The sequence below is a fragment of the Nocardia arseniciresistens genome (assembly GCF_046764875.1).
Taxonomy (GTDB): domain Bacteria; phylum Actinomycetota; class Actinomycetes; order Mycobacteriales; family Mycobacteriaceae; genus Nocardia; species Nocardia arseniciresistens.
Map to the genome: position 1 here is coordinate 1 of NZ_JBKORD010000023.1, position 57,671 is coordinate 57,671.

Consider the following 57,671-nt stretch of genomic DNA (forward strand, 5'->3'; position numbering starts at 1 on the left):
TGCTGGTGGCCGGTGAGGCGTTCACTTCTGACACTGTGGCCGCGTTCGGTCGGGTGAGTTCGGCTGAGTTGTTCAACTTGTACGGGCCGACGGAGTTCACCGTGCATGCCACGCATGCGCCTGCGGCCGGGGCGGTGGGAGCTGTTCCGATCGGTAAGCCGGTGTGGAACGCGCAAGCGTATGTGCTCGACGCACGGTTCAACCCGGTGCCCGTCGGGGTGGCGGGTGAGTTGTATCTGGCCGGTGATCAGCTCGCGCGTGGCTATTTGGGTCGTGCTGATCTGACCGCGGACCGATTCGTGGCCGCGCCGTTCGGTGATGACGGAGCGCGCATGTATCGCACCGGAGACCTGGTGCGCCGCGGTCCTGACGGCTCGATCACGTACTTGGGTCGTACCGATTTCCAGGTGAAGCTGCGCGGTATGCGGATCGAGCTCGGTGAGATCGAGTCCGCGCTCACCGCACACGAATCGGTGGCACAGGCCGTAGTCGTGGTCAGCTCGAAAGCCAGTACCGACCAGATCGTCGGCTATGTCGTCCCCGTTACCCAGGAGGCGGGCTCGCCCGCGCCCGTGGATGCGGCCGTGTTGCGTGCGTATCTGGCCGGTCGCCTGCAGTCGCACATGGTGCCGTCGGCGATCATGGTGCTGGCGGAGTTGCCGTTGAATGCCAACGGCAAGCTGGATCGTCGCGCGTTGCCGGAGCCGGTGTTCACCACGGAGGTGGCTTTCCGGGCGCCGCGCAATCCGATCGAGCACCTCGTCGCCGAAATGTTTGCCGAGGTCCTGGGAGTGGAGCGGGTCGGCGTCGACGACTCGTTCTTCGCTCTCGGCGGTGATTCGATCGTGTCGATTCAACTGGTGTCGCGGGCGAAGGCGCGGGGTGTGGTGTTCTCCGCGCGCGACGTGTTCGAGCAGCGCACCGTCGCCGGCTTGGCCGTCGTCGCGGAAACCGCGGCGGCACAGTCGGACTCGCTCCCGGTACTGCCGGAGCTGCCCGGTGGAGGGGTGGGCGCCAGGCCGCTGACTCCGGTGGAGCGGTTCATGGTGCAGCGCCCCGGTTCCTTCCACCGCTTCCATCAGGCGGTGACGTTGGGACTTCCCGTCGGTATCGACCGGGCGGGGATCGCCGCGACTGTCGCGGCCGTAATCGATCGGCACGACATGCTGCGGTCGCGGCTGCGCCGACCTGCGGACGCCGAGTGGAGCGTGGAGACCGCCGCGCCGGGCACGGTCGATGTGGACGCGCTGATCGACCACATCGGATTCGACGCCGATGCGTCCGACGCTGAGCTGGCCGAGATCGCTTCGGCGGCATTGGATGCCGCCCTGGAGCGGTTGGATCCGGAAGCGGGCGAGGTGATCCGGGTCGTTTGGCTGGAATCAGCGTCGCCGAGCGACTCCATGAGCGGTGGTGATCGGGAGACGGGCGGGCCGGTCACCACGGCGGGTGTCGCGGATCGGGCCGGGTACGTGATCGTGGTCGCGCATCACCTGGTGGTGGATGGCGTGTCCTGGCGGATCCTGGTGCCGGACTTCGTTACGGCGTGGGGACAGCTGACAGCCGGGCAGAGCCCGCAACTGGAAGCACCGGTCACGAGCGTGCGCACGTGGGCGCATGCACTGGAGCGGGCGGCTGCCGACCGCACAGGGGAACTGGACTTCTGGCGCGGTGTGGTCGACGGGCCCGACCCGTTGTTGTCCGCGCGTGCGTTCGACCCGGCGGTCGATGTGACCAACGTGGTCGACACCATTCGGGCCGAGGTGTCGGCAGAGGTCACCCAGTCCTTGTTGACCACGGTTCCGGCGCTGTTCCACGGCGGCGTGAACGACGGGTTGCTGACCGCTTTGGCGTTGGCCATCGCGGCGTGGCGTGCACAGCTCGGTGTCCGGGAGGACTCCGCGCTGATCCGCCTGGAGGGCCACGGACGTGAAGAGGCGGTTGTGCCCGGCGCCGATTTGTCCCGCACGGTGGGCTGGTTCACCGCGATCTTCCCGGTGCGGTTCGATCTGGCGGGCATCGACATCGATGCCGCGCTGGCGGGCGGTGCCGAGATGGGCCGTGCCATCAAGACGGTGAAGGAACAGTTGCTGGCCGTGCCCGACCGAGGCGTCGGCTACGGGCTGCTGCGTTACCTGAACCGGGATACTGCGGGGTCTTTGCCGGACCGGATGCCGGGGCAGATCAGTTTCAACTACCTGGGCCGGTTTGCCGACAGTGCGGCGCCGGAGGCGTTGCGTGGCTTCGGCTGGCTCCCCGCGCCCGAACTCGCGGGCTTGGTCGGCGCCGCTGATGCGGATATGCCGGCGATGGCGCCGCTGGACATCAACGCGGGTGTGGCCGATGACCGGTTGGGTGCCCGGATCGCTTATCCGGCAACGCTGCTCGACGCCGACCGGGTGCGTGAGTTCGCCGGACTTTGGGTGCGTGCGCTGGAAGCGGTTGCGCGGCATGCGGATACGGTGGACGCGGGCGGCTACACGCCGTCCGATTTCCCGCTCGTGCGTAGTACACAGACCGATATCGACGGCTGGGAGCGCCGCTTCCCGGCGCTGACCGACGTGTGGTCGTTGTCGCCGTTGCAGGCGGGTCTGCTGTTCCACGCGCAACTGGCGGCGAGCTCAGTGGATGTGTACACATCGCAGGCGGTGCTGACCTTGACCGGGCGGGTGTCCGCGGTCCGGCTGCGGTCGGCGGCACAGGCTCTGGTGGACCGGTACGAGAACCTGCGCACCGCGTTTGTCACCGATGCGCACGGCAACCCCGTACAACTGGTCCTCGACGGTGTCGAGGTGGCATGGGCAGAGCGGGACCGCCGGTCGACCGGCGACGCGAGTGACTTGATCGAGGCCGATCGCATGCAGCGGTTCGATCTGACCGCGCCGCCGTTGATCCGGTTCACACTGATCCAGATCGGCGAGCAAGAGTGGTCGCTGGTGGTGACGAACCATCACATCCTGCTCGATGGCTGGTCGATGCCGTTGCTGATGCGGGATCTGCTGGTGCTGTACGCCACCAACGCCGACTCCGCCGGGCTGCCGCCGGTCCGGTCCTACCGGTACTTCCTGGACTGGGCGGCGCAGCAGGACAACTCGGCGTCGAAGGCCGCGTGGACCCGTGCGCTGCAAGGTGTTTCGGAGCCGACCCTGCTGGCCCGTCCGCAAACCGGGCGCGAGATCACCACGTTGTCGGGCGAATACCGCTTCGAGCTGGAGGAGACCGCGACCGCGGGTATCGTCGCGCTGGCCGCTGAGCTGGGTGTCACCGTGAACACGGTGTTGCAGGCGGCATGGGGTCTGGTGCTCGGGCGTTCGACCGGCCAGGACGACGTCTTGTTCGGCACCACCGTGTCCGGCCGCCCGGCCGAGCTGAACGGTGTGGAGAACATGGTCGGCCTGTTCATCAACACCGTGCCGGTGCGGGTGGCATTCGACCCGGCGGAGTCGCCGCGTGCGCTGCTCACCCGCATCCAGGGTGAGCAGGCCGATCTGCTGGATCACCATCACATCGGATTGGCCGATATTCAGTCCGCGGCCGGTCTCGGTGGCCTGTTCGACACGCTGATGGTGTTCGAGTCGTATCCGGTTGACGCCGAAGGGCTCCGCGCGCAGGCCGCCGACATCGACGGGATGGCGGTCGCCGGTCTGGATGTCGCCGACGCCACCCACTATCCGCTGACGCTGATGGCACAGCTGGATTCGCGCTTGCGTATTCGTGCCAGCTACCTGAGTGACCTGTTCGATGCGGACAGCGTCACTCGTATCGCCGATCGACTGGTCCGAGTGCTGACCGCACTCGTCGCCGCACCCGCCGCACCCGTGGGTGACATCGATCTACTCGGCGAGACCGAGCGTTCGAATGTGCTGGAACGCTGGGTATCGTCCGGAAATGACGGCGGCCCCGGGCTGTTCGCCGAGGCAACCACTGATCTGTCGACACTGGTCGACGCGGCGGTGGCGGCGCACGGCGACCGTGTCGCGGTGCGGTTCGGCGACGATGAACTGACCTACGCGGAGCTGGATCAGCGCGCGAATCAGTTGGCGCGCAATCTGATCGGCAATGGCGCCGGGCCGGGGCAGTTGGTCGCGGTGATCCTGCCGCGGTCGTTGGATCTGGTGGTGGCACTGCTGGCGGTGATCAAGACCGGTGCCGGGTACGTGCCGATCGACCCCGCCTATCCCGCGGATCGTATCGCGTACGTGCTGTCGGACGCCGCCCCGGCGAGTGTGATCGTCGACGGCAGCGTGGACGTCGAGCTGCTCGATGGTGTGACCGTTGTATCGATGGCCGGATTCGGTGTGGGGTCCGGTGATCTGGTGGATACCGGCGCGGGACCGATTACCGACGGTGATCGGATCGCGCCGTTGCGGGCGTCGAATACGGCGTACGTGATCTATACCTCCGGTTCGACCGGCCGCCCCAAGGGCGTGGTCGTGCCGCACCGGAACGTGGTGCGGCTGTTCGCGAACACTGATCGCGAGTTCGGTTTCGGCCCGCAGGATGTCTGGACGTTGTTCCACTCGAGTGCGTTCGACTTCTCGGTGTGGGAACTGTGGGGTGCCCTGCTCTACGGCGGCACGGTGGTGGTTGTCGACTACTTCGTGTCGCGTTCGCCCGAGCAGTTCCTCGAACTGCTGCGCCGCGAGCGGGTGACTGTCCTCAACCAGACCCCGTCGGCGTTCTATCAGCTGGCCGAGGTCGATCGCAACGCTGGTGTTTCGGCGCCTTTGGCATTGCGGTATGTGGTGTTCGGTGGTGAGGCACTGGATTTGGGTCGTCTCAGCGACTGGATGGCGCGCCACGGTGACGGTTCGGCCGGTTCGGCAGGGCCGCGGCTGGTGAACATGTACGGCATCACCGAGACGACCGTGCATGTGACACATCGAGTGCTCGATATCGAAACAGTCGCTGCGGCGACGGGTTCGGTGATCGGCCGGGCTATCGCAGCCCTGTCGGTGTATGTGCTCGATACGCGACTGAATCCGGTGCCGGTGGGTGTGCCGGGTGAGATGTATGTGGCCGGACCGCAATTGGCTGATGGTTATCTCGGGCGTGCGGATCTGACGACGGCGCGATTCGTCGCGAATCCGTACGGCGGACCGGGCAGCAGGCTATATCGTTCCGGCGACCTGGCGCGCTGGAACGAGCAAGGTGAGCTGGAACACCTCGGCCGCGCCGACGATCAGGTGAAGCTCCGCGGTTTCCGCATCGAGCTCGGTGAGATCGAGGCGGCGTTGCTCGCGCTGGATGAGGTCGCTCAGGCGGCGGTCGTGGTCCGCTCGGACAACCGGGTCAGCGATCAGTTGGTCGGATACCTGGTCCCGGTCGACGGTGAGGTCGATACCGAGCAGTTGCGGGCGCGACTTTCGGACACGTTGCCGCCCTACATGGTGCCGTCGGTATTGATGGCGCTGGCGGCGCTGCCGCTGACCGTCAACGGCAAGCTGGATCGTAAAGCGTTGCCCGCGCCGGTGGTCGAGGCCGCGACGTTCCGGGCGCCGGTGACCGCGGCCGAGGAGATCGTGGCCGGTGTCTTCGCCGAGGTGCTCGGTGTCGATCGGGTGGGTTTGGACGATGACTTCTTCGCTCTGGGCGGTAACTCGCTGATCGCCACCCGACTGGCTGCTCGGCTGGCGGCGGCGTTGGACACGCAGGTCGGGGTCAGGGAGATCTTCGAGGCGTCCACCGTGGCCGCGTTGGCCGCTCGCGCCGGGTCCGGAATCGGTAGCGGCGCGCGGCAGGCGCTGGTGCCGCAGCAGCGGCCCGAGCTGGTGCCGCTGTCCCTGGCGCAGCAGCGCATGTGGTTCCTCAACCGGTTCGATCCCGAATCGGCGGTGGACAACATCCCGGTGGCCGTGCGGCTGTCGGGCCTGCTGGACCGGCAGGCGCTGCAAATTGCGGTGGCCGATGTGCTGGCCCGCCACGAGTCGCTGCGCACCCGCTACCCCGAGGTGGACGGCACGGCGCATCAGGAGATCGTGCCGACCGGCAAGGTGATCCCCGACCTGTCCCCGGTGGACGTCACCGAGTCCGAACTGCCGCAGCGGCTTTCGGAGCTGGTGCTGCGCGGCTTCGACGTCACCTCCGAGGTGCCGTTGCGGGGTCTGCTGTTCGAGATCAGCCCCACCGAGCACGTGCTGGCCCTGGTGGTGCACCACATCGGCGCCGACGGCTTCTCGATGGGCCCGCTGACCAGGGACGTGATGACGGCCTATGCCGCACGCGTCGGCGGCGGCGAGCCCGCGTGGGCGCCGCTGGCGGTGCAGTACGCCGACTTCGCGCTGTGGCAGCGTTCGGTGCTCGGCAGTGAGGACGATCCGAAATCGGCGATCGCCGAGCAGATCTCGTTCTGGCGAAAGACGTTGGCCGGGCTGCCCGAGCAGCTGGATCTGCCGTCGGACCGACCGCGTCCGGCGATCGCGTCCGGACGCGGCGCGCGGTTGCGCTTCGAGATAGATTCCGACACCCACGCAGGGCTGACCGAGCTGGCGCACGCTCAGGGCACGACCCTGTTCATGGTCGTGCACGCCGCGTTGGCGGCGCTGCTGGCACGGTTGAGCGGCGAGTCCGACATCGCGATCGGCACCCCGATCGCCGGTCGTGGCGAGCGGGCGCTCGACGATCTGGTCGGCATGTTCGTCAACACCCTGGTGTTGCGGACCGAGGTCGACGGTGGTGTCACGTTCCGGGAGCTGCTGCGGGCGGTGCGTGCCACCGATATCGCCGCGTTCGGGCACGCCGACCTGCCGTTCGAGCGGCTGGTGGAGATCCTCAACCCCGCACGCTCGCAGGCGCGCAACCCGCTGTTCCAGGTGATGCTGGCGTGGCAGAACACCGGTCAGACCATGCTCGAACTGCCGGAACTGACCGTCAGTGCCGTCGATCTGCCGAGCGACACCGCGAAGTTCGATCTACAGTTGGTGCTCGCCGAACAGCCGGGCGGCGCGGCGGGCGGGATCAGCGCCGAATTCATTTACGCCACTGACCTGTTCGACGCCGCCACCGTTGCGGACGTCGCACGTCGGTTCACCCGGATAATGAAGGCGATCGCCGCCACGCCGGACCGACCGGTCGGAGATCTGCCGCTGCTCGATGTCACCGAGCGCGCGGTGCTGTTGCAGGACTGGAACGACACCCGCTACCCGATCGAGGTGTCGGCGGGCGATGCTGCGGGGACGCTGATTTCGCTGTTCGAGGCGCAAGTCGCCGCGACCCCGAATGCCACCGCGGTCACGTTCGAGGGGACAAGTCTGTCCTACGCCGAGCTCGCCGAACGTGTCCGGCAGCTGGCCCGTTGGCTGGTCGAGCATGGTGTCGGGGCGGAATCGCTGATCGCGCTCGGTATGCGGCGTTCGATCGACCTGGTGGTCGGCATGTACGCGGCGTTGGCGGCGGGCGGCGGCTACCTGCCGCTCGACCCGGATCACCCGGCCGAGCGCACCGCCTACCTCCTCGCCACGGCCGACCCGGCGTGCGTGCTCACCAGTGGCGACGACCTGCCGATCGACACCGCGCAGGTGCGGATCGATCTGCTCGACCTGTCCGGGTACTCGGCGGCACCGGTCACTGATGCGGATCGTATTGTGCCGGTGCGGCCTTCGAATACGGCATATGTGATTTTCACGTCGGGTTCGACGGGGCGGCCGAAGGGCGTTGCGGTGTCGCATGCGGCAATCGTGAACCGTCTGGTCTGGATGCAGGCCGCGTACGGTCTCACCGCCGCGGATGTGGTGCTACAGAAGACGCCGGCGACCTTCGACGTGTCGGTTTGGGAGTTCTTCTGGCCCTTGCAGATCGGTGCGCGCCTGGTGGTCGCCAGGCCGGATGGGCACCGCGACCCGGCCTACCTGGCCGAGGTGATCGACAGCGAGCAGGTCACGACCGCGCACTTCGTGCCTGCCATGATGTCGGTGTTCGTGGCCGAACCCGCTGCGGCGCAGTGCACCTCGCTGCGGCAGGTGTTCGCCTCCGGTGAGGCTCTGCCCGCGGCGACCGCGCAACGGCTGCGGGAACTGACCGGGGCCCGGCTGCACAACCTGTACGGCCCGACCGAGGCCGCTGTCGACGTCACCTATCACGAGGTGATCGATGCCGACACCGTTTCGGTGCCGATCGGTGCGCCGGTGTCCAACACCCAGGTGTATGTACTCGACGCCCGGCTGCATCCGGTGCCGGTCGGAGTAGCCGGTGAGCTCTACCTGGCCGGTGCCCAGCTGGCGCGCGGCTATGTGGAGCGGCCGGATCTGAGCGCGGACCGGTTCGTGGCCAATCCCTTCACGCCGGGCGAACGCATGTACCGCACCGGCGACCTGGTGCGATGGGTGCCCGCGAGCACGGGTACAGGCGAGCTGGAATACCTGGGCCGCACCGACTTCCAGGTGAAGCTGCGTGGTCTGCGGATCGAGCTCGGCGAAATCGAAGCCGCTCTCACCGCGCTGGAACCGATCGCACAGTCCGTCGTGATCGTGCGCTCCGACGACCGATTCGGCGATCAGCTGGTCGGTTACCTCATCGCGGCCGCCGGTCGTGGCATCGACATCGACTCGGTGCGTGCGGAATTGGCGCGCTCGCTGCCCACATACATGGTCCCGTCGGCCTTCGTGATCCTGAATGCGTTCCCGCTCAACATGTCCGGGAAGGTCGACCGGAAGGCCCTGCCCGCCCCGGTACTGGAGGCACGGGTGTTGCGCCGACCGGTCACGCCCATCGAGGAGATCGTGGCCGATACGTTCGCCGACGTTCTCGGAATCCGCGGGGACGGACCGGAAGTCGGTTTGGACGACGACTTCTTCGAACTCGGCGGCAACTCATTGATCGCCACTCAGGTAACCGCCCGGCTAGGGGCGGCGCTGGACACCCGGATTCCGGTGCGCACGTTGTTCGACGCACCGACGGTGGGGGCGTTGGCCGCACGGCTGTCGACGCACGTCGGGGCGGGTGGTCGCCGGGCATTGGTGGCCGGTCCGCGACCGGAGCAGATCCCGCTGTCGTTGGCGCAGCAGCGCATGTGGTTCCTCAACCGGTTCGACATGGCAAGCGCGGTCAACAACCTGCCGCTGGCGATTCGGTTGACCGGTGACCTGGATGTCGTCGCGCTGCAACAGGCCGTGCGTGACGTGGTCGCTCGACACGAGGCGCTGCGCACCTATTACCCGGAGACCGCTGATGGTCAAGGCGTGCAGGTGATCCTGCCTGCCGGCGCGGCGGCCCCGGCACTGGAACCGATCGCGGTCACCGCGGCGGACCTGAACGCCCGCATCGCGGATGTGGTGCTGACCGGATTCGATGTCACCGGTGGTGTGCCGGTGCGCGCTGAGCTTTTACGCCTCGAGTCGAACGAACACGTCCTGGTGGTCGTTGTGCATCACATCAGTGGTGACGGGTGGTCCATGCGGCCCCTGGCGCGGGACGTAATGGCCGCCTACGTCGCCCGCTCTCGCGGCGAGGTGCCCGGCTGGGCGCCGCTGCCGGTGCAGTACGCCGACTACGCGCTGTGGCAGCGCGAAACGCTCGGCGCCGAGGACGATCCGGAGTCGCTGATCGCCAAGCAGACCGCTTACTGGACGGCGACGCTGGCCGGATTGCCAGGGCGGATCGACCTGCCGATGGACCGCCCACGTCCGGTTGCGGCCTCCAATCGGGGTGGTGTGTATCCGTTCTCGGTCGACGCCGCGCTGCAACAACAGCTGTCGGAGCTGGCCCGCGCGCACGGCGCCAGCTCGTTCATGGTGGTGCACGCGGCGTTGGTCGTGCTGGTCGGCCGACTGTCCGGTAGCGCCGATATCGCGATCGGCACTCCGGTGGCCGGGCGCGGCGAGGCCGAGCTGGACGACCTGATCGGCATGTTCGTCAATACCCTGGTGCTGCGGACGCCGCTGGACCCGAACGCGCCCTTCACGACCCTGCTGGCGCAGACCAAGGACACCGATCTGGGCGCGTTCGCCCATGCCGATGTCCCGTTCGAGCGGCTGGTGGACGTGCTCAGTCCGGAGCGTTCGCAGGCGCATCACCCGTTGTTCCAGGTGGCGCTGTCCTTCGAGGCCACCGGTGTCGGCGGCGCCACACGGGTGACGCTGCCGGGGTTGGAACTCGCCGCGGTCGATTTCGATCCGGGGACAGCGAAGTTCGATCTTCAGCTGGCTGTCGCCGATCCCGTGGACGGTGGCCTGGCGTTGTCGTGGAACTACGCCACCGATTTGTTCGACGCGGAGACGGTGGCGGCGTTGGCCGAGCGCCTGATGCAGATCCTGCGGCGGGTGGCCGCGGATCCGGACGTCGTGGTCGGTGATATTGATCTGCTCGGTGAGGTCGAGCGTGTCGATGTCACGCAGCGTTGGGTGTCGTCGGGAAGTGACGGCGGTGTCGGGTTGTTCGCCGATGCGGCCACTGACTTGTCGACGTTGGTCGATGCGGTGGTGGCGGCGCACGGCGACCGTGTCGCGGTGCGGTTCGGCGACGACGAACTGACCTATGCGGAGCTGGATCAGCGCGCGAACCGGTTGGCGCGCAATCTCATTGCTGATGGTGCCGGCCCGGGGCAGTTGGTCGCGGTGATCCTGCCGCGGTCGTTGGATCTGGTGGTGGCACTGCTGGCGGTGATCAAGACCGGTGCCGGGTACGTGCCGATCGATCCGTCCTATCCCGCGGATCGTATTGCTTATGTGCTGTCGGATGCCGCTCCGGCGGGTGTGATCGTTGATGGCAGTGTGAATGTCGAGCTGCCTGATGATGTGACGGTTGTGTCGATGGATGGTTTCGGCTCGGGGTCCGGTGATCTGGTGGATGCCGGACCGGTTACCGATAGCGATCGGATCGCGCCGCTGCGGGCGTCGAATACGGCGTACGTGATCTATACCTCCGGTTCGACGGGCCGCCCGAAGGGTGTGGTCGTGGCGCATCGGAATGTGGTGCGGCTGTTCGCGAATACTGATCGCGAGTTCGGTTTCGGTCCGCAGGATGTGTGGACGTTGTTCCACTCGAGTGCGTTCGACTTCTCGGTGTGGGAACTGTGGGGTGCGCTGTTGTACGGCGGTACTTCGGTGGTTGTCGATTATTTTGTGTCGCGTTCGCCCGAAGAGTTCCTCGAGTTGCTGCGTCGTGAGCGGGTGACTGTCCTCAACCAGACCCCGTCGGCGTTCTATCAGCTGGCTGAGGCTGATCGGAATGCTGGTGTTTCGGCGCCTTTGGCGCTGCGGTATGTGGTGTTCGGTGGTGAGGCACTGGATTTGGGTCGTCTCAGCGACTGGATGGCGCGCCACGGTGACGGTTCGGCCGGTTCGGCTGGGCCGCGGTTGGTGAATATGTATGGCATCACCGAGACGACGGTGCATGTGACGCATCGGGTTCTGGACGTCGAAACGGTTGCTGCGGCGACGGGTTCGGTGATCGGCCGGGCCATCGCTGGTTTGTCGGTGTATGTGCTCGATACGCGTTTGAATCCGGTGCCGGTGGGTGTGCCGGGTGAGATGTATGTGGCCGGACCGCAATTGGCTGATGGTTATCTCGGGCGTGCGGATCTGACGACGGCGCGGTTCGTCGCGAATCCGTTCGGCGGAGCGGGTGAGCGGTTGTATCGTTCCGGCGACTTGGCGCGCTGGAACGATCAGGGTGAGCTGGAGCATCTCGGCCGTGCTGATGATCAGGTGAAGGTGCGTGGTTTCCGCATCGAGCTCGGTGAGATCGAGGCGGCGTTGCTCGCGCTGGATGAGGTCGCTCAGGCGGCGGTCGTGGTCCGCTCGGATGACCGGGTCAGCGATCAGTTGGTCGGGTATGTGGTGCCGGTCGACGGTGAGGTCGATACCGAGCAGTTGCGGGCGCGGCTTTCGGACACGTTGCCGCCCTACATGGTGCCGTCGGTACTGATGGTGTTGGCGGCTTTGCCGTTGACTGTCAACGGCAAGCTGGATCGAAGGGCGTTGCCCGCGCCGGTAGTCGAGGCCGCCGCGTTCCGCGCGCCTGTTACCGCGGCTGAGGAAGCTGTGGCTGGTGTCTTCGCCGAGGTGCTCGGTGTCGATCGGGTGGGTTTGGACGATGACTTCTTCGCTCTGGGCGGTAACTCGCTGATCGCGACGCGGGTGGCTGCTCGGCTGGCGGCGGCGTTGGACACGCAGGTCGGGGTCAGAGAGCTCTTCGAGGCCTCCACCGTAGCCACGCTGGCCGCACGGTTGGAGCAGAGTGGCGGTGCCGGTCGTGCCCGGCCGCCGCTGGTGGCCGGCAAACGGCCGGAACGGATCCCGTTGTCGTCGGCACAGCGGCGCTACTGGTTCCTCAACCAGTTCGACACGACCACCTCCGCGGTGGACAACATCCCGCTGGCGGTGCGACTGTCGGGTGCGCTGGACGTGGCCGCGCTGGAGCGGGCGCTCGGTGATCTGGTGGCTCGTCACGAAGTGCTGCATACGATCTATCCGCAAACGGCGGAGGGCCCGCATCAGGTGATCCTGCCCGTCGGTGCGACCGCGTGGCGGTTGGCGCCGGTGGAGGTCACCGAGGCCGAACTGGTCGGCAAGGTTATCGAATTCGCGTTGACCACCTTCGACGTCACGGTTGAGGTGCCCTTGGCGGTTGCGCTGTTCCGGATCGCGCCGGAGGAGCATGTGCTCGCGTTCACGGTGCACCATGTCTCGGCCGATGGTTTCTCGCTCGCTCCGCTGGCGCGGGACGTGATGACCGCGTATGTGGCTCGTGTGCAAGGCGATGTGCCGCAGTGGCTTCCGTTGTCGGTGCAGTACGCCGACTACGCGCTGTGGCAACACGCGGTGCTCGGTTCCGAAGAGGATCCGGAATCGCTCGCCGCGCAGCAGGTCGCCTACTGGCAGTCCGTGCTGGCCGAACTGCCTGATCAGCTGGAGCTGCCCGCGGATCGGCCGCGCCCGCCCGCGCAGTCGTTCCACGGCAAGGCGATTCGCTTCGAGATCTCGCCGGAGCGCCATGCCCGCCTGCTCGAGCTGGCCCGCGCGAACAACGCGTCGCTGTTCATGGTGGTGCACGCGGCGCTGGCGGTCTTGCTGTCTCGTTTGTCCGGCACCGACGACATCGCGGTCGGTACCCCGATCGCGGGTCGTGGTGAACGCGAACTCGACGACATGATCGGCATGTTCGTCAACACCCTGGTGTTCCGAACCAAGGTCGCGCCGGGCGACCGATTCTCCGACCTGCTCGCCGACGTAAAGGAACGCGACCTCGAGGCGTTCGCCAATGCGGACGTGCCGTTCGAGCGTCTGGTCGAGGTGCTCAACCCGGTGCGCTCCACCGCGCACAATCCGCTGTTCCAGGTGGGTTTTTCGTTCCAGAACCTGGCCGATACGACCTTCGAGTTGCCCGGCCTCTCGGTGAGCGCGGTCAACTTCGACTCGCAGCTGGCCAAGACCGATCTGCACGTCACGCTGTTCGACCGGCACGCCGAGGACGGCACGGCGGCCGAGATCGGGGCCGAAATCGGCTACGCCGTCGACCTGTTCGACGAGGCCACGGTGCAGAGCTTCGCGGATCGCTTCGTGCGGGTGCTCGACGCGGTGATGGCCGACGGGTCGGTGCGAGTCGGCGAGATCGACCTGCTCGACGTGGCCGAGAGCAACCAAATCCTGCACGGCTGGAACGACACCGCGCGCGAGGTGGATCGTTCGGCGACGCTGGTGTCGCTGCTGGATGCGACCGTGGCCGCCGGCCCGGACGCGGTAGCGATCGTGGCGGACGAGGCAGGTACCGGTGCCGCGCGGCAGATTCTGACCTACGCCGACCTCGACGTCAGGGTCAACCGTCTGTCGCGCTACCTGATCGCCCGCGGTATAGGCGCGGAGGATCAGGTGGCCCTGGCCATCCACCGCTCGGTGGATCTGGTGGTCGCCATGTACGCGGTGGCGCGCACCGGCGCGGCCTATGTGCCGCTCGACCCGTCGCAACCGGCCGACCGCCTGGACTACGTCCTCGCGACCGCCGCACCGTCCTGCGTGTTGACCACGACCGCGGTGCTCGAGTCCCGGGCGGCGGACCAGCAGTCGCAGAGCGCGGCCCTCGATTGGGTTGCCCTCGACGACCTGGATCTGTCCGGCCATCCCGGCCATGCCCTCGCACCGGCCGAGTTGGTGCGCGAGTTCGGCGCTGCCAACACGGCGTATGTGATCTTCACGTCGGGTTCGACGGGTCGGCCGAAGGGGGTGGCTGTGCCGCATGGCGCGGTGGCGAACCAGTTGATGTGGAAGACAGCGGAATTCGGTCTCGGATCCGATGATGCGGTGCTGCTGAAGACAGCTGCCACCTTCGATCTGTCGGTGTGGGAGTTCTGGACCGCCGCCGTCAGCGGTGGTCGCCTGGTGATCGCCGCGCCGGACGGGCATCGCGATCCGACGTACCTGAACGAGCTGATGCGTGCCACGGAGGTGACCACGTTGCATGTGGTTCCTTCGATGCTGGACGCGCTGCTCACGGAATCCGATGGCACACTCAGCCATTCGCTGCGTCAGGTGCTGGCGATCGGTGAGGCGCTGCCCGCCGCGGTTGCGCAGCGGTTCCGTCGTGGCAACGCCGCGTCGCTGTACAACCTGTACGGCCCGACCGAAACGGCGGTGTCGATCACCAGTCACCGAGTGACCGACGCCGATCAGGTGTCGGTGTCGATCGGTGCGCCGGAATGGAATTCGCGTGTCTCCGTCCTCGACGCCCGGCTGCGGCCGGTGCCGGTCGGCGTGTCGGGTGAGCTGTACCTGTCCGGTACCCAACTGGCGCGCGGCTACTTCGGCCGCGTGGATCTGACCGCGGACCGCTTCGTGGCCGATCCGTTCGGCACGGGTGAGCGCATGTATCGCACCGGTGATCTGGTGGCGTGGAACGGATCCGGTGAGCTGGAGTACCGCGGCCGCACCGACTTCCAGGTGAAGATCCGCGGTTTCCGAATCGAGCTGGGCGAGATCGAGGCCGCGTTGCTGGCCCTTCCGGTGATCGCGCAGGCGGCGGTGGTGGCCAAGCAGGACGAGCGTGCCGGTGATCGGCTGGTGGCCTATCTGGTGCCCGCCGCCGGTGCGCTGGATCTGGAGCAGGTGAAGTCGGCGCTGGCCAAGACGCTTCCGTCGTACATGATGCCGACCGCGTTCGTGGTACTCGACGCGCTGCCGCAAAACGCGAACGGCAAGCTGGACCGTCGGGCACTGCCGGAGCCGGAATTCGAGGTCGCTATCTTCCGGGCGCCGTCGACGCCGGTGGAGGAGATCGTGGCGGCGGTTGTGGCCGAGGTGCTCGGTATCGAGCGAGTCGGCGCTGACGATGACTTCTTCGGCCTTGGCGGTGATTCGATTCGGACGATTCAGCTGGTTTCCCGGGCCAAGGAGCGTGGTGTGCGGTTCACGCCACGGGACGTGTTCGATCGGCGCAGTGTGTCCGCTCTGGCCGAGATCGCCACCCTGAGCGAGGGAACCGAGCAGCAACGCCTGGTGGAGCTGCCCGGCGGAGGGGTCGGAGAGATCCCGTTGTCGCCGATCGTGGCGGCGACGTTGGCCAGTGACGCGCCGTTGCGGCGATTCGTGAGGTCGGTGGCGCTGCGACTGCCCGACGACATCGACAGGGAGACCCTGGTCACGATGATCGGCGCTGTCGTCGATCACCACGATGCGCTGCGGTCGCGACTGCGCCATAACCACTCCGCCGACGCGACGCAGGCAGACAGCAGCGAATCGACCAGGGAATCGACCTTGGGCGTCGCAGGCTGGGCCTTCGAGACGCGGGAGCCCGGTGCGATCGACGTCGATGCCCTGGTGCATCGGGTCGACGTGCCGGGCGGCATCGGTGCCGCCGGGTTGTCGCAGCTGGCACGGGCCGAATACGATGCGGCCCTTGGTCGTCTCGATCCGGCGAACGCGGTGATGACCCAGTTCATGTGGTTCGCGTTCGGCGGTGCTCAGCCGGACGTGCTGCTGGTGGTCGGGCACCGTTTCGTCGGCGACGATGCGTCCTGGCGCATCGTGCTCGCGGATCTGGCGGTGGCCTGGTCGCAGCGGGTGGCGGGACGGCCGGTTGCCCTGCCCGCCGTCGGCACCTCGATGCGGCGCTGGGCGCACGCGCTCGCCGAGGCCGCACACGACCCGGCTCGAATTGCCGAACTGCCGTTCTGGCAACAGGTTTCGGCTACTCACGATCCGCAGCTCGGAACTAGAGCATTCGATCCGGCGATCGACACCGTCGCCACCGTTGAGCGGGTGGAGGTGAGTGCGCCCGCGGGTGTGACCGAGGCTGTACTGACCGCGATCCCAGAGCTGTACCGAGGCGGCGCCGCTGACAGCCTGTTGTCGGCGCTCGCACTGGCGGTTTCCCGTTGGCGCGGCGAGGTGGCAGGCGGTGCGGCTCTGGTGCGGGTCGTGAGCACCGATCGAGCGGCGAACGGTGTTGCCGGCGCTGATCTTTCGCGCACCGTCGGCTGGTTCGCCAGTGAGTCCCCGGTGCGCTTGGATCTGGCCGGTGCCGACCTCACCGAGGCGTTCGCGGGCGAAACCGTCTTGGGCGGCATCGTGAAATCCATGAAAGAGCAGCTGCTCGCGGTGCCCGGCATGGGCCTCGGCTACGGCCTGCTGCGGTACCTGAACCAGGACACCGCCGACCAGCTCGGCGGCGTCGGGCACGAGGTCCCAGGTCAGATCAGATTCTGCTATGCGGGTCACCTGCCCAATGGCGCCTCGCTGACGGGCGACTTCTCCGATCAGCCTGCCGAGATGGGTCGGGTACCGGTGGCCGAACTCGGCCTGCCGGATACCGACCTCGACCCGAGCATGTCGGCCAACGCCACGGTCGACATCACCGCGAGCGTTGTCGAGGGGGCGGATGGGCCGCGACTGCGCACCTCGTTCGCCTATCCGGCCGGCCTGCTGACCCGTGCGCGGGTACAGGAGCTCGCTGAGCTGTGGGTGGCCGCGCTCACCGCGCTGGCCTCGCACGCGAGGCAGCCGGACGCCGGTGGCCGGACGCCGTCGGATCTGCCGCTGGTGTCGGTCGGGCAGTCGGACATCGAGATATTGGAACGCGAGTACCCGGTGCTGGCGGAGGTATGGCCGCTGTCGCCGTTGCAGTCCGGTCTGTTGGTCGAGGCTACGACGAGCCGTTCGGCGATCGACGGCTACACCATGCAAGCGGTCGTCGACCTCGACGGCACGGTCGATACCGCACGATTGCGGGCGGCGGCCCAGGGCATCCTGGACCGTTATCCGAACCTGCGGGCGGCCTTCACAACGGATTCGACCGGCCAATCGGTCCAGGTGATTCAGGCGCAGGTCGAGGTGCCATGGCGCGAGGTCGACCTGACGACATTGCCGCGGGAGCTGCAGCACACGGAGTTGCAGCGCCTGGTGACGGTAGAGCGCGAGACACGCTTCGATATGGCGGCGGCATCGTTGATCCGCTTCACCCTGTACCGCACCGATGCGGTCGTCGAGGATGTGGCCGCGGAGGTTGCCACCAATGGTCAGGTCGCGCCTGCTCAGGGCACCTGGCAACTGGCCGTCACGACCCACCACATCCTGCTCGACGGCTGGTCGTTGCCACTGCTGATGCGGGATCTGCTGGTGCTGTATGCGGTGCGCGGCGACGCGACCGCGCTGCCGGCGGTGGGGTCCTACCGTGATTTCCTGTCCTGGCTGGCCGGACGGGACAAGCAGGCGTCATTGCAGGTCTGGCAGCAAGCCCTCGCCGGGGTGGAGGAGCCGACCCAGCTGGCGCCGCAGCAGCGTACGACCGACACCGGCGAGGTCGGCAAACTACTCACCGAGTTCGACGCCGAGGGCACCCGCCGGATCGCCAAGCATGCCGCCGCACTCGGTGTGACAGTGAACACTCTGGTTCAGGCTGCGTGGGGCATCGTGCTCGGGCGTATGACCGGCCGCGCGGACGTAGTGTTCGGCGCCACCGTGTCAGGCCGTCCGGCCGACCTGCCCAGCGTGGAGTCCATGGTGGGTCTGTTCATCAACACGCTGCCGGTGCGCGTCCGCGTCGACGACAACGGGTCGGTCGGCGAGTACCTGCGTGGTCTGCAACGCGACCAGGCGGAGCTGTTGGATCATCACTATGCGGGCTTGAACGACATTCAGCGGATCGCCGGTGCCGGAGCACACTTCGATACCCTGCTGGTGTTCGAGTCGTATCCGGTGGACAAGGAGGCAATCGCCGCCGCCAACTCGATCGACGGCATGTCGGTCACCGGTGTCGGAGTCGCCGACACCACCACCAACTATCCGCTGACGCTGGTGGTGTCCGCCGAGTCGACGATGGAATTGGCCTGGACGTACCGGGACGGCTGGTTCACCACCGAAGAGGTGGAGGTCCTCGCCGCACGCATGCACCGCGTACTGGAGGCACTGCTGGGTGACCCGGCAACGCCCGTCGCTGACATCGACATCCTCGATGCCGCAGAGCGGGCTGCCCTTCTCGGTGAATCCAGCTCCGCTGCAATCGAATCCGCCGCCACATCGGCCGGTCACGCGAATATTTCGCTCGACGCGGGCCCGCGGACAGTGGCCGAGGTGCTCGGTGCGGTCGCCGGGGCGGACCCCTTCGCTGTGGCGCTGCTCACCGGTGATGCCGAAGTCGCCTTCTCCGAGCTGGATTCGCGGTCGTCGCAGTTGGCCCGCGTGTTGATCGGCCGGAGCATCGGTCCCGGCGATACTGTCGCCGTGGCACTGCCGCATTCGGTCGAGCAGGTGCTCGCGCTGTGGGCGGTCCAGAAGGCCGGTGCCGCGGCCCTGCTCGCCGGCGACCTGTCTTCCGGCGAGATCCTCTCCACCGGAGCCGATATCGTGATCACGGCGCAACCGGCGGATGGATCGCCGCGCGGGCTGGCGCTCGCGGAGCCGGCGACGCGGGCGGAGATGGCCGCCGCGGCGGCCCATCCGGTGTCCGACGACGACCGGGTGCGCCCGCTGCACGAGGACCACCCGGCCTTCGTGCTTCCCGCTGTCGGTCCGGCTGCGGTCTCGACTCGGACCGTCCTCACCCAAACACAAGCGCTGGACCGCGCGCGGACCCTATGTGCGGAGAACGAGATCGACTACGAATCAGTGACATACACCACTGCGGCATCGGGCACCGCGGCGGTGGCCGAATTCCTGACGGCAGCCACTGTCGGCGCGATGTCGGTACTGCCTACCGGCGATTCGGCGTCCGATCGCGCCGATGGCGAGGTCACCCACTGGTTCGTCGTGGCGGCCGAAATGAACGAGGAGGAGACCATCGATGACGGGTTGCGTATCATCGCCGAATAGCCCGGTCACCCCCAGCGGTGACGAAATCACCCCGACCGGTCGCGGAAGCTGGAGCCGTCCGATATGGCGGGCCGGACACTTCGGCGGGGCCCGGCCGCAGCCAATCGAGGGAGTCGACTGTTCGATGAAGCGTTCTGCACTGCACAGAGGTAACTTGCGGCGCACCATTGTGGTGGCGCTCGCCGCCATGGTGGGCGTCGCGGCGTTCGGTGGTACCGGCGTGGCGGACCCGGCGAAATCGCCTGCCGTCACCTCCGTCGTCAAGGACGGGCGCACGTGGCATCTGAAGGTGTACTCGGCGTCGATGGACAGCGAGATCGCCGTCGATGTGCAGCGTCCGGTCGACGAGTCCACGCCCGCGCCGAACCTTTACCTGCTGAGTGGCCTGGACGCCGGTGAGAGTTCCGCGAGCTGGAAGGACCAGACCAACGTCCTGCCGTGGCTGACCGACAAACAGGTCAATGTCATCCAGCCGATCGGCGGCAAAGGCAGCTACTACACAGACTGGATAAAGCCGGATCCGAAGCTCGGCGTGAACAAGTGGCGGACCTTCTTCACCGAGGAACTGCCCCCGCTGCTGGACAAGACGTTGCAGTCCACCGGCCGCAACGCGCTGGCCGGCGTATCGACCTCCGGTACTTCGGTGCTGCAGTTGGCGGAGGCCAAGCCCGGTCTGTGGAAGTCGGTCGGCGCCTTCAGCGGTTGCGCGCAGATCGCCGACCCGGTCGGCAGGCAGTACGTCAAGCTGGCCGCCGAAACCTGGGCCGGCGGGAATGTCGATAACATGTACGGCCCCTCCGACAGCCCATTGTGGGCGGACAACGATCCGGTTATCAACGCGGAGAAGCTGCGCGGCACCGAGCTCTACATCTCCAGTGGGAGCGGCATCCCGGTGTCGGCGGATTTGCAGTGGTACCAGGAAAATGCGCCGGGTCCGGTCGGCATGGTGAATCTCGCGGTGGGCTCTGTCATCGAAGCGGCCGTCAACGCGTGCACGAGCAATCTGAAGGGCAAGCTCGAGTCGCTCGGGATCCCGGCCACCTACGACTTCAATTCGATCGGAACGCACCGCTGGTCGTATTGGGACGACACCTTCCGTGAATCCTGGCCGATGCTCGCACGGGGCATGGGGTTGCCTGCTTGATGATCCGTTCTCTCGCGGCCGTCTGAAACGGGTCGCGAGGGCTGCGGCCAGCAGCACATCTGCCGTCCAGGCGGCCGAACGAAACGAAACCGGGCTACAACCCGTGGTGCGAGATCGACCTGCGGTGCCGCTGCGGTCGGCGCGAATGGCGTGGCGGCCCCGCTCCGATATTCGGATGGGTGCGTCCGGAGAGTGAGGATGTGCAATGAACGTGCGTCGTGACGGGCGCTCCGGTCGTCGTCGTGGGTCGGTGGTTCCGCTCTTCGGCGACCTGCTGACCGCAGCGGCGAAAACGGCCGCGGAGCATGTAGCGGTTCGATTTCAGGACCGCGAACTCACCTACCGGCAGCTCGACGAGCGCTCGGCACAGCTGGCGCGCGAGCTGATCGATCGCGGCATCGGCCCCGGCGATATCGTCGCGATCGCGATCGCTCGCAGCATCGAGTCGGTGCTCGCCGTCTGGGCGGTCGCCCGGACCGGTGCCGCGTTCGTGCCCGTGGATCCGGTCTATCCGCGGGACCGGATCGACTTCATGCTGGCTGATTCCAAGGCCGTGCTCGGGCTCACCACGTCGGCGCACCGGTCGGGGTTGGGCGAGGGCACCGAGTGGCTGGAATTGGACGATCCGGTGGTGGTGCAACAGGTGGCTGCCCGGCCGACGCACCCGTTCTGGTACGGCGATCGCATTCGGACATCGACCGTGCAGCATCCGGCCTACATCATCTACACCTCGGGCTCTACCGGTCGGCCGAAAGCGGTGGTAGTCACCAGCGACGGTATCGCGAGGGTGGCCAGCGCCCAGTACGGCATTACGGCCGGCTCCCGTGTGACCCACCTCAGCTCGCCCAGTTTCGATTTCTCGATCCTGGAGTTCCTGCACACCTTCGTGGCCGGTGCCACGCTGGTGGTCGTGCCCCCGACAGTCTTCGGTGGCGAGGAATTGGCGGCATTGCTGAAGCAGGAGCGCATCACCCATCTGACGATTACGCCCGGTGCGCTGGAATCGGTGCCGCTGGACGACTACGCCGATCTGCGGACCGTGATCTGCGCCGGTGACACCCTGGCCCCCGCGTTGGTGGACCGGTGGACCACGGCCGATCGGGCGGTGTTCAACGCTTATGGCCCGACCGAGACGACGGTGATCGCCACGACCGGGCCGATGACGGCGGGCGCGCCCGTCACCCTCGGCCGGGTCACCGAAGGAGCCCGTCCACTCATCCTGGATTCGCGGCTGCGGATGGTGCCGCAAGGAGTGGCAGGCGAGCTGTATCTGGCGGGATCGGGTCTGGCACAAGGGTATCTGGGGCGCCCCGGGCTGACCGGCGAGCGTTTCGTGGCCAACCCGCTCGCGGCCGAGCTCGGCCTGTCCGGTGTACGGATGTACCGCACCGGCGATCTGGTGCGCCGCACCGAGGACGGTGCTCTGGAATACCTGGGCCGTTCGGATTTCCAGGTGAAGATCCGTGGTCTGCGGATCGAACTCGGCGAGATCGACAGCGCCCTGTCCGCGCATCCGGACGTCAGCTTCGCGGTCACCCTGGGACAGGCTCTGCCCTCGGGCACGACTGCGCTGGTGTCGTATGTGCTGGCGCGCCCCGGCGTCACCCTCGAGCCGTCCGGGCTGGCGGAGTTTCTCTCGAAATCGTTGCCCGCCTATATGGTTCCGGCATCGATCACGGTGCTCGACGAGATTCCGCTCACCCCGGTCGGCAAACTGGACCGGGCCCGGCTGCCGGAACCCGTATTCACGGCGCGGGAGTTCCGGGCGCCGTCCAGCCGGGCCGAGGAAATCGTGGCCGAGGTCTTCGCGGCTGTGCTGCGGCCGGACGAGGACGTGCCGGTCGGCGCCGACGACGACTTCTTCGAACTCGGCGGCAACTCGCTGCTGGCCACCCAGGTCGCCGCTCGTCTCGGCGCCGCGCTCGGCACCCGGATACCGCTGCACCTGGTATTCGAGGCGAGCACCGTGGCCGAACTGGCCGCACAGCTGGAGCGCCACGCCGCGATGGCAGCAGGTGAAGCGGTCCAGCAGCTGCAACCGATGCCGCGGCCCGAGCGTATCCCGCTGTCGTACGCCCAGCAGCGCATGTGGTTCCTGAACCGGTTCGACCCCGACAGCGTGGTGGACAACATCCCGATGGCGGTTCGACTGTCCGGTCATCTGGATCTGGACGCATTGCGCGCCGCGGTGCGTGATCTGGTCGAGCGGCACGAAGTGCTGCGCACCATCTATCCCGCACTCGACGGCGAGGGCTACCAGGTGGTGCTCGCCGCCGACGATCCGCGGGCGGTGCCGGACCTTCCAGTGGTGGCGGCGGACATCGAGCAGATCCGCGCGCTGGTCGTCGAGACCTTTGCCGCGGCATTCGACGTGACCACGAGGCCACCGCTGCGGTTGCGCGCATTGCGGATCAGCGACACCGAACACGTGCTGGTATGCGTGGTGCACCACATCGCGGGCGACGGTTGGTCGCTGCGCCCGCTGACCCGCGACCTGATGGCCGCCTACGTCGCGCGCGCCGCCGGGGAGGCCCCCGTATGGGCGCCGTTGCCGGTCCAATACGCCGACTTCAGCATCTGGCAGCGCAGCGTGCTCGGCTCGGAAGATGATGCACAGAGCCTGATTTCGGCGCAGGCCCAGTACTGGCGTGCGGCCTTGGATGGGGTGCCCGACGAGCTGCCCCTGCCGTTCGACCGGCCGCGCTCGACTACCCAATCGTTCGCGGGTGGTCACCTGGTGTTCCCGATCGGGAGGAATCTGCACCAGCGGCTGCAGGAGGTTGCCCGGGAGCAGCAGGGCTCGTTGTTCATGGTCATGCACAGTGCGCTGGCGGTGTTGTTGGCGCGGTTGTCGGGTACCGATGACATCGCGATCGGTACTCCGGTCGCCGGGCGTGGTGAGGCCGCGCTGGACGATCTGGTCGGCATGTTCGTCAACACGCTGGTGCTGCGCTCGCACGTGCGCGGCGAACTCACCATCGCCGAGTTGCTCGCCGCCACTCGCGACACCGATCTGCAGGCGTTCGCGCACAGCGACATTCCCTTCGAGCGCCTGGTCGACCTGCTCGCTCCGGAGCGCTCCATGAGCCGGAACCCGTTGTTCCAGGTGATGTTGTCGTTCCAGAACCTGCCGGAGGGCACGTTCGAACTGCCGGGGCTGCGGGTCTCCGGCGTCGAACTCGAGAACGTCACCGAGAAATTCGACCTGTCGCTGACCATCAGTGAGGCCACGGCCACCGGCGACGAGCCGGGTGCGGTCGGCGCGATGGCCGAATTCTCCTACGCCACAGATCTGTTCGATGCGGCGACGGTGGCCGGGTTCGCTGACCGTTATTTGCGGGTGCTCGAGTTGATCGCGGAGGATCCGCAACGACGGGTGCGTGAAATCGATCTGCTCGATGATGCCGAGCGGGCGGCGGTACTGGGGGAGTGGAACCGGACTGCTCATGCGGTGCCGGACGTGGTGAGTGTGCTGGACCGGTTCGAGGCGCAGGCGCAGGCGCGGCCGGATGCTGTTGCGCTGGTGTTCGATCCGGGCAACGGCGCGGCGCTGGAGCAGCTGACATACGCCGAGTTCGCCGCGCGGGTGCACCGGCTGGCGCGCGAACTCATCGATATCGGTGTCGGCCCCGAGATTCTGGTGGCGGTCGGTATTCGTCGTTCGGTCGACATGCTGGTGGCGGTCTATGCGGTGCTGGCCGCCGGTGGCGGTTATGTGCCGGTCGATCCGGATTATCCTGCCGAGCGGATCGACTATGTGCTGGCCAGTGCACGGCCGGCATGTGTGTTGACCACCCGTCGTGACGAGGTCGTTTCGGGTGACGTCGCCGGAGTGTTGCCGGTGCTGTATGTCGACGAGCTGGACCTGGCGGCGCATTCCAGTGCGCCGGTGGCGGCAGGCGAGCGACGTGGGGTGCTGCGTGCGGACAATACCGCCTATGTCCTGTATACCTCCGGTTCCACCGGCAGGCCGAAGGGTGTAGCTGTCAGTAATGCCGCGCTGGTCAACCAGATGAGCTGGATGATCGGCGAACTCGGTCTGGATGAGAACGACGTCCTGCTGCACAAGACTCCGTTCACTTTCGACCCGTCGGTTCGGGAGCTGTTCGTCCCCCTGATGGTCGGCGCGCGCGCGATCATCGCCACCCACGACGGCCATCGCGATCCGAAGTATCTGGCCGAGGTCATCGAACGGTACGCGGTCACTGTGACCTCGTTCGTGCCGTCGCTGCTGTCGGTTTTCACTACTGTCGCCTCGCCCGCCGAGTGCCGTTCGCTGCGTACGGTTTTCGTTGGCGGTGAGGTGTTGCCGCCGGCTACGGTCAGCGCTTTCCGACAGGTGTCGGACGCGGCTGTGTACAACTCGTACGGTCCCACCGAATTCACCATCACCGCGAGCTTGTCGCGGGTGGGTGAGGTTGCGTCGGGTTCGGTGCCGATCGGTCCTCCGGTGTGGAATTCTCGGGCGTATGTGCTGGACGCGGGGTTGCAGCCGGTGCCGGTGGGGGTGCGTGGGGAGTTGTATCTGGCGGGGGTGCAGTTGGCGCGCGGTTATCAGGGGCGGCTGGATTTGACGGCCGATCGGTTCGTGGCCAATCCGTACGGTGCGGATGGTGAGCGGATGTATCGGACCGGTGATCTGGTGCGTTGGCACGCTTCGGGTGTGCTGGAGTACATCGGCCGCACCGACTTCCAGGTGAAGTTCCGTGGCCAGCGGATCGAGCTGGGCGAGATCGAGGCTGCGTTGCTGGCGTGCTCGCAGGTGCGGCAGGCGGTGGTGCAGGTCGTGGCGACGGTGGCCGGTGATCAGCTGGTCGGTTATGTGGTCGGCGCGGATGAGGTTGATGTAGAGGCGGTGCAGGCGGCGTTGGGGCGTCGATTGCCGTCGTACATGGTGCCGTCGGCGTTGGTGGTGTTGGCGGCGTTCCCGCTCAATACCTCCGGCAAGCTGGATCGAAAGGCGCTGCCGGCGCCGGTGTTCGAGGTACGTGAGTTCCGTGCGCCGGTGACGCCGGAGCAGGAGATCGTTGCCGGTGTGTTCGCGGATCTGCTCGGTGTCGAGCGGGTGGGTCTGGATGATGACTTCTTCGCCCTCGGCGGCAACTCACTGCTGGCCGCCCGCGCGGCGGCGCGCATCGGTGAGGCCATCGAGGGGAGCCTCGCGGTGCGAGTCCTTTTCGAGGCACCCACCGTCGTCGCGCTGGCGGAGCGGGTCGGACCCGGAGCCGTCGGGTCGGTGCGGCCGAAGCTGGTCGCGCTCGCGCGGCCCGACCAGTTGCCGCTGTCGCTGGCCCAGCAGCGGATGTGGACACTGAATCAGCTCGATCCCGAATCGCCCGCGTACAACATCCCGCTTGCGCTCCGGCTCACCGGCACATTGGATGCGCATGCCCTGCGTGCGGCCGTCGACGACGTGCTGCAACGGCATGAGTCGCTGCGCACCAGGTACCCGGCCGACGGTTCCACCGGCCTGCCCTATCAGCAGATTCTTTCGGCCGACGAGGCGCTGCCGGGCGGGCTCGAGGTTCGGTCGACTGCCGACCCGCTGGCCGACGCCACTGCCTTCATGTCCACCGGATTTGATGTGACACAGCAGGTTCCGGTGCGTGCGGTGCTGTTCACCAGTGCGGCTGCCGAGTCGTCCAGTGACCGGGAGCATCTGCTCGCGATGGTGATTCACCACATCGCCGGCGACGGCTCCTCGGTGGCGCCGTTGGCGCGGGATCTCATGACGGCCTACTTCGCGCGCAGCACCGCCAGTACACCCTCCTGGGCGCCGCTGGAAATCCAGTATGCCGACTACGCGCTGTGGCAGCGCCGGGTGCTCGGTGACGACACCGACGAAAACTCTCTTGCCGCAAGCCAATTGGAATTCTGGCGCGGTCACTTGGCCGGGTTGTCCGCCCTGCCGGGGCTGCCGCAGGATCGCCCGCATCCGCCCACGCCGTCCATGCGTGGCGCGGTGACCATGCTCACGGTGCCCGAGAACGTGCACCGAGCGCTGGATCGTATTGCGCGCGAACGGAATGCGACACTCTTCATGGTGGTGCACGCGGCGGTCGCCGTGCTGCTGGCCCGGATGTGCGGCCGCACCGACGTCGCGATCGGGACACCGGTCGCCGGCCGCGGCGAACGCGCGCTGGACGATCTGGTGGGAATGTTCGTCAACACACTGACATTGCGCGCCGAGGTGGACGGCGCGAGCGGTTTCGACGCGCTGGTCGATCAGATCCGCGAGACCGACGTGGCCGCCTTGGACAACGCCGACATCCCGTTCGAACGCGTCCTCGACGAGATCGTGCCCGGCCGGGGACTGGACCAGAATCCGTTGTTCCAGGTGCTGTTGACATTCCAGAACATCGAGGCCGCACGCCTCGAGCTACCTGGGCTGACTATCGCAGGGGTGGACCACGGTGCGGTATCGGCGAAGTTCGACCTGAGTATCGACGTCGCGCCCGGTGTGCACGCGGACCGAACCCTTGGTGAGCTGTCCATCGGCCTCAACTATGCGACCGACGTGTTCGACGCGAGGACCGTCGAGGCACTCGCCGATCGGTTCGGCCGGGTGTTGGCGGCGGTAGCCGCCGATCCGGCCGCCGCCGTCGGCGATATCGAACTGCTGGACCCAGTCGAGCGGGCCGGTTTGCTGCGCTCGGGCACCGGTGCCGAATCCCCGGCGGATTCGGCAGCGACCCTGGCGGCGCTGTTCCAGGCACGGGTGGAGCGGACGCCGGACGCCGTCGCGGTGACGTTCGAGGGCGAGTCCCTGTCCTACGCCGAATTCGCGGCTCGGGCCAATCGTCTTGCGCGGCATCTGATTTCGCTGGGTGTTGGGCCGGACAGGCTGGTTGCGCTTGGTATGCGGCGATCACTGGACCTGGTGATCGGTATGTACGCCGTTACCGTGGCAGGTGGTGGCTATGTGCCGCTGGATCCGGACCATCCGGCCGAACGCACGGCGTATGTACTGGCGACGGCGAACCCGGTCTGCGTACTGACTACCGCTGCCGATGTCGCCGATGTGTCCGCATCGGTAGACGGCGGATATCAGCTTGTCGAGCTGGATGCGCTCGACTTGTCCGGATATTCGGTTGCACCGGTGGCTGATGCGGATCGAATTGCGCCGTTGCGATCTTCGAACGCGGCGTATGTCATCTTCACCTCGGGTTCGACCGGCCGCCCGAAGGGTGTGGCCGTGCCGCACACCGCGGTAGTGAATCAAATCCGTTGGATCACCAGCGAATACGGCATCGGTGCCGATGATGTGGTGTTGTTCAAGACCCCCGCTACCTTCGACGTGTCGGTGTGGGAGCTGTTCAGCTCGCTGGTGAGTGGTGGCCGCCTCGTGATTGCCGCGCCGGACGGACATCGCGATCCGCACTACCTGGCCGACATCATCGCGGCCGAGCGAGTCACGATGACCTCGTTCGTGCCGTCCATGCTGACTGTCTTCGCGAGTAGCGCCGACGCGGACGCGCTGACCTCGCTGCGGGCACTGCTGATAGCGGGTGAGGCGTTGACCGCGACCACGGTCACCGCGATCCGCCGGATCAGCCAGGCCGCCTTGCACAACCTGTACGGCCCTACCGAAGCCACCGTCCACGCCACCTACGCACCCGTCGACGCCGACGCGACCGGCATGGTGCCGATCGGTCGTCCGGTATCCGGTACGCGGGTGTACGCACTCGATTCGCGGCTGCGTCCGGTGCCGGTAGGTGTGGTCGGTGAGCTGTATCTGGCCGGTGCGCAGTTGGCGCGCGGGTACGTTGGACGCGCGGATCTGACTGCGGATCGGTTCGTCGCCGATCCGTTCGCCAGTGGTGAGCGCATGTACCGGACCGGTGACCTGGTGCGTTGGACAGCCGCCGGTGAGCTGGAATACCTGGGTCGTACCGATTTCCAGGTGAAGCTGCGTGGTCTGCGTATCGAGTTGGGGGAGATCGAGTCCGCGCTCGGTGCCGCCGAATCGGTGGCGCAGGCAGTAGTGGTGGTGCGTGCTGACGAGCGTCTGGGCGATCAGCTGGTCGCCTATCTGGTGGCCGTGCCCGGTGCCGAGATTGCGATCGATGACGTGAGATCGGTGTCAGCGCAGCAGTTGCCGACCTATATGGTGCCGTCGGCGTTTGTGGTGCTGGACGCGATCCCGGTCAATGCCAATGGCAAACTCGACCGGGCGGCGCTGCCGGCTCCGCGTATCGTCGCGCGGGAATACCGTGCCCCCGCCACCGCGGAGGGGCAGGCCATCGCCAAGGTCTTCGCCGCCGTGCTCGGCGTCGAGCAGGTCGGCCTGGACGACGATTTCTTCGCCTTGGGCGGTAATTCGCTCTCGGGTATCCGCGCCTGCGCGGCGCTCACCGCCGAACTCGGCCGGGCAGTGTCGGTGCGACTGCTGTTCGGACACTCCAGCGTTGACGCGCTGGCCACAGCGTTGCACGACGGCATCGAGGTTTCCGACGGTTCCGACCCCGCCGCCGACGCCGTGCTCGATGCCTCCATCAGCGTTGCCGGGTGCGCCGCGCCGCGTCCGGGAGAACCGGAATCGATCCTGCTCACCGGCGCCACCGGTTTCCTTGGCGTCTTCCTGCTGCGTGAGTTGCTCGAACGGACGACGGCCACCATTTACTGCCTGGTCCGCGCGGCCGATGACGTTGCCGCGCTAGCCCGTATCGACGCCGTCGCGCGAAAGTATCGGGTCGATCTGGACGCCGATCGCAGCCGGATCGTCGCTGTCACCGGCGACCTGGCCCGCCCACTGCTCGGCCTCGAACCGGCACAGTTCGCCGACTTGGCGGAGCGGATCGACGTGATCTACCACAACGGCGCCCAGGTCAACCATCTCGAGCCATACGCTCGGATGCGGGCGGCGAATGTCGGTGGCACGACCGAGGTCCTGAGGTTGGCGAGCACCACCAGAGTCAAACCTGTCCACTATTCGTCCACGGTATCCGTGCTGAACGGCACTCCGCAGGACGACGGTGTACCGGACGGGATGGAGGGTTACGGACTCAGCAAATGGGTCGCCGAACAGCTGGTGTGGGCCGGCATCGGCCGCGACATCCCCGCCACGATCTATCGGGTCGGCCTGATCACCGGCGATTCCCGCACCGGCGCGGCCCCGGTCGAAGACGCTGCGACGACGATGCTCAGAGCCATGCTGGTTCTGGGAGTGTGGCCGGCCTTCCGTGACATCGAACAGCCGATGGCACCGGTCGATTACGTCGCCGCCGAACTCGTCCGGTTCTCGCGCGATCCGAACCCGCAGAGCAACCTTCACTACCTGGCCGGATCGAGTGACGGGGTGTGGTCGGCCTTCGCGGCGGAGGCACAGCGGCGCGGCTATCCCATGGCCGTCGCCGAGCCGAAGCACTTCGTCCAAGCGGTCTCCGATGCCGCCGAAAACGCGATCGCCAACGGAGACGATGCCCTGGTCCGGGCAGCAGCCCTCATTATCAATTTGGCCGGGGACGGTGGCGAGTCCGATCATGCCGACGAGCAGGTAGACCTGACCGGCGGCGAGGTCGAGTTGACCGAAGGCGAGGTCGAGTTGGCTGGCGAGGTCGAGTTGGCTGGCGAGGTCGAGTTGGCTGGCGGCGAGGTCGAATTGCGCAGCGGCGAGGTCGAATTGACCCTGCCAGCGGTCGATGCGACGATCCTGGCACGTTACTTCGATTACTTCATCGAGGTCGGATTCTTCCCAGCTCCAATGAGGGAGCAGCTCAGCGAGGTCGAGGCGACCTCGTGATCCGGGCCGCTCGCCCGCGGAGCCGCTCGAGCGTTGAAGTGCGGGGACCTGGTTCGAGTAACTTCACATAAGGTCCACTCCCTCGGATCCCGGAGCTCTTTCGAACAGAGCTCCGGGATCTTTTGGTTCGCCTGCGGGTGCGGCGCGCTGTGTGGCCGGCCAACGGCTGTCGCACCCCAGTTGCGTTGGGCGACAGCATGCCCTGTCCAACCCACGTACCCGCTATTCCGAAGTGCATCCGAATCGTTCGGCGAATTCGGACATCTGATCGTGTTGCCGGCCGGGGTCGGCGGTGGTGAGGTTGACGACGACACGTGCCACGCCGTGGTCGGTGAATTCCTGGAGTTGCTCGGCGGATATATCGATCGACCCCCAACGCGTGTACTCCAGGGCGCCGGGATCGCGGCCGGCTTCCACGGCTGTCTTGCGCGCCAATTCCATTTGCAGATCACGCTCGTTTTCGGCCAGCATGCCACCGGCGAAATATCCGTCGCCGCGCTGCCCGACGCGTCTGGCCGCCGCTCGACTCGATCCCCCGATATGGATCGGCAACTCGGTGACGCCATACGGTTTCGGGAAGCTGCACAGGTTGTCGAAGTCGAAGAACTCACCGTGGTAACCGACTCCTTCGGGGCCGCCCGACCACAGCAGACGTAGGACGTCGATCGCCTCGTCAGCGCGGCGACCGCGGGTGCCGAAGTCCACGCCCATCGCGTGCGCCTCGCCCGGCAGCGCGCCGAGCCCGACGGTGAGCAACCGCATCCGTCCCTTGGACAGGACATCCACGGTAGCCAGCCGCTTGGCCAGTACAACAGGATGCCGGTACGGCAGCAGCAGAACGCCGGTGCCGAGCAGGATCCGATGCGTAACCGCTGCGACGAAGCTCAAACAGTCGAGCGGGTCGAAATAGGGCAGTGTCGGGGGCAGTTCGCCAGCTCCATATGTCGCACCGGGATACAGTGCGATGTGGTCCTGTACATACAACGCCTCGAAACCGCAGCTCTCAGCGTGCTCGGCGAACGCGACGAGCCGGTCGGGATCGGTGCCGTTGAACGGCGTGCTGTAACTGATCGCAAACTTCATGGCATTCCTCGATAGACGCCGGGCAGGCGCAACGGTCTGATGTGTTCGAATGAAGACCGGCCCCGCGTCGAGCTAGTAGGTGAATTCGCACCGGGGCGTAGGCGGCGGTTCCGAGGTCGCGTCGGTGAGTTGATCGTGCAGCCGCTGTCGGACCGTGGCGAGCTTGTCGATGGCTTCGTCGACCTCGGTGAGTTTGTGCCGCAAAGTGTCGACTGAATCCGGGCACTCGTCGCCGGACAGATTGCCGGCGCGCAGGCAGGTGACGAACGGCTGAGTATCGGCAAGATCGAACCCGAGCGCCACCAAGGCACGAATCTTCCGGACGATCTGCAACTCGTCCTCGTCGTACACGCGGTAGCCATTGGTCGACCGCCGCGATCGAACCAGTCCGCGCTGCTCGTAATACCGCAACGTACGCGCGCTCGTCTCGGCGCGATCGGCAAGCTCCCCGATCAGCATGCAACCCTCCTCGCTCGACAGGTTCCACAACGCTAAACCTTGTCATCAACGTCAAGGCAACACCGGACGAGGATCCGATTACCACCTATCTCGGCGGCCAGCGATCCGCCGCGCGCCCGGCGAGCTGGCCGTAGAGGTGAAATCTGACACCGCTTATCGGTCAATTTGGGCATCACTTGGACGCTGCTCGGGTGAGTTCTATCGGTGAAATCTGACACCGCCCGGCCGTTGTCGGCAGGGGCGGCCGACACTCTGTAGAGAGTGTCGTCGGGTGCGGTGACTGTAGGAACTGACAGCGGTGACCGCGTCGGAGGGGCAACGGCTGCGGAAACCCGATAGCCCTTGTGGTCGGCTGTTCCGTACCGTTCATGCGGGAGCTGCTGAAAGAGAGAAAGCTGATGGAGAAGATCCCTACCCTTTTCGTCCGGGACTGGGACGGCAATCCGAAGTACGTGAGGCGGGAGAAGAACCCTGAGTGCCTCTGGGTTTTCGCCGGTGAAGGTGTCGCTACCCGGAAGTTCGACGGAACCTGTGTCCGCTATGACGGCGACCGCTGGTGGGCACGACGCGAGATCAAGCCGGGCAAGACTCAGCCGCCCGGCTTCATCGCTCTGGCCACCGACGGGGAGACCGGCAAGACCGTGGGTTGGGAACCGGCCGAGCAGTCCAGCTTCGCCAAGTTTCTTGTCGAGGCGCTCGACAACGGAGAATCCTGGGAGCCTGGCACTTATGAGCTGGTCGGCCCGCGCGTCAACGGCAACCCTGAGCACCAGCAGCGCCACGTCCTTGTCCCGCACGGCGGGGCGATCCTCGGGCTGGATGTGCCGCGTGACTTCGACGGGCTCGCCGCCTGGCTTCACGCCCACCCGTGGGAGGGCATCGTGTGGCACAACTCCGATGGCCGCATGGCCAAGCTGAAGGCCCGCGACTTCCCGCGTTGACATCGACAAGGCGCAAGGACGACGAGCCTCGACCAGTGACAGCCGACAACCTGCGACGGATTGGCGGCAGAAGCCCGTCACCCGAGGGCGGTGATGTCGGATTTCACCGATAGAGCACTGGTCAGGGCTGGAATTCGAGCATCGGTTCCTTCTCGGCAGGCGCTGGCGCGGGGGCTGAGGTTGTCTGGTTGAGGACTGTATGGGTCAATCGGTAGCTGTCGCAGCCGGTTTCGATGATCTTCCCGCCGAAGGTGAGTCTGTCCACGATCGCCGCGCACAGCCGCGGCTCGCTGAATTTCTTCGACCAGCCCGAGAACGCCTCGTTGGAGGCTATCGCCACCGAGTTCTTTTCCTCGCGCTCGGTGAGAACCTGGAACAGTAGCGCCGCGCCGGTCGAGTTCCATGTATCCGAGCTCGTCGATGCAGAGCAAATCCACTCGGCCGTAGCGGGCGATGGTCTTGGACAGCATCTTCTCATCGGCCGCCTCGATCCAGTTCGTTGACCAGTTTCGTTGCGAGGGTGTATTTCACGCGGTAGCCGCGCATCGCGGCCTCGGTGCCCAACGCGATCAGCAGGTGGCTCTTGCCCGTCCCGAGTCGCCGATCAGGCACAACGGCCAGCGCGAGCGGGACAAGGCTCTGGTCCAGAGTCTCGACATGCGAGAGATCGACAAGAAGAACGCGCAGATACGCGCCGGTCTCGCGGAGCAAGCTCGGAAGATCGCGGAGGCTCGGCACAAAGGGATAGCCCTTGAGGTCGACGAGCTGCGTGAGTCTCGCGGGAAGTTGACGAAAGGCGTCGCGGCAGTGTTGCAGGCGGAGCACGCGCGTGCGGTAGCGATGGTCGACAACCTGGGTCTTGATCTGAGTAGGGACCAGGCTGACGAGATGGTTGCGATGCTGGCCGAGAAGGCTGAAGCCATGTGGGCCGACGTGACGCGCGGTGTGGAATCTCTCGCCGTGACCATCGAGCGTGAAGAGAAGATCCGCGAGCATCGGGAGCGGCAGGTGGCGCAACGCGCTCGCGCAGTACGGGCGGGCATCCCCGAGAGGGACATGCGCGCGATTCAGGCGGCATGGATTCAGCCGGGGGACGCAGCATCGGCTAACGACGATCGTGAGCGTGAGGTCGTTCGGGAACGTGACCGTGTCGTAGGGCGAGATCGTCAGCGCACGCTTGGGCGCGAACCTGACTAGAACGGTGTCTGGTGCTGCCCTGAGACTGCGGAGCCATCCAGAGCGAATCTGAGAGGGCCTTGCTTCATTCCACTAGGGATAAGCGACGACAGCGCAGCAGTGGCGGTGGACACCTCGGCAACACGATCGGCGGGCAGCCCGTGGCGCCGATTCGTACCGGATCGCCCCTTCAGAGAGCAACCAGTGTCCGCAGAATCATGAAGATGGCAGTTACACCGAAACACCCGAGTCCGACGACCCATACCTTGAACATCTGCCTGAGCAGTAGCAGGTTTCCCATCCGGCCGACGCCCAGGTCCGCGATATCTTGATGCGCCTCGAATACCGCGCCATTTGCGCCCCAGGCCCCCGCGTGGAGCTCTTGCTGTTCGAAGCGTTCCAGCCACTTCGCATCTTTCCGTTCGGCGAGGCGGTGGCTCGCCATCAACATAATCGAGATGATCGACACGATCAGTGCAAGTAACGACGACGCGATCTTCGCGACGGGCGCATTGCCCTCTGCCAGCGCGATACTGAACAAGAAGGCCTGGGCGGTCAGACTGACTGTCGGCACCTGCCAGAGCAGGTTTTCGTATTGCAGGCGTCTGTCCGCCACGCACTGGTAAAGCATTTCCAGATTGGGCGAACAGTGGGGAGATGGCTCGTCCATGAGGGTACTGTGACACAGCATCAATCGCGATGTGTGCGTAGTTGTTCGATGAGTCCGGAGCGTGCCAGGATCAGGCCGCTGACCACGAGCACCCAGGCGGGGAATACCAACTCCACCCACTTGCTCATCTCGCTGACGATGAGCAGGGCCAGAGCCAGTAAATAGCTGAGGACGGCGAGCCAACGAGGCATCAGCCTGGTCTTCAGCCAAATTGTCGCGAGCGAAATCATGAATACGGCGGCCATGCGAAGCGCGTACGTCTGGCTCACCGAAACCAAGACATTCTTGCCGAACTCGACCACCTCGGCGTGGGCGGCCGGGTCGGTAACGTCGGTGTTGCTTGCCACCAACCCTGCGGTCAAGGCGGTAGAGACGAACATCATCGCTAGAAACAGCAGCCCGCTGCCGAGGAATACGGATGAGAAGAATCGGTCTTCGTAGCGTCCGAATCCGTCGCGTACGACGCCGATGAACCATAGGAAGCTGATTCCGGCGAAGGGCATCAGCATTGTTGCCATCGTGATCGAGCTGTGCTCGCTCTTCAGCCATCGAGTTGAATCCTCCAGGCCCACAGGCATTTCAATGCGGATCAGGGTCAGCGTGGTACCGAACAATACGGCGAAGGCGATTCCGGCCAGTGCGGCGGAACGCGGCGTCGACAAATGGCGCAGAGTCGGCGGCGGCTCGTGGGTTCGCGGCAGTGATGGCATGGGGTCATCCTGTCAAATCGGGGCGCAACGGGCCGGGATTCGGCATTTCCCGAAATTAACTCGGAGTGCAGCTATCGGTAGATAGCTGAATCTTTGCGAGGATGCTGTCCGGGTGCTTACCATGATTGATGTCCGGCGAACTGCGGCGGAGGGTAGGTGACGTCATGCCAGCGACCGATAAGGACTGGAGCAAACCGGCGGCGATGGCCATCCCGAAGGAGGGGTATTTCGAGCTGGAGCGGGGTCGGTACGGCCCGGTTTATCCACGGACGCCTGCCTGCTACGGGTTCTCGATCATCGCAAAGGTGAAACCGGGCCGAGAAGAGGCGATTCGCGCATACGGCAAGCAGATCGAAGATGCGGTAGCGGGTAGTCCAGATGTGTTGGCACCACTGCGGTTGCATTACCTGCGGTGGGTATTGTTCGACGTCGGCTCGGGACTGCATTTCCAGTATCAAGGCATCTTCGACACCGATTTCGACAAGTACACCGAGGACGCCGTCGCGCTCTTCAGCCAGACCGGTATCACCACCGTTTTCACCAACCTCGAGGGATTCCCGGAGGATTGGAAAGAAAACCCGGAGGCATTCGTCGAATTCGTTCGAGCACACCAGTTTTCGAGCTTCCTCGAATACGGCGAGTACCCTTACGTCACCGCCGACGAGATCAAGAAGGCGCTGCGGCTCAAGGCGGCGTTCTCCGGCATGCTCGATCAGATGCAGTAGATCGTCCGGGCCGATGCTCGAACTCGACGATATTCAGCACATCCTGCTGACCCGCACACCGGCAATGACCGGCCGCTATGAGTTCCTGTCCTTCGACGATCCCGCCGGGGGCCGGGCCTGGTTGACCGAGCTGCTGGACCGGGTTCAGTCGGCCGCGGACGTGCGAGCCACGATGGACAGCTCCGAGCGCTGGGTTACGCTGGCCTTCACCTGGCGCGGGCTGCGGGCGCTCGGGGTGTCGGAGGAAGCGCTTTCCACCTTCCCCGACGAGTTCCGTGAAGGCATGGCCGCCCGAGCCGCCATCCTGGGCGATACGGGTGCCAATCACCCCGATAGCTGGGTGGGCGGGCTGGCCGGTGACGACCTGCACGCGATCGCGATCCTGTTCGCCCGCACCGATGCCGAACACCAGCGGTGCACCGCCGAGCACAACAAGCTGGTGGCCCGCTGCCCCGGCGTGCGCGTGCTGTCGTTCTTGGACCTGAACGCGACGCCGCCATTCGACTATGCCCATGACCATTTCGGGTTCCGAGACCGGTTGTCCCAACCGGTGATCGAGGGATCCGGTGAAGAACCGACGCCCGGGTCGGGCGCACCACTGAAACCCGGTGAATTCATCCTGGGTTATCCGGACGAAGAGGGCCCACCCCACCGATTGCCGCAGCCAGAGGTGTTGTCCCGCAACGGCAGCTTCATGGCCTACCGGCGACTGCGAGAACACGTCGGTGCGTTTCGGGACTATCTGCGCGAGCACGCCGACACGTCGGACGGTCAGGAGCTACTCGCCGCGAAGCTCATGGGCCGCTGGCCGAGCGGCGCTCCCTTGGCGCTGACCCCTGACCGCGATGATCCACAGCTGGGCGCAGATCCCATGCGGAACAACGACTTCAACTATAAACAGATGGACCCGCACGGCTATGCGGTACCGCTCGGCTCCCACGTGCGGCGACTCAACCCGCGCGATACGGCACCAAATATGCAACGCCGCAGGATGATTCGCCGCGGTGCCACCTATGGGCCGGCGCTGCCCGATGACGCCCCCGATGATGGGGTGGATCGAGGCATTGCCGCGTTCATCATCTGCGCCAGCCTGGTCCGCCAGTTCGAGTTCGCCCAAAACGTCTGGATCAACGACAAGACATTCCACGAACTCGGCAATGAACACGATCCCATCTGTGGCACCCAGGACGGCACCCTGGAGTTCACGATCCCCAAGCGACCCATCCGCAAGGTGCTCGTGGGGCTACCGGCATTCACCACGCTCGAGGGTGGCGCGTACTTCTTCCTACCGGGTATCCGCGCACTGCGATATCTGGCCACGCTCGACAGTTGAGAGGTGACAGCCATGAGCACCCTGGCGCGGGCACGCACCTACAACCAGGATCACATCCCGCGCAAGCACGACGGGAGGCGGCGGATAAGCATCTATTGGACGTGGAGTTATCCGTGGGAGGCCCAACGCGATCCCGCCGAAATGTACAACCGCTTCTCCACGATGACCGAAGTCCGCAACGTGGCGTGGCCGAGTTACGAAACCCTCGAGTACGACGCGGCGCATTTCCTGCAAGGTATCGCGGGCACGTTGGAGCTGTTCCATCGCTCGACGCTGGCGTTTCAGCAACTGGCCGGTGCGGCGACCGGGCATCCTGTCGCGGTGTTCCAGCGCATCGACCAGGCCGGCTACACATTGCCGATCGACGAGCGGATCCTGGCAGACACCGACACGCTCATGGTGTTCGGGCTCGACCATGTTCTGTCCGAGCAGGAGGCCGCACCCGAAGAGTGCGCCGCGGTCCGGGAGTGGCTGCAACGCGAAGGCACCTGCCTGCTGCTAGCGCCGCACCACGACGTCGGCTTCACCGACGATTACACGCAGCGACAAATCGAATACGAGCATCACGGCGACCCACTGGTACCCCGTCAGCAGCGATTCGGCCAGTACACGCGCTCGTTGATGAAGGCGCTCGACGTGCCGGTGCACAACAAGTGGGGTCTGCGCCCCGCAGTCGTCGACGGCACCGATGAAATCGCGCCCCTGACCAGGTTCCGAGATCTGGACGCGCCCCGGCTGCTGGACAACGTCACCACATTCAACTTCCATCCCCACTTGCCGCACTACGAGCTCACCGCGCCGGAGAGCGACTCGCTTCGAGTCCTCGGTCGCCAGCGCGTCGACCCTGAACGGCCCCACCCCTTTACCGCTACCGGTGGCACGGAGTTCAACGCGCTGATCTGGATGCCACCCACCGGTCCCCGTGCAGGCGACATCGTACTGATCGACTCCACCAACTTCACCACGCTGTTCGGCGGCACCGAGAGTCTCGAGAACCTCTGGCACAACTTCGCCACCATGAGCTGATGTCACAGCCATAGAACTCGCGGACCCGCCAGCGGACCGCCACATGACATCAGCTGACCGTCGGTGGTCGGCGTCGCACTGTGACCCGCTCCCGATTTCGGCGCTCGACGAATACACGACCGTCGCACGAGATGCACAGCTTGTGCTGGTGGGCAATGTAGTTCTCGGCGTGCGTGCAACTTCGGGCATCATCGAGCTCGCTCATGCCGATGGTTCGACACGTCGCGGAACTGCCCTTCGATGAGAGGTATCTGTGCGAAGATGCCCCGGATTCGCGGGCGTCAGCGTTCGGTTACCGGTTCGCTGTGACCTGTCCACTTTCCATGCGCTGCTGGCTTCCTCAACGAAACCGCTCGACCCAGCACTTTGATGCGGAGCTGGCGAGTTGCTTACCAGAGTTGCGCGCCACGAGACCGGACTGTGGTGAGTCGAGCTGGACAAGCCGCACCGCTGCCGAACGCGTCTCGAGCTTCCGCCGGGCCTAAGCCAGAACTAGTCGAACGTCGAAAGGATTGAGGGCAAATGCGCTATATGAACGCACGCTCGGCCGATCGCGGATCAATGACCGGCGGTGGCATGTGACTGCCGCATACGAGGTTCTCGAGCTGACCGACGACTTCTATCAGGACCCGCATGCTGCGTACCGCGTATTGCGCGAGCACGGTCCCATCCATCGAGTCCGGGTGGAGGGGGTAGTCGGCTGGCTGATCGTCGATCACGATGTCGCGAAACATGCCTTCGCCGAACCGAACATCAGCAAGAACATCGGATCACCTCAGGGCCAGGCCATCCTTGCCAAGAACGGTGCGGCCGAGATGTTCCACGGGGCGATCAACAACAACATGCTCTTCGCCGATCCGCCCCAGCACACTCGGCTGCGTCGCCTTGTCTCCAAGGCGTTCGCCAGTCGCGCGGTCCGCGATCTCGGGCCGCGGATTGCCGCGATCGCGGACACCCTGCTCGATGACATGAGCACCCGGAACACCGTCGACTTGCTCGATAGCTACGCGTTTCCCTTATCTATCGCTGTGATCTGTGAGTTGTTGGGGGTGCCCGATGACGATATGGACGAATTCCGTTCCTGGACAGCCATTGTCGTCAACGAATCGGCGCCCATCGAGGAGCGCACCAGCGCCGGTATGAGCTTCTTCACCTACCTGAACGACTTGATCCCCGAGCGCACCGCCAATCCTCGCGAGGACCTCCTCTCGGAGCTTATTGCCGCGAAGGATCATGATGACCGGCTCGAGCACCAGGAGCTGATCTCCATGCTGTTCCTGCTATTGGCGGCCGGGCACGAGACCACCGTCAACCTGATCGGCAACGCGGTGCTCGGGCTCCTGCGCGACCCGGAAATCGCCGAGCAGCTCCGCGGCGACACCAGTGCGATACGCGCCTACATAGAGGAAGTCCTGCGGACTCGAGGCCCCGTGCACCTGGCCACGGCTCGCTTCACGACAGCCCCGATTGTCCTGGGTAACCAAGACATCGACGCCGGCGAGTTCATCATGATCTCCGTCGCGGCCGCCAACCGTGACCCGCAGCGCTTCGCCGAACCGGACCGCATAGCCCTCGATCGCGGCGACAACAAGCACGTTGCCTTCGGGCACGGTATCCACTACTGCCTCGGCGCGGCGCTGGCCAAGATGGAGGCCACCATCGCACTCACGCAGCTGTTGGACAGGTTTCCGACGATGTCGCTGAACACCGAGTTCGGGAAGCTGAGCTGGCGAAAGAGCCTGCTGGTCCGTGGCCTGAGCGCGCTCCCCGTCCGCCTCACACCACTGCCCGACTTGCCGAACACGCTGTAGCAGTTTCACTGCGCACGACCACTCCTCCCGCGGCGCACAAACCCGGCGGCCACGATTCGGTCGGCGGCGCAGACTGCTACGAGATGTTGCGACCGAAGCCGACGCTGTCTTCGCGAGTGCATGTGTGGCAGGAGTTTCGGGGATGACACGCCAGGGTCCTGCGTGTCATTCCCCGCTGCCCCGCCGCGCTTGCGGATCGGGGAGGCCGGCGGCCAGGCGAGTCGGCGATGGAAGGCCTAACCTAATTGAACCGTGGCAGTGGCGCGGCCGAAGAGCTTCCGCCCCCTGGACGTGGCGTCGAGCGCGATCGAAGCCACCTTGGTTATCGGATCGAGCGCCCTGACGCTACCCGTCAACTTTACGTCGCCTCCGTCGTTCGCATCAACGAAGACGGGGCTGATGAAACGGACGCCGTGTTCGCGGACCGCGCCGGGATCCCCGGCCCAGGATGCGATGTATCCAGCGCTCAGGCTCATGGTCAGCAAACCGTGCGCTACCACGTTGTCCAGACCGGCCAGGACCGCGACGCGGCTATTCCAGTGGATCGGGTTCACGTCACCGGAGACACCGGCGAAGTTGACCAGATCGCCGCGCGACAGCCTCACGGACGCAGCACCTATGTCGTCTCCGACTGAGACATCGTCGAACTCGAGGGTCGGGCGTGGAGTGAACGGCATAGCCGGTAGGGGCAATCCGGTCACCTCGACCATCGGGGCACGGGCTCCTGGCGCGTCTTGCCTTATCAGCCGTTTCGCTGCCCGAACGAGCTTCTCATCGACGATGCCGTCGGAGCGAGCTACCGCAGCGGTTCGGATGGTTTGCACGAGTCTTTCGCCGCAATCGATGACATCGGTGCTGAACACGAACTTGTCCTGGCCATGACTTCGACGGAATGATCGCAGGCTGATCAGGCAGTTCAGTCGATCACCGGACCGAATCGGGCGGTGCGAGAGGATGTACTGCTCGGTATGCAGCACCTGAGTGACGTCGTAGCCCGGCAGCAGGTCCCCGAAGATATGCTGTTGCGCAACGGCACTCAGGATTGCGGTGAAGGTGATCGGGGCGATCAGCTTGTCGTGTCCCAGCGCTGCGGCGGCTTGCTCGCGGTAATGGGCTGGATGTTTCGCCTGGACAGCGTTAGCAAACTCGCGGATTTTTTCTCGACCGACGTCGTAAGGGCCGCCGGGTAGCAGATGCGCCCGACCTGTCAGCGCATGTGTTATCCCGGCGAGCCGGTCGCCGCACGGGCTCTGTGTCATGACGAGGCCTACTGGGCTTGTTCGGCGAGGAGAAACCGCACGACATCGATATACCTGGTACGGAAGTAATCCGCGCCCCCGGTCAGGTACTCCATCCGGTCCACACCCCCGAACTCTTCGTGATCCTGCGAAACGAATCCGCCATCACCGCGTGGTCGCGCTCCGAATTGGCGCAACTGTAAGTACGACTCGGGTGGAGGAAACCGTGAGTACGCGCCCGCGCTGAAGCTGTGTTACCCGATTTCCGACGAGTCCGGTCAGGCTGAACGCCTGCATGCAGGCTTGCGCGGCCTGCCGACCAGCGAGGTTCGATACTCCGTGGTGTCCGGGCATATCTCAGTAGGGTTTGTGCCGCCCGAACGCGCGCGCTCCCAGTCATGCGGGAAATGATAGGCAGCGTTGCGACCCGAATCACGGATTTCAGTGACTGGCACCGTCATTCGGCGATTTGGGCGGAGACAGATGCTTCTCGCTCGAGTCGCTGTGGCGATTGGGCTGACGTCACAGGTCTCACGTCATGAATGTTATCGACACGTTCGGCTGCCGTTGTCTTCGAGACAGCCCGCGCCCTCACGACATTGTTGACCGTCGACCAATCCGGCAGATCCCGCGCAACGAATATCTACCGATGCGGCGCGAACGGCCTGCAAAACGCGCACAGTTGCTGTAGCCGCATCGACCGCCGTTGCTGTAAATACATCAGCAGTTGGTGCAATGTCATGTTCGCGGCGTCGCACACTCCGAATTCGTTGGACCGCTGATGTCGGCGTGAGAATTCCACAACCACTTCGGCACGAAGATTGGAGCGAAACCCCGATGATTACCCTTCCGTCCACAGTTCAGGTCGGGCTTTTCTACCGGAACTTGACGTCGCTTGTGATCGCTGGTGCAGTACCCGCTGCCGCGTTCGTAGCCGGCAGCGTCCCCGTCCCTGCTGATCCGCGGCCGCCGGTCATCTCTTTGTCGGCGCAGCATGATTCGGCGACAGCTGCCCGCCCGGTAGCCTCGGTCGACAACCCAACGGTGTTCGGAGCGATCCACTCCACCGGCGTCCGGTGCGTCGACGCCTTTGCGGGGGACAGTGTCGTGCTGGTCGGTGTCGGTCGGCATGATGTCGCACGGCCGGTGCAGATTCCGGACCGGGGCGCGTTCTCAGCGACCGATCGTCAGCCATTTCAGACGCGGGGTCTGACGGCGATCGCCGAGTCCGTGGCGCCGAATGAGGTGCCGGAAAACCTGATCCGTATCGGTAGCTTCCAGACCGATCGACCGGAATGGCTGAGTACCGAACAGGGCGGGCAAATCAACGACGCGGCAGCCGACGCGGAAGCCGGCTTGGCGCGCACGCTGGATTCGGCAGGTATCGAGCCAGCGCGGTCTGACCGAATCGCCAGCGATGTAATCGGCTCCGCCGCGATCGGTACCGCAGTAGGTGCCAGTGTCGGTAGCACCGTCGCATCCCCGATTGCGGCGACCGGCGCGATCGTCGGAGCGGTCGCAGGCCTCATCGCCGGACTCCCGTTTGCGCCCATCGGGTTGCTCGTCGTTCCCGTAGTTGGGGCCGCGATAGGTTACGCGATGGTCGCAGCACCATTCGTTGCTGTCGGAGCGGCCGTCGGAGCGGCTGTCGGAGCGGCAATCGGCGCCGCCACAGGCGCTACGGCACCGCTGGTCACCACCGAGTAGTCGACTGGTTTGTCGGCGCGTCGTTGCTGCCGGTCGGCGAGTGGATTGAGCCGACCGGTTTGCTTGGCCTCGACCTTTACGGTCGTTGACAGTCGTCATTGATACGACCGGCACGTACGACCGCAAGGCCATCTCGAAAAGGTGACATTCATGAATCAGCAGTCAGCGCAACCGTTCACGTCCGGAACGGGAGGTAGTGTCGAATCGCACGGTGCCAGTTCATAGCGTGGATTGGCGAATGCATCTCGACGACTCGATTACGCCGTGGGCTGTTCCCGAGGATGTCCATGATCGTATTCGAACGGTCATCGAACAACTCGGTCTGGAGATGAGAATCGTCGATCCGAGTGCTATTCCTCGACACGTTTTCTCAATACCTCATCAAAGAGGCCAATGCTTTCGCATAAAGCATGACGAGTGTCCGTCAAGGCTCCATCTCGACAATGCGTCCAGCAGCGTGAAGCGGATGCCGCCGTGACGGTGACGCCGGTCTCGAAGGTTGACGCGATCCAGCCCCAGAGTAATGTTAGCACCGTGTACATTGAGGCCGACCGAAGGGAAACGAAATGTTCGCGGTGACGCTGGAGGGCTACGGCGGTCCGGAGGTCATGAAGTGGGCGCAGGTCGACGACCTGCCCGCGCCGGGCCCGGGTGAGGTGGCGGTGGACGTGGTCGCCGCGGGCGTGAATCGCGCCGACATCATGCAGCGACAGGGCTTGTACCCGCCGCCCCCTGGTGTCAGTGACATCCTCGGCCTCGAGGTTTCCGGGACCATCGCCGCCGTCGGCGCGGGGGTGGAAGGGTGGCGACCCGGTGACGCGGTGTGCGCCCTGCTGGCAGGCGGTGGCTACGCCGAGCGCGCCAACGTCCCGGCGACCCAGTTACTGCCGGTTCCCGACGGGGTGAGTCTGACCGCCGCCGCGGCGCTCCCCGAAGCCGCCGCCACCGTGTGGTCGAACATCGTGATGGCCGCTGGCCTCCGCGCGGGCCAGACGCTGCTGATCCATGGGGGTGGCAGCGGGATCGGCACGCACGCGATCCAGGTCGGGCGCGCGCTGGGTGCTCGGGTGGCGGTGACGGCCGGATCGTCGTTCAAACTGGATCGCTGCCGGGAACTCGGTGCGAACACGCTGATCAATTACCGCGACGGCGATTTCGTGAGAGTGGTGACCGAGGAATACGGCGGCGCCGACGTCATTCTCGACATCATGGGAGCCGGCTATCTGCCGCGAAATGTGGAGGCGCTCGCCGAAGGGGGCGACCTCACCATCATCGGCCTCCAGGACGGCGCTGTCGCCGAACTGAACCTCGGCCTGATGCTGTTCAAGCGGGCATCGGTCCACGTGACGAACCTGCGCCGTCGCCCCGAAGTCGGGCCGGGCTCCAAGGCCGAGATCATCGCCGAACTGCGGGCGAAGCTGTGGCCGTTGATCGCCGAAGGTGCTGTCACCCCGGTTGTCTCCGCGGAGGTCCCCGTCGTCGACGTCGCCGAGGCGCACCCGCTGCTGGACTCCGGTGAGACCGTCGGCAAGGTGCTGCTCACCATTCGCGAACCCTGACGCGACCGGATCCGGTCAGGCGGGTGTGGGGCCCGGGAGTTCGAGCACCGCGAAAACGGTAGTGCGGACACGATCTTCGAGCGCCTCGGCGCCGAACTTCCCGTGCAGGTAGAGGAACGCCAGGCCGTGGACCAGCGCCCACATCGCGGTCGCGAGGGATTCCTCGTCGGCATCGGGAAACGCCTGCCGCACAATCGCTCTGACGTACTCGTGGATCGCGGTCGTGGCGGCCACGCGTTCCGGGCTGGTCGGATCGCATGGATCGGAGAACATCACCCGGAACAGCGCGGGCCGGGCCAGCGCGAACCGAACATAGGCGACCGCGATCGCGGCGAGATCCTCGGCCGTGCTCGGCGCTGGGCTGGCGGCCACGAGCTGTTCGGCCAGATCGCGGTAGCCCACGGCGGCGACCGCCGACAGCAGCGCGTCGCGATCGGCGAAGTGGCGGTACGGTGCGGCGGTGGATACCCCGGCCCGGCGGGCGGCGGCGCGGAGCGAGAGGTCTACCGCCCCGTCCTCCTCGAGGAGCTCCATGGCAGCGTGCACCAGCGCGCTGGGGAGATCACCGTGGTGGTACGGGGTATTCGACGGTGCCATGGGATCAATTTAGCAAGTGTTGACATTGCTTACATCTATCCCTGCCGCCAGCGCTTGCGCACGAATATAAGCATTGTCAAATTTGGCAATCAGAACTTTAATGCCCAGCCTCCTGGCGCACAGAACAGTCCCCGGTAGTCTCCATCGAATCCCTGAACCTCAGTCGTCGCTGACCGCTCCGGTGTTCGACTGGCTTGCCGGGGGCTTAGCCGGATCTCTGAGGAATGTAACCGCCGTTATCGGGACGTCTCCTTCAACCGCGGCGCACTCTTCGGTGTTCCGGTATATATCCAGTCTCCTCTGGATCAGCCATCAGTCAAGACCTGAACCGCAGGTTGTGGCGGTATTCTGCCGCGGTCGCACCGTCCCCGGCGCGGGGCACCGTCCCTTGGGTCATCCACCTGGGCGCACGAGGTCGTTCAGCTGCTGTTGGATGCGGTCCAGCGCCGTGCGGATGGCCTCGATCTGGGCGTTGAGTTCGGCGATCGTTGCCTCGTCCACCGGCGGCGTCTCCAGTCACCGCTTCGGCTCACACAGCCGCGCCGGAGCCGACACCAAACACCCGCACACCAAACGGTCCTTACATCTTCACGGATCGAAACCGAATCCCTGGCAGAGCGATAAGGAGAATCTGGTTTCGAGTCCGCGAAGAAGGCGAGGAGAATATGCCAATTAGTTCAAGGAAGTCCAGTACTGGCGGAAGCATGCCGCGGAAAGCGAAATGCCAGCGTAGCGAATCGGGCACAAATCTGCTGGCATGTGAAGCATCGTCGATCATACGGCCTGAAAGGAGCGCGCCATGAGCGTCATCCGTTTCGATCTCGTTGACACCCTCGGACGCATAACGCTGACGAGGGCACCGTACAACCATGTCAGCGTCCAGTTCAACACCGATCTGGCCGCCGCGGTGCACGACGCCAGTGACAGCGACATCCGCGCGCTACTGATTCAGGCCGAAGGCCCCAACTTCTCCGTCGGCCCAGCTCTGGACGAATGGGCCGGCAAGAGCTACAGATGGTTTCGTACCTTCGTCGCCGAGATCACCAGCACCTACCGCGCGATCGAAGCCCTCGAGATACCGGTTGTGGCCGCCGTCCGCGGCCAAGCCGTCGGGGGTGGCCTCGAGCTGGCGCTGTCGGCGGACTTTATCGTCGCCGCCGACAACACCCTCATGTGGTGCGCAGAGGTCGGCGGGGGGCAACTCCCGCTGGCTGGTGGCTACCAACGCCTGGCCAGCCTGATCGGGCCGTCTGCGGCGCGCCGCATGGTCATGCTCGGCGAACCCACCCCGGTCACCACGATCCCCGCGGTTGCCGACTACATCGTGCCCGACGATCAACTCGATGACACCGCGCTACGGCTGGCCACGAGACTCTCGCACGGCCCCACCCGCGGCTACGCCGCAGCCAAATCCGTGCTCAAAGCCTGGTCGGCGGGCGGCATCGCCGCAGCCGACAGGCTCATGCTCGACCTGACCATCGGGCTGTTCGACACTGAAGACTCCCACAACGCCCTCGACGCACTGCTAGGCGCACAGGCGCGCGGCGAGCAACCGGCCACCGGCGCCGACTCGCCCGGCATTACATTCACGGGCCGCTGAGTCGTAGAGGCAACGAGCGCGAACCCGCCACCCACGCAGAATCCGGTGATGCCGATCGCACCGGGTGCACTCGGAACGCCCGCCAACAACTTACTTGCCGCCGCGATGTCGTCGGAGGTCGACTTTGTAACCATGAGATTGGACCAGCCGCAGAATCTGGTTGAGCCGCATGATCACGTAGTCCAGACTCTGTTGCGACAGCCGATGGATCAGGGCCCGGTCGAAAGCCACGATCAGCATCGCCGGATCGTGCACAAAATTGAACAGTGCGCCGAAGATGATGACTTTCATTGCTCAGGGAGAGCACGAGCATGGTGTCACAGAGTTTTAGTCGGTGCCGCGGGATGCCTTCCATGACGCGCTCGCCGAGGCCATCGCCGCCTCGGGCCGACCCGCTGGCAATGTCGCCTCGGGCCAGATCGCCGAGGTCCTGGCCGCAGCCGGCGAGGGGTGGAAGCACCGCGTGGCCGATCGTCCGGAGTTCGTCGACAAGCTCGCCCTGGCCGTGGGTGTCGTGTTGCGGCCGTAGGCCATACAGTGCTGATTGTCCGCCAACAACACTGGCGCGGAAGTCATCGGTCGGGCGGCGTCGAGTCGGCGGCAGCGAACGTGGGCGGACTGCCTGCTGATCCCGCCGACCTGAGGTGACAGGTCGGCGGTGCTGTGCAGCTAGTCCAGAACTTCGCGCAGTGTCGACGCGCGCGATCGGTGGACGGTCGAGAGTGCCCGGGGCATTAGAACTGGGACCGGCTGAATATTGTTGGTTTGCAACAACTTCGATGAAGCGAAGCGTCATTGGTCGAAAGGAGGCGGGTGTGATGTGACGGCTCGTGTCTCGGGCGGCCGGATTGTTCGGCGCCGGGCGGTCGTATTGCTGGGTGTGTGCGTTCCCATGTTTGATGTGCCCTACAGGCACACTGGAGGACCGAGTCTGACCTGGGTTTTCTCGATATGGTCATTTCGGGATTATCCGAAAATCCCGCTGACCTGCGGAAATGCTGTCGCGGCTTTGTGCCCTCGGCAGGATTCGAACCTGCGACACCCGCTTTAGGAGAGCGGTGCTCTATCCCCTGAGCTACGAGGGCTTGCTAGTGGACGTCGGGGAGTCTACCGGGTTGGAGGCGGGGATCAGAATCGCTGGCGCGTCGGGGGTGGGATGGCCTGTCGCGGCGAACTGTCGGAGGCTCGGTTTCGGCGACGCCTGTTCTGGTTTTACGGCTCTTCGGTGCCGACTGCCACGATGTAGTCCGCTCACGACCCTCGCGTCCACAACCCGGGACGGCTGAAGGTTGATCGCAGCACCGGGTCGACTCTGCGCATGTCCCGGTCGCTTAGTCGCTTGCTGAGGTGGTTGGCCAGCGGTGGATAGGCGTCGCTTCGCGACGACGTCGCTGAAACCGGCCTCGGTCGGCGCTCGACGGTACCTGCGGATATCGAAATGTTCCGATTGTGCAATATGCCCGATAGTTCTCGGATGATGGCGCGGTGTAGGGCTCAGCGAAAAACCTTTGTGTACAAGGGGAAATGAACGGCTGATTCCAATGCGGTGACCTTGGTGCATGATTCGTCCACGCACAGCAGCGCATCTGCGAAATCTGTTGCTGGACGCTTGAATGGGCTGGGCCGACGCGCCGACGCTCGGCAGGAACGCGTCTGATGGTCCCGCGCTGCCGAACCGAATGAAAACGGTTCTGGCTCAGACTTATACGTCGTTCAGATTGCGTACCGCTGCTCATCGGAGCAGGGACCAGTCAAATATTGAACAGCTCGAAGGTGTTGCTGGTGTCCTGAATAGGATCGCGGTAGACGCACGTTAGGCTCCTCGCCATGACGACGACGACCACACCTGGGATGTCTACTGAAGATGATGTACGGCCGACTCCGACGCAGGGCCGGCGTATTGTGAGCCGGTTGAGCTCGTTCAGACCGCGCCCAGCACATGCGTCGCTAATTGTTTCGGGAGTGGTGGCCCTCAAGTCTTTTGAAATGTCTTTCGATGCTTTGCACGATCTTTCGATACGCAATCTGGTTGCGCCCGAACTGGCCTCGAATGTCCCGATCGCCATCGACGGCTTGGTGGTCGGCTCCATCATCGCCACCGCCTCGTTCCGGAAACAAAGCATGGGCTGGTGGTATGCCACCGCATTGTTCGCCCTCTCGACGCTGGTCTCGGTTTCCGGAAATATCCAGTACGCCCATGAGATCGGCGGCGGCATCGTATCGATGGTGATCTACGCCGGTATGCCGGTGACGATGCTTTTCGCCGTCCATCTCACGTTGATGCTGTCGGAGCGCGGCAGACAGATCGCGGGGGAGAAGGCGGCTGAAATTGCCTCCGCCGCCGACGAAGCCGGTAAGTCGGAGCGGACCACCGAACCGATTACCGTCGGAAAGCTCGAGGTCCAGCCGCTCGAGGCCGTTGCATCCGGGCTCGCCGGACGGCCGACGATCGTAGTCGGATCACGCCACCGGTCCACTTCGCTGGAAGCTATCGAGCGACCAAAAGTGGTCGCCACCGCAGTGCAGAACTAACGACGCATGCTGCTTGACCAAACCTCAGTCCCTCAGATTTCTGGATGGAGCACATAATGGCCATGTCTGTGTGGCAAGACCAAGGCGTAGACCAGTTTCGGGACATCGCGGGCCGATTGGCCTCGATCATTCAAAGCAGTTTGGATCGATCGGGCGCGATGACACAATTCACCGACGCGCTCGGCAGTGCCGAAGCATTCACCGACCTGATGATCGAATACTCGGGGCGCTGGTTCGCTGAGACCGGTGGCCGCTCGACCCTGATGGGCCCCGAGCTGTTTTGGATGTTGTCCGAGCCCAGTCCGCGTCGGGGTACCCAGTCCGGACTGCGCGGCCAGGAATCACTGGCCGATTCTGAAACCAGTGCTGGGCACCGAGGCCGAAAATTGCTCTTGATCTGTGTTTTTGAGGCACTCGCCCAAAGTCAATGGTTGCCCGAGGGGGTAGCGGAACATTCGATGACGAACGGAATAGGTTAATCCGTCCGCGAGCCGCATTCGTGAGCGGACCAGTCGATCATGGGACGTCTGGTAGCCGCAGGTCTGGGGTGGATGGGTCAGGCCGCCGGTCACCCATTCCGCCCCACACCCTGCCGCCGCGCCGCGCTCTGTGGCTCGGGGTGGTTACTGTGCGTAGATCCGGTCAGTTCACCGAGGTTCGCAGACTCGCGGCCTGTGCCTCGTCATAGTCCTCGAGGTCGAAACTCTTTGTCTTCCAGCGATAGAGCACAGTCGCGCCCGGCCAGTTATTGGTGATGCGGCCCGCGGCATTGCGGTACCAGCTCGAGCAGAAGTTCCACGGTGTGTCCTTCAGCCGCCGCTGCAACCATCGATCCCAGTTTTGCTCCGCGGTCGCCCTGGCCGCGAGGTAGCGGCCGGGCCGGTCGGTGAGGTACTCGACAACCTGACGAATGTAGCGGGCCTGGGATTCGAGCATGTAGATGATGGAACCGGCCCCGACGTTGGTGTTCGGGCCGTACATCATGAACAGGTTCGGGAAATGCGGAACGGAAACGCCGAGATAGGCGCGGGCGCCCTCGTCACCCCAGACGTCGGCGAGCTTGCGGCCGCCGGTGCCGTAGATACTCATCGGTGCGAGAAATTCGGTGCCCTTGAAGCCGGTGCCGTAGATGATGACGTCGACCGGATGCTCGACGCCATCGGAGGTGCGGATCCCCGTCGGTGTGATCGCCTCGATCGCGGTCGTCTCCACCGCGACGTTCGGCTGTGCCAGCGCGGGAAAGTACTCGTTGGAGAACAGGCCACGCTTGCAGCCCGCGGCGTAGTCGGGGGTCAACTTCGCGCGCAGTTCGGCATCGGGGACGTGCTTGGCGCGATGCCGGTCGGCGAGCGCGACCACGGGGGCCTTCATGGCCGGGATGTCGGTCAGCGCGAGCGCCAGCACCTCGAAGGTCGACCAGATCGCGAACCGTTCGGCCATCCGCGTCGGCGGCAGGTATTTGAACAGGGCCTTGTGGGCAGTGCTGTATTCGACGTCGAACTTCGGCAGCACCCACGCCGCCGACCGCTGGAACAGCGTGAGGTGCGCGACCTGCGGCTGGATGCGCGGAATGTATTGGATCGCACTGGCTCCGGTGCCGATGCAGGCCACCCGTTTGCCGGTGAGGTCGACGCCGTGGTCCCACTCGGCGGAGTGGAATGCCGCGCCGGTGAAGGTATCGATACCGGGGATATCGGGCATGGCGGGGCGTGACAGCTGACCGACGGCGGGGATGAGGATGTCCGTGGTCATGGTCGCGCCGTCCGCGGTGCTGACGGTCCAGCGGCCGGTCTGCTCGTCGAACTCGGCGTCGGTCACCTCGGTGCCGAAGCGGATGTACCGCTGTAGGTCGTGCTTCTCGGCGACGCCGCGCATGTAGTCGTGGATGTCGCGCTGCTCCGAAAACCGTCGAGGCCAATCGGATTTGGGTTCGAACGACCAGGAGTACAGCGGCGACGGCACGTCGCACGCGGCCCCGGGATAGGTGTTCTCCCGCCATACGCCGCCGAGATCCTCGGCGCGCTCCAGCACGGTGAAGTCATCCACTCCGGCTCGGCGCAGCTCGAGCGCCATGCCGAGCCCGGCGAACCCGGCTCCGATAATGATGATGGACGGCGTCGTCATGCTGCGAGCTTAAGCGGGCTGTCGGCGAGCACGAAGACAATCCGGGTCGCCGAATCAACATTTTCGGCCATGCGCGGGATGTCACCTGTTGGCTGATCGGCGGACGATAAGGGGAAGTTGCGCGTCGTCGGGTGCTCGTTGGTTCTGTCCGATCATGGTGGCCGGGTCGGCTGCCCGGCGACGCTACTTTCTGCTGGGCTGCTGGGCGAGTGTTGTTGGAGCTCACCGCCATGTTCTATTATCTGCGTATGAATGCAGATAGCGAGCCATTGGTCCCTCCGCTGGCGGAGGACCAGGTGGGGCTGGTTGTCGAAGTGTTTCGGATGTTGGCCGACCCGACCCGGGTGCAGGTGCTGTGGGCGCTGGTCGACCGTGAGCTGTCGGTGAACGACCTGGCCGGTCACATCGCGAAACCCGCGCCATCGGTCTCCCAGCACCTGTCCAAGCTGCGAATGGCGCGGCTGGTCCGAACTCGACGGGCCGGGACGACGATCTTCTACAGCCTGGAGAACGAACACGTCCAGCAGTTGGTTGTCGACGCGGTCCACAACGCCGAACACGCGGGGCCCGGCGTGCCGCCGCACCATCGCGGCGAAACTGTGGTGCGCGAGTTGCCCACCCGGGATCGGGCTGTGTCGGAATGAGCCACAGCCACAGCCACAACCACAACCACCGGCCGGGACACGATCACCCCGGCGGACTGCGGGGGATTCTGCGGGAGATCTTCGCGCCGCACAGCCACGACGTCGCCGACAGCGTCGACGATGCGCTGGAGGCCAGTGCGGTGGGCATTCGCGCGGTGAAGATCAGCCTCGGCGTGCTCGGGCTCACCGCGGTGGTGCAGGTGCTGATCGTGGCGGCCTCCGGCTCGGTTGCGTTGGCGGCGGACACCATTCACAACTTTTCGGACGCGTTGACCGCGGTGCCGCTGTGGATCGCGTTCGCGCTCGGTCGGCGGGCGGCCACTCGCCGCTATACCTACGGCTTCGGGCGCGCGGAGGATCTCGCGGGGCTGTTCGTGGTCGCGATGATCGCGTTGTCGGCCATGGTCGCCGGGTACGAGGCGGTTCGGCGGCTGCTCGATCCCGTGCCGATCGGGCATCTCGGCTGGGTCGCCGCGGCGGGCGTGATCGGGTTCCTCGGGAACGAGACGGTGGCGCTGTATCGGATCAGGGTCGGGCGGCAGATCGGTTCGGCCGCACTCGTCGCCGATGGCCTGCATGCGCGAACCGACGGATTTACCTCGTTGGCAGTGCTTTTCGGCGTCGCGGGAGTGGCTCTCGGTTTTCCGTGGGCCGATCCGATAGTCGGCCTGCTGATCACTTTCGCCATCCTGGCGGTACTGCGCACGGCGGCCCGAGATGTGTTCCGCCGCTTGATGGACGGCGTGGATCCGGTTTTGGTGGCCACCGCGGAGCAGGCGCTGGTCGCCGAACCGGGTGTGCTCGGTGTGCGCAGCCTACGGATGCGCTGGGTCGGTCATCGGTTGCATGCCGACGTCGAGCTGGACATCGCATCGACCGTCTCGCTCGCCGATGCGCACCGGGTGGCGCACGGCGCAGAGCACGCACTCACCCACGCGGTCCCCAAGCTGGATACCGCCCTTGTTCATGCCTACCCGGCGCATTCGGGCTGACCCTTGGAAACTGAGGGCGCACGCCTTTAGGTGCTCGGCACAAAGTTGTCCAGCGGACACCTCGCGTGCGGCCTACCGTTCGGTAGCATCGCCACTGTGATGTGGCTCATGGTCGAAGTGCCGGTAGACCAGCCACCGAAGAAAAAGGAGTTCCGATGTTGAGCACCATGCAGGACGAGCCGTTGTCGCTGGCGACGTTGCTGCGCTACGCATCGACGTTCGTGGGTGATTCCAGCGTGTCCACCTGGACGGGTACCGACGTGCGCACCATGACCTATCGCGAGCTTGGCGCCGATTCGGCCCGGCTGGCGAATGCGCTGCGCGGGTTCGGGATCGGTATCGGTGATCGCGTCGGCACCTTCATGTGGAACAACAACGAGCACATGGTCGCCTATATCGCGGTGCCGGCGATGGGTGCGGTGCTGCACGCGCTCAATATCCGGCTGTTCCCCGAGCAGTTGGTCTACGTGGCCAACCACGCCGAGGATCAGGTGGTCATCGTCGACGGCACACTGCTGCCGATGTTCGCCCAATACCTGCCGAACCTGAAGACGGTCCGGCACGTCATCGTCGCCAACGGCGACGCGTCCGCGCTGCAAGCGCCCGCGGGTGTGCAGGTGCACTCGTACACCGAGCTGCTCGCCGCGCAATCGGACTCCTACGACTTTCCGGTGATCGATGAAAAATCAGCCGCGGCAATGTGCTACACCTCCGGCACCACCGGTGACCCGAAGGGTGTCGTGTATTCGCACCGTTCCAACTGGCTGCACGCCATGCAGGTCTGCTCGCCCAACAGTATGGGCTTCACCGAGGCCGATAATGTACTCGCCATCGTCCCGCTGTTCCACGCCAACGCCTGGGGCCTGCCGTACGCGACCTTGATGTCGGGTGCGAATCTGCTGATGCCCGACCGGTTCCTGCAACCGGGGCCGCTGCTGGAGTTGATGGGGTCGGAGAAGCCCACCTTCGCCGCCGCCGTGCCGACCATCTGGGGCGGCGTGCTTGCGGGGCTGAGCGCGAAACCGCAGGACATCACGCATCTGCGGTCGGTCGTTGTCGGTGGCGCCGCGGTGCCACCGACGATGATGCGTGCGTTCCAGGAGAAGCACGGCGTGAAGATCCTGCACGCATGGGGCATGACCGAAACCTCGCCGCTCGGCAGCGTGGCGCACGCGCCGGCGAGTGCGACCGGTGAGGACGAGTGGGCCTATCGCTTCACCCAGGGCCGATTCCCCGCGAGTGTGCAGGCACGGCTGGTCGCCGACGACGGCAGCGTGCTGCCCAATGATGGAGCAGCGTTGGGCGAGCTGGAAGTTCGCGGACCGTGGATCACCGGCGCCTACTATTCGCCGGATGGGTCCGCGGTCGATCCGGACAAGTTCGACGATGGCTGGCTGCGCACCGGCGATGTCGGCAAGATCAGCCCGAACGGCTACCTGACCTTGGTCGACCGGTCCAAGGACGTCATCAAGTCCGGCGGCGAGTGGATCTCCTCGGTCGACCTGGAGAACGCGGTCATGGGGCATCCCGCCGTCGCCGAGGCGGCGGTTATCGGTGTTCCTGATGAGAGGTGGGACGAGCGTCCGCTGGTCGCAATCGTGCTCGCTGATGGCGGCGAGGCCAAGCCGGAAGAACTCCGTGACTTCCTCGCCGACAAGTTCGCCAAATGGCAACTGCCGGAACGCTGGACTTTCATCGCGGAGGTTCCCAAGACCAGCGTCGGCAAGTTCGACAAGAAGCGGCTGCGCGCGCAGTACGCCGACGGCGACCTGACCGTCACCACCCTGTCCTGAACTGCTGCCCCCCGTCACCACTTCAGCATCATCAGTGGTGACGGGGGGTGTTGCACAACAGATTCGCGGCCGATTGGACCCAGCCGCCGATGAAAAGCCGTTGTCGGCATAGCGCTTCGCTGCCACCCCGATCGGCGGGTTCCGCAGTGCACCCGACGCAGCCGAAATATGGTGCTGCGCCGGGCTTATGCGATGTGGCGGATCAGCAGTTACGCAGTTCCGGGCTCTGGTTCAACAGCTGAGCGCGGGTACCGACGAACGTGCTGTAGGTGTCGCCGCCTACCGCCGAGAGCGGGAAGGCCGCGACGCGGTGGCAGTTCTGGAAGGCGAGTTTCACGCCGAAGTGCCGTTCCAAACCGCCGCGGATCGCGTCGGAAGCCATGGCGCGCAGCAGTTGACCACGAGCCACCTCATCCGGCGGGGGGACCACGTTATCGGCGTATTCCTCGGTGCCGGAGTGCAGATCACCGGCCACCCGGCTGACTACCTCCCAGGCGTAGGGCAATGAATTGCGAACACATTCGACGAAATCCGCGTCGTCGATCTCGCCGCGTTCGGCGCGTTCGAGTAGTGCGGTGGGAACATCGAGGGACATAGCGCTCTCCTCCGGGGTTGGGTGGATGGCGGATGCGATGCCCCTGAAGTCTAATCGAAAGTGGTTGTCAACAATCCTGGATTCGACGTGAAAGTGCCCTTTTCAGAGCGGTTTTCGTATCGGAGGCCAGCGCGTGGACCAGTTCGCCGGCAGGTAGCTCCGAGGTGAGAGTGTGCGTCTGACCGGCCCACAGATTCACTTCCTCCGGATTGCCCGCCGCTCTGGCAGCGGCGCGCAATGGTGCTGTGGCGAAGTGGATTTCCGGATAGGCGACAGGCGCGGTCGCGCTGTGTTCGTCCATGAACCGGTTGCGCAGGCCGCGCGCACGGCGTCCGGTGAACGCGCGGGTGAGCATGGTCGGGGTTGCGGCACCGAGCGCGGCGCGATGTACCGGGTTCGTGCCCGCCTCTGGACAGCGCAGAAACGCGGTGCCCAGTTGGGCAGCCGCGGCGCCCGCGGCAAGTGTCGCCGCGATGCCCGCGCCGGTGCTGATGCCACCCGCGGCGACGATCGGTAGGCCGACGGTCGCGGAGACGACCTGCAACAGCGAAAGCAGACCCAGCGGATCGGTGCTGTCATCGGCGACCTTGTCGACGAAGGTGGCGCGATGTCCGCCCGCCTCCGCGCCCTGGGCTATGAGCACGTCGGCCCCTGCTTCGGCCGCGATGCGCGCCTCGGCGGCGGAGGTGACCGTCACCCATACCTCCGATCCCGCGGCTCGCAGGCGGGCGACCTCCTCGGCGGTCGGACAACCGAAGGTGCAGGTGACCACCGCGACGGGTGCCGCGACGAGTAGATCCAGCTTCGCGTCCCAATCGTCGGCGTCGTACTTCGGTGTGCCGAGCTCGTGCGTCGCGCCGAGCTCGGCCAGATAGTCGGCGAAGGCGTCGGGCGGTGTCGGCGGTCCGGGAGTGAACAGGTTTATGCCGAACGGCGCGGTGGTCAGCTCGCGGGTCGCGGCGAGACGCGCGGCGGTATCGGCGGCGCTCAGATATCCGGCTGCCAGTAGTCCGAGTCCGCCCGCCGCGCTCACGGCCGCGGTCAGCTCTGGAGTGGAGGGTCCGCCCGCCATCGGGGCCAGCACGATCGGGACGCTCAGTTCGTCGATGATCACGGTCCCAGTGTCGTCCATCTGGAAATATGCCCCGGCCCCACCTGCGATTTCGACACAGAAGGTTGCGGAATGGTCACGACGGGGTAGAGTTCCCGTCACAACGGATACCGAAACGTTATCTAGCTCGGAGCCGCCAAATCGTTATAAACGGTGGCTTCGGCGCGGTGCTCGTTGACCACCAGTGTAGGTCGGAAGCTAGGACGCAACATTGTCGCACCATCGTGTACGCCCCAGTTCTATAACTGTCATGAGCCTTATCGGCGACGGTGATTCGGGTCGGCCCACGCGGCATCGCGCCGAGTCGACCGCAACCGATCGGGTGAAGGTCGCCGCAGGCGTCGCGGTCGCCGCGAGCGCACTGCTCGGCACCGCGACCCAGGTTGCCCCCGCCCTCGCGGCCCCACTGCTGCCCGGCTCACACGACGCCGATGATGCCGCCCCCGTCAGCTTCAAGGGTGCAGGCGCGCAGCCGGTCTCGCAGGCGAAGGCCGCGGCGACTCCGGTCGCCGAGACCCTCCCCGCGCCGCAGGTTGCCGCGCAGGTGGCTGCTCCGATCGCCGCACCGTTCGGCATCGGCAACCTGCCGCCCGAGATCGCGGGCCCGCTTGCCCAGGTCGAGCAGATCCTGAAGGGCGCGCAGCAGCAGATCGCTCCCGCCCCCGCGGTGCGCCCGGTCGCCGGCGAGATCAGCTCCGGATTCGGCAGCCGCTGGGGTGTGTTCCATTACGGCCTCGACTTCGCCGATCAGATCGGCGCTCCTATTCACTCTGTCAGCAACGGCACCGTCATCGAGGCGGGCCCGGCATCGGGCTTCGGCCTGTGGGTCCGCGTGCTGCAGGACGACGGCACCGTCGCGGTCTACGGCCACGTGAACGAGATGCTCGTGCACGAGGGCCAGCGGGTCAACGCGGGCGACCTCATCGCTACCGTCGGCAACCGGGGTAACTCGACCGGTCCGCACCTGCACCTGGAGATCTGGGACCAGGCAGGCAACAAGATCGACCCGATGCCCTACCTGGCTGCCAAGGGTGTGCCCCTGCAGTGGGGTCCCTCGGCGCACTGATTTTTCCTTGCCCGGCTTGATATTCGGTGGCTCGCGAGGCTCACGCGAGAACCAATCG

At 65.5% G+C, this 57,671-nt stretch carries 29 protein-coding genes, 1 tRNA gene and 1 pseudogene; 19 read left to right on the forward strand and 12 right to left on the reverse strand.

Annotated elements, in window-relative coordinates:
- The 3 genes from ACLMAJ_RS33375 to ACLMAJ_RS33385 all read left to right on the forward strand — a co-directional run.
- Nucleotides 1–19,235: non-ribosomal peptide synthase/polyketide synthase (locus tag ACLMAJ_RS33375; RefSeq protein ID WP_412017878.1), on the forward strand; the 19,235-nt coding region annotated here is incomplete at its 5' end.
- 124 nt (nucleotides 19,236–19,359) lie between these two features.
- Nucleotides 19,360–20,379: an alpha/beta hydrolase gene (locus ACLMAJ_RS33380; RefSeq protein ID WP_412017879.1), complete on the forward strand. Its 1,020-nt coding sequence runs from the start codon at nucleotides 19,360–19,362 to the stop codon at nucleotides 20,377–20,379.
- 205 nt (nucleotides 20,380–20,584) lie between these two features.
- Entirely contained in the window at nucleotides 20,585–30,121 is a 9,537-nt protein-coding gene (locus ACLMAJ_RS33385; RefSeq protein ID WP_412017880.1) for a non-ribosomal peptide synthetase, read from the forward strand.
- Between the two features lie 222 nt (nucleotides 30,122–30,343).
- On the opposite strand, the gene ACLMAJ_RS33390 is transcribed toward ACLMAJ_RS33385, so the two are convergent.
- Nucleotides 30,344–31,204 carry an LLM class F420-dependent oxidoreductase gene (locus ACLMAJ_RS33390; RefSeq protein WP_412017881.1) on the reverse strand — a complete coding sequence of 287 codons (861 nt, stop codon included), beginning with the start codon at nucleotides 31,202–31,204 and terminating at the stop codon, nucleotides 30,344–30,346.
- A gap of 72 nt (nucleotides 31,205–31,276) precedes the next feature.
- Nucleotides 31,277–31,663, reverse strand: a complete 387-nt coding sequence (locus ACLMAJ_RS33395; protein WP_412017882.1) for a MerR family transcriptional regulator — start codon at nucleotides 31,661–31,663, stop codon at nucleotides 31,277–31,279.
- A 368-nt stretch (nucleotides 31,664–32,031) separates the two neighbouring features.
- Between ACLMAJ_RS33395 and ACLMAJ_RS33400 the strand changes: the two genes are divergently transcribed.
- Nucleotides 32,032–32,604 carry an RNA ligase 1 family protein gene (locus tag ACLMAJ_RS33400; protein ID WP_412017883.1) on the forward strand — a complete coding sequence of 191 codons (573 nt, stop codon included), beginning with the start codon at nucleotides 32,032–32,034 and terminating at the stop codon, nucleotides 32,602–32,604.
- 121 nt (nucleotides 32,605–32,725) lie between these two features.
- On the opposite strand, the pseudogene ACLMAJ_RS33405 reads toward ACLMAJ_RS33400, so the two are convergent.
- A pseudogene (locus tag ACLMAJ_RS33405) lies at nucleotides 32,726–33,221 on the reverse strand (ATP-binding protein); the annotation flags it as partial.
- 40 nt (nucleotides 33,222–33,261) lie between these two features.
- On the opposite strand from ACLMAJ_RS33405, the gene ACLMAJ_RS33410 reads away from it, so the two are divergent.
- On the forward strand, nucleotides 33,262–33,801 hold the full coding sequence (locus tag ACLMAJ_RS33410) for a hypothetical protein (RefSeq protein WP_412017884.1): 540 nt from the start codon (nucleotides 33,262–33,264) through the stop codon (nucleotides 33,799–33,801).
- A 169-nt stretch (nucleotides 33,802–33,970) separates the two neighbouring features.
- On the opposite strand, the gene ACLMAJ_RS33415 is transcribed toward ACLMAJ_RS33410, so the two are convergent.
- Together ACLMAJ_RS33415 and ACLMAJ_RS33420 are read right to left on the reverse strand one after the other, a co-directional pair.
- Complete coding sequence (locus ACLMAJ_RS33415; protein WP_412017885.1) at nucleotides 33,971–34,450, reverse strand: hypothetical protein; 480 nt, start codon at nucleotides 34,448–34,450, stop codon at nucleotides 33,971–33,973.
- A 20-nt stretch (nucleotides 34,451–34,470) separates the two neighbouring features.
- Nucleotides 34,471–35,160, reverse strand: coding sequence for a hypothetical protein (locus ACLMAJ_RS33420; RefSeq protein WP_412017886.1), 690 nt, complete (start codon nucleotides 35,158–35,160; stop codon nucleotides 34,471–34,473).
- A gap of 164 nt (nucleotides 35,161–35,324) precedes the next feature.
- Between ACLMAJ_RS33420 and ACLMAJ_RS33425 the strand changes: the two genes are divergently transcribed.
- From ACLMAJ_RS33425 to ACLMAJ_RS33440, 4 genes are all read left to right on the forward strand, one after another.
- Nucleotides 35,325–35,885 carry a hypothetical protein gene (locus ACLMAJ_RS33425; protein ID WP_412017887.1) on the forward strand — a complete coding sequence of 187 codons (561 nt, stop codon included), beginning with the start codon at nucleotides 35,325–35,327 and terminating at the stop codon, nucleotides 35,883–35,885.
- 13 nt (nucleotides 35,886–35,898) lie between these two features.
- Nucleotides 35,899–37,218 carry a Dyp-type peroxidase gene (locus ACLMAJ_RS33430; RefSeq protein WP_412017888.1) on the forward strand — a complete coding sequence of 440 codons (1,320 nt, stop codon included), beginning with the start codon at nucleotides 35,899–35,901 and terminating at the stop codon, nucleotides 37,216–37,218.
- Between the two features lie 12 nt (nucleotides 37,219–37,230).
- Nucleotides 37,231–38,244 carry a hypothetical protein gene (locus ACLMAJ_RS33435; RefSeq protein WP_412017889.1) on the forward strand — a complete coding sequence of 338 codons (1,014 nt, stop codon included), beginning with the start codon at nucleotides 37,231–37,233 and terminating at the stop codon, nucleotides 38,242–38,244.
- A 578-nt stretch (nucleotides 38,245–38,822) separates the two neighbouring features.
- On the forward strand, nucleotides 38,823–40,055 hold the full coding sequence (locus ACLMAJ_RS33440; RefSeq protein WP_412017890.1) for a cytochrome P450 family protein: 1,233 nt from the start codon (nucleotides 38,823–38,825) through the stop codon (nucleotides 40,053–40,055).
- 236 nt (nucleotides 40,056–40,291) lie between these two features.
- Here ACLMAJ_RS33440 and ACLMAJ_RS33445 read toward each other — a convergent pair whose 3' ends face one another.
- Nucleotides 40,292–41,314, reverse strand: coding sequence for a fused (3R)-hydroxyacyl-ACP dehydratase subunits HadA/HadB (locus ACLMAJ_RS33445; protein ID WP_412017891.1), 1,023 nt, complete (start codon nucleotides 41,312–41,314; stop codon nucleotides 40,292–40,294).
- Between the two features lie 1,023 nt (nucleotides 41,315–42,337).
- Here ACLMAJ_RS33445 and ACLMAJ_RS33450 point away from each other — a divergent pair.
- Both ACLMAJ_RS33450 and ACLMAJ_RS33455 read left to right on the forward strand, forming a co-directional pair.
- On the forward strand, nucleotides 42,338–43,000 hold the full coding sequence (locus ACLMAJ_RS33450; RefSeq protein ID WP_412017892.1) for a hypothetical protein: 663 nt from the start codon (nucleotides 42,338–42,340) through the stop codon (nucleotides 42,998–43,000).
- Between the two features lie 566 nt (nucleotides 43,001–43,566).
- The gene (locus tag ACLMAJ_RS33455; protein WP_412017893.1) at nucleotides 43,567–44,559 is read left to right on the forward strand and encodes an NAD(P)H-quinone oxidoreductase; all 993 of its coding nucleotides are present in this window, start codon (nucleotides 43,567–43,569) and stop codon (nucleotides 44,557–44,559) included.
- Nucleotides 44,560–44,574: 15 nt separating this feature from the next.
- On the opposite strand, the gene ACLMAJ_RS33460 is transcribed toward ACLMAJ_RS33455, so the two are convergent.
- Nucleotides 44,575–45,156, reverse strand: coding sequence for a TetR/AcrR family transcriptional regulator (locus ACLMAJ_RS33460; protein WP_412017895.1), 582 nt, complete (start codon nucleotides 45,154–45,156; stop codon nucleotides 44,575–44,577).
- A 799-nt stretch (nucleotides 45,157–45,955) separates the two neighbouring features.
- On the opposite strand from ACLMAJ_RS33460, the gene ACLMAJ_RS33465 reads away from it, so the two are divergent.
- Nucleotides 45,956–46,756: an enoyl-CoA hydratase/isomerase family protein gene (locus ACLMAJ_RS33465; protein WP_412017896.1), complete on the forward strand. Its 801-nt coding sequence runs from the start codon at nucleotides 45,956–45,958 to the stop codon at nucleotides 46,754–46,756.
- A gap of 90 nt (nucleotides 46,757–46,846) precedes the next feature.
- Here the strand turns inward: ACLMAJ_RS33465 and ACLMAJ_RS33470 are convergent, their stop codons facing one another.
- Nucleotides 46,847–47,047: a hypothetical protein gene (locus ACLMAJ_RS33470; RefSeq protein ID WP_412017897.1), complete on the reverse strand. Its 201-nt coding sequence runs from the start codon at nucleotides 47,045–47,047 to the stop codon at nucleotides 46,847–46,849.
- A gap of 43 nt (nucleotides 47,048–47,090) precedes the next feature.
- Between ACLMAJ_RS33470 and ACLMAJ_RS33475 the strand changes: the two genes are divergently transcribed.
- A complete protein-coding gene (locus ACLMAJ_RS33475; RefSeq protein WP_412017898.1) occupies nucleotides 47,091–47,285 on the forward strand; it encodes a hypothetical protein in 195 nt (64 codons plus the stop codon).
- 483 nt (nucleotides 47,286–47,768) lie between these two features.
- Here ACLMAJ_RS33475 and ACLMAJ_RS33480 read toward each other — a convergent pair.
- A tRNA-Arg gene (locus tag ACLMAJ_RS33480) sits at nucleotides 47,769–47,841 on the reverse strand.
- 742 nt (nucleotides 47,842–48,583) lie between these two features.
- Between ACLMAJ_RS33480 and ACLMAJ_RS33485 the strand changes: the two genes are divergently transcribed.
- Both ACLMAJ_RS33485 and ACLMAJ_RS33490 read left to right on the forward strand, forming a co-directional pair.
- Nucleotides 48,584–49,288: a DUF2637 domain-containing protein gene (locus ACLMAJ_RS33485; RefSeq protein WP_412017899.1), complete on the forward strand. Its 705-nt coding sequence runs from the start codon at nucleotides 48,584–48,586 to the stop codon at nucleotides 49,286–49,288.
- A 56-nt stretch (nucleotides 49,289–49,344) separates the two neighbouring features.
- Complete coding sequence (locus tag ACLMAJ_RS33490; protein ID WP_412017900.1) at nucleotides 49,345–49,767, forward strand: hypothetical protein; 423 nt, start codon at nucleotides 49,345–49,347, stop codon at nucleotides 49,765–49,767.
- A 163-nt stretch (nucleotides 49,768–49,930) separates the two neighbouring features.
- On the opposite strand, the gene ACLMAJ_RS33495 is transcribed toward ACLMAJ_RS33490, so the two are convergent.
- Nucleotides 49,931–51,412, reverse strand: coding sequence for a flavin-containing monooxygenase (locus ACLMAJ_RS33495; protein WP_412017901.1), 1,482 nt, complete (start codon nucleotides 51,410–51,412; stop codon nucleotides 49,931–49,933).
- Between the two features lie 248 nt (nucleotides 51,413–51,660).
- On the opposite strand from ACLMAJ_RS33495, the gene ACLMAJ_RS33500 reads away from it, so the two are divergent.
- The 3 genes from ACLMAJ_RS33500 (at nucleotide 51,661) to ACLMAJ_RS33510 (ending at nucleotide 54,841) form a co-directional block, all read left to right on the forward strand.
- Nucleotides 51,661–52,056, forward strand: a complete 396-nt coding sequence (locus tag ACLMAJ_RS33500; protein ID WP_412017902.1) for an ArsR/SmtB family transcription factor — start codon at nucleotides 51,661–51,663, stop codon at nucleotides 52,054–52,056.
- Complete coding sequence (locus tag ACLMAJ_RS33505) at nucleotides 52,053–53,048, forward strand: cation diffusion facilitator family transporter (protein ID WP_412017903.1); 996 nt, start codon at nucleotides 52,053–52,055, stop codon at nucleotides 53,046–53,048. Before ACLMAJ_RS33500 ends, ACLMAJ_RS33505 begins: the two co-directional genes overlap by 4 nt.
- 155 nt (nucleotides 53,049–53,203) lie before the next feature.
- Nucleotides 53,204–54,841 carry a long-chain fatty acid--CoA ligase gene (locus tag ACLMAJ_RS33510; protein ID WP_412017905.1) on the forward strand — a complete coding sequence of 546 codons (1,638 nt, stop codon included), beginning with the start codon at nucleotides 53,204–53,206 and terminating at the stop codon, nucleotides 54,839–54,841.
- A 202-nt stretch (nucleotides 54,842–55,043) separates the two neighbouring features.
- Here ACLMAJ_RS33510 and ACLMAJ_RS33515 read toward each other — a convergent pair whose 3' ends face one another.
- Together ACLMAJ_RS33515 and ACLMAJ_RS33520 are read right to left on the reverse strand one after the other, a co-directional pair.
- Entirely contained in the window at nucleotides 55,044–55,436 is a 393-nt protein-coding gene (locus ACLMAJ_RS33515) for an SCO5389 family protein (RefSeq protein ID WP_412017906.1), read from the reverse strand.
- 67 nt (nucleotides 55,437–55,503) lie between these two features.
- Nucleotides 55,504–56,550 carry a nitronate monooxygenase gene (locus ACLMAJ_RS33520; RefSeq protein ID WP_412017907.1) on the reverse strand — a complete coding sequence of 349 codons (1,047 nt, stop codon included), beginning with the start codon at nucleotides 56,548–56,550 and terminating at the stop codon, nucleotides 55,504–55,506.
- A gap of 247 nt (nucleotides 56,551–56,797) precedes the next feature.
- On the opposite strand from ACLMAJ_RS33520, the gene ACLMAJ_RS33525 reads away from it, so the two are divergent.
- Nucleotides 56,798–57,613 (forward strand): M23 family metallopeptidase, encoded by an 816-nt coding sequence (locus tag ACLMAJ_RS33525; RefSeq protein WP_412017908.1) that lies wholly within the window; start codon nucleotides 56,798–56,800, stop codon nucleotides 57,611–57,613.
- Nucleotides 57,614–57,671 lie beyond the last annotated feature (58 nt).

What these genes read in the sequence shown, in the direction of transcription:
- ACLMAJ_RS33380 (WP_412017879.1), top strand. Translation starts at nt 19,360, where the DNA reads ATGAAGCGTTCTGCACTGCACAGAGGTAACTTGCGGCGCACCATTGTG.
- ACLMAJ_RS33385 (WP_412017880.1), top strand. Translation starts at nt 20,585, where the DNA reads ATGAACGTGCGTCGTGACGGGCGCTCCGGTCGTCGTCGTGGGTCGGTG.
- ACLMAJ_RS33390 (WP_412017881.1), bottom strand. Translation starts at nt 31,204, where the DNA reads ATGAAGTTTGCGATCAGTTACAGCACGCCGTTCAACGGCACCGATCCC.
- ACLMAJ_RS33395 (WP_412017882.1), bottom strand. Translation starts at nt 31,663, where the DNA reads ATGCTGATCGGGGAGCTTGCCGATCGCGCCGAGACGAGCGCGCGTACG.
- ACLMAJ_RS33400 (WP_412017883.1), top strand. Translation starts at nt 32,032, where the DNA reads ATGCGGGAGCTGCTGAAAGAGAGAAAGCTGATGGAGAAGATCCCTACC.
- ACLMAJ_RS33410 (WP_412017884.1), top strand. Translation starts at nt 33,262, where the DNA reads ATGCGAGAGATCGACAAGAAGAACGCGCAGATACGCGCCGGTCTCGCG.
- ACLMAJ_RS33415 (WP_412017885.1), bottom strand. Translation starts at nt 34,450, where the DNA reads ATGGACGAGCCATCTCCCCACTGTTCGCCCAATCTGGAAATGCTTTAC.
- ACLMAJ_RS33420 (WP_412017886.1), bottom strand. Translation starts at nt 35,160, where the DNA reads ATGCCATCACTGCCGCGAACCCACGAGCCGCCGCCGACTCTGCGCCAT.
- ACLMAJ_RS33425 (WP_412017887.1), top strand. Translation starts at nt 35,325, where the DNA reads ATGCCAGCGACCGATAAGGACTGGAGCAAACCGGCGGCGATGGCCATC.
- ACLMAJ_RS33430 (WP_412017888.1), top strand. Translation starts at nt 35,899, where the DNA reads ATGCTCGAACTCGACGATATTCAGCACATCCTGCTGACCCGCACACCG.
- ACLMAJ_RS33435 (WP_412017889.1), top strand. Translation starts at nt 37,231, where the DNA reads ATGAGCACCCTGGCGCGGGCACGCACCTACAACCAGGATCACATCCCG.
- ACLMAJ_RS33445 (WP_412017891.1), bottom strand. Translation starts at nt 41,314, where the DNA reads ATGACACAGAGCCCGTGCGGCGACCGGCTCGCCGGGATAACACATGCG.
- ACLMAJ_RS33455 (WP_412017893.1), top strand. Translation starts at nt 43,567, where the DNA reads ATGTTCGCGGTGACGCTGGAGGGCTACGGCGGTCCGGAGGTCATGAAG.
- ACLMAJ_RS33460 (WP_412017895.1), bottom strand. Translation starts at nt 45,156, where the DNA reads ATGGCACCGTCGAATACCCCGTACCACCACGGTGATCTCCCCAGCGCG.
- ACLMAJ_RS33465 (WP_412017896.1), top strand. Translation starts at nt 45,956, where the DNA reads ATGAGCGTCATCCGTTTCGATCTCGTTGACACCCTCGGACGCATAACG.
- ACLMAJ_RS33470 (WP_412017897.1), bottom strand. Translation starts at nt 47,047, where the DNA reads ATGAAAGTCATCATCTTCGGCGCACTGTTCAATTTTGTGCACGATCCG.
- ACLMAJ_RS33485 (WP_412017899.1), top strand. Translation starts at nt 48,584, where the DNA reads ATGACGACGACGACCACACCTGGGATGTCTACTGAAGATGATGTACGG.
- ACLMAJ_RS33490 (WP_412017900.1), top strand. Translation starts at nt 49,345, where the DNA reads ATGGCCATGTCTGTGTGGCAAGACCAAGGCGTAGACCAGTTTCGGGAC.
- ACLMAJ_RS33495 (WP_412017901.1), bottom strand. Translation starts at nt 51,412, where the DNA reads ATGACGACGCCGTCCATCATCATTATCGGAGCCGGGTTCGCCGGGCTC.
- ACLMAJ_RS33500 (WP_412017902.1), top strand. Translation starts at nt 51,661, where the DNA reads ATGAATGCAGATAGCGAGCCATTGGTCCCTCCGCTGGCGGAGGACCAG.
- ACLMAJ_RS33505 (WP_412017903.1), top strand. Translation starts at nt 52,053, where the DNA reads ATGAGCCACAGCCACAGCCACAACCACAACCACCGGCCGGGACACGAT.
- ACLMAJ_RS33510 (WP_412017905.1), top strand. Translation starts at nt 53,204, where the DNA reads ATGTTGAGCACCATGCAGGACGAGCCGTTGTCGCTGGCGACGTTGCTG.
- ACLMAJ_RS33515 (WP_412017906.1), bottom strand. Translation starts at nt 55,436, where the DNA reads ATGTCCCTCGATGTTCCCACCGCACTACTCGAACGCGCCGAACGCGGC.
- ACLMAJ_RS33525 (WP_412017908.1), top strand. Translation starts at nt 56,798, where the DNA reads ATGAGCCTTATCGGCGACGGTGATTCGGGTCGGCCCACGCGGCATCGC.